Below are 54,006 nucleotides of genomic sequence, written 5' to 3'. Positions count from 1 at the left end.
CAGGGTATCGTATGGATGCCCCTGTAAAGCTGCCCTGAAGATTTGCGGGCTGTTCCATAAGCGGATTTTCTACACGGTTTGTGGATGATGCTGCAGGTCCGCTTGGCGGCCACGGACCCGGGCGGATCATGAAAAACTATTTATGTTATAACGCATGGATTTGTTGCGGCATTCTTGTCATTCGGGATGAATGACACGACCGCGTGATACGACCCGTCCGAATGGCGACAGACTGATGGCCCGCTGCCTGCGTGTCTAGTGTCATGGGTGGCTTCCTGCGCCGTTTCCGGTGGTTGTATGCCCCGCGTGCGGCGGATTTCGGCTTTGCGCTCCGTACCACCATCGCGGCCCTGCTGGCGCTGGTTTTTGCCCTGTGGATGGAAATGGACGATCCGCAATGGGCAGCCATGACCACATGGATCGTGGCCCAGAATTCGCGCGGACAGAGCATGTCCAAGGCACGGTGGCGGTTGCTGGGCACGGTATGTGGCGCCGTGGTGGGGGTTGCCCTGATCGCGGCCCTGCCGCAATCATCATGGCTGTTCTTCCCGGTGCTGGCGGTTTGGGTGGGAATATGTTGCGGTCTTGCGACCTTCCTGCGTAATTTCCATTCCTATGCGCTGGTGCTCATGGCGTTCACCAGTGGCCTGATCGCGCTGAATGCGGCGAATGACCCGCGTGATGTGTTCGCCATCGCCATGTCGCGTTCAACTTACATCTTCCTTGGCATCCTGTGTGAAAGCGGACTGGCGTCTGTGTTCGCGCCCAATCTGGCCGATGTTGCGCACCGGGAAATTACGCGCCGCGTCGCGGCCGGCGTGGGGCAGGCGGCGCAGGCCCTGACGGGCATGATGGTGGGACAGGATTCCGGGTTCCTGCGTTCACGCACATTGCTGGGGTCCGTCTTTTCCATTGCGGACCAGATTGAGTTCAGTGAAGTGGAAATGCGGCACCGCACCCACGCCGGTGATCATGCGCGCGCGGCACTTGCGGCGGTCGCGGTGGTGATGTCGCGCGGGTTGGGACTGGCTGCGCGCATACGGGAGGCAGGCAGCGTGCCGCCCGGCTTTGCCATCCCGCTGGCCACGGCAAAGGCATTGTTTGCCGATATTCAGGCACGGATGGATGGCCCCGATCCCGTTGCTGCCGTGCCGGACCTGCGCGCGCGTATCCGCATGCTGGGGGCGGAATGCCGCCAGCAGCTGGTTAATGACATCATTGCCGTCAGCGGACCCGTGCGCATGGATGAAGCCGGGTCGCAGGCACATCTGGACGGGTATATCCTCAATGCCTCGCTCGGGGTGCTGCTGGTCCGGCTGGATGCGGCGCTGGTGCATCTGGCCGCGACGCAGGTGGCTCCGGTCCATGACCATTTCCACTTTTCCACCCCGCCGTGGCGGGACCGGACGGATGCCTGGCATAACGGTGTGCGTTCTGCCGGCGCGGTTCTTGCGGGCGGGCTGGTGTGGGAAGTGACGGGCTGGCCCGACGGGCCGACATTTGCCATGTTCGTGGTGGTGACATGCAGCCGCTTTGCCGCGAATGAAAACCCGGTGCAGGACAGTCTCGGCTTCCTGCGGGGCGCGGTGTGGGCAGCGGTGGTGGCGGCGGTCCTGACCTTTGTCGTGCTGCCCCGGCAGGCAGTGTGGGAAACACTGGTCGCGTCGCTGTTTCTGCCCATGATGGTGGGTGGCCTTGCGCTGCGTGACGCCCGCACGGTAGGTACGGCAGCGCCCTATAACAATTTCCTGCCGTTCATGGTCTATCCCGGCAACCAGTCGCGGCTGGATGAACTGACCTTTTTCAATACCAACAGCGCGGTCGTGCTGGGGATATGGTGCAGCGTGCTGGTGTTCCGGCTGGTGCTGCCATTTGATCAGGATGCGGAACGCTGGCGCATGCGCCGCCAGATGGTGGGTGACCTGCGCCGTATCGCCCGTACGCCCGCCATTCCCGATACAGGTGCATGGGTGAATACGCTGACCGCGCGTTTTGCCCGTCTGGTGCGTCATTCCACCTCCATGTCAGATATACAGACCAACGCCTATCTGGATGGCGTGCTGGCGGTCATGACCGTGGGGCTGAACCTGATCCGGCTGCGGCGCATGCTGGACCGTGGCAGTCTGCCGCCTGATGCCCGACAGGCGGTGGAACACACGATCGCAGGTTTTGCCGCATGGCGGGGCCAGCCGTCTGCCGGTCTGGCCCATACAGTGGCGGATGCGCTGGCCTGCGTGCGGGCGCGTGTGGCGGCGGAGGGGAACCTGTCGCGTCGCCTCGATCTGGGGTGGAGTGTCGCCTATCTGGAAATACTGGTGCGTGAACTTGTGGCCCATGCCCGTTTTTTTGATATTACCCACCGTTTCCACGCCCCGCCCGATTCGCGACCGGCCGGACCGGGCACGAACCCGTACCAGCCTGAAGGAACTACCCATGACCATCAAACGCCTGCAACCTGAGGAACGACTGACTGGTGCCGTCGTGCATGGGAAGACCGTCTATCTGGCCGGGCAGGTGGCCGATGATCCCACCCTTGATGCCGAAGGCCAGACGGCGGATATCCTGCGCCAGATTGACGCCCTGCTGGCGGAAGCGGGGACCAGCAGCGCGCGTCTGCTGTCGGTGCAGATTTTCCTGAGCGACATGAACGACATGGCTGCGATGAACCGCGCATGGGATGCGTGGCTGGACCGTGACGCCAAACCTGCCCGCGCAACGGTTGAAGCCCGTCTGGCCGATCCGCGCTGGAAGGTCGAAATTACCGGAATCGCAGCCCTGCCCTGATCTACGGGCGGCCCTGAAGGCCGGTTTTCATGCAACCGTCGGGGTGGGCGGGCTGTTCAGATTCGTGAATGCGGTTCCACCGACCCACCCACGACAGGAAGCAGACCACCATGCCAGATGATAACAGCCATGCCTCATCCCGCAGCCAGATCCTGACAGGTGTGGCGGCGGCCGGGCTTGTCTCGGCCGCCGGTGCCCGCCAGTCCAGTGCTGCCGCCGAAATGGCGGCCCCCATGCCCCCGCTGGTGGATCCGGAAAATGCCTATCCCCGGCCGCCGTTTCCACAGCAGTCGCAGCCATGGCCCGGCCTTGCGGGCAAGATGACGCCACGGCCCGACCATGGGGAAACCAGCTACCGTGGCTCTGGCAGGCTGGCGGGACGCAAGGCGCTGATTACCGGCGGTGATTCCGGCATTGGCCGCGCTGCCGCCATCGCCTATGCGCGCGAGGGGGCGGATGTGGCGATTGCCTACCTGCCAGCCGAAGAACCCGATGCGCGGGAAGTCATTGCCCTGATCCGCGCAGCCGGGCGCAAGGCTGTGGCGCTGCCCGGTGACCTGCGGGACCGCAAATACTGCGATACCCTTGTGCAGCGCGCGCACCAGGAGATGGGTGGACTGGACATTCTGGTCAGTAATGCCGGTCGCCAGCGCCATCAGGACAGCATCCTCGATATCAGCGATGAACAGTTTGACGAAACCTTCCGCACCAATATCTACGCACTGTTTTATCTGAGCAAGGCGGCCATCCCTCTTATGCCGCGCGGGGGTGCGATCATTGCCACGGCATCGGTCAACGCGTTCAGCCCGTCCGAAATCCTGCTGGATTATTCCGCGACCAAAGGGGCGATTGTCGCCTTTGTCAAATCACTGGCCAAGCAGATGGTCCACCGTGGTATCCGCGTCAACGCCGTGGCCCCCGGTCCGTTCTGGACCGCGCTGCAGGTCAGCGGTGGCCAGACGGAGGATAACATTCACAATTTTGGTGGCGAAACCCCGATGGGCCGCGCGGGGCAGCCTGTGGAGCTGGCACCCGTCTATGTATTGCTGGCATCGTCAGAAGCCAGTTACATTACCGGTCAGGTTTATGGCGCCGCCGGTGGGACGGGTGTGGGCTAGCGGCATGTAATGTCCTTGCAGCATCATCCCCGCAATGGCACATGGCATGGATGCGTATCATTATGTCCTGCCTGCTGATGCTGCTGGGGGTTGCAGCATGTTATTACGCCTTTGGCATGATTGCCGATGCCGGACGTTTCATTTCCGATTCCCATCCCTGGTGAGCACGGGCAGCGTTTTGCCTGCACTGCGGGTTCCAGTCATGAAACGTGCAGAGTTTTTTGAAAACAGCTGATTGATAAGAAAGATAAAATGTTGAGGGTGCCCCTTTTTTTAAAGGGGGGCGTTCTCCGAAGCTTTTTGAAAAAAGCTTCACCAAAAACTTCCTTGGATTGCAGACTGTTTCCCGGGCCGATTTTTCAAACTGCCCCTCATATCCGCTGGATGCGGGGCGGGACCGGTTCCTCCGCCCGATCATGTTTTATGTTGCGCCGTGTTACGGATCATGCACCCAATCATGCATTCACGGCGTTATTCATTACTTCAGCAACAGAACATTTTCCGCAGGCCCTGCCTGTGGTTGGAGGTCGACATGATCCGTTTTCCTGCCCTGCCCGCCCTTGTCGTCGCCAGTATTGTGGCGGCGTCCCCCGCCCTTGCGGCCACAGTGCGGCTAGAAGGTCATTTCACTGCGGAACATGGCACGACCAGCCAGCCCGATGGCACCGTGCAGGCCACGCTGAATACGCGCACGAACCTGGTGAAATATACCCTGACGTGGACGGGGCTGAGCGGCCCGGTGGTGGCCGCCCATTTCCATGGTCCTGCCCCGGCAGGTGAGGAAGCAGGCGTACTGGTGCCCATTCCCAGCCCCTATAAATCCGGTCAGCACGGGTCCGTCCTGCTATCGGCCGAACAGGCGCAGGCCCTTCAGAATGGTCAGGTTTACGTCAACCTGCATACTGACGCCCAACCCAATGGCGAGGCCCGCGCCCAGCTGGCACCGGTTCGTCCTGGCGAGGGAAAATAAACCGCAACCCATTGGGATCATGTCCATGATATAGTTTGCATGGCTGCTATTTGTGCGGCACAGTGCAATGGTGACATGGAAATCATGTCTGTCACGTAAGGACGCGGGGTGACCCCCGCCCGCCAGAAGTCATGGAGTTCGCTTTTGCGCCTAGCATCTCTGGCCGCCGTGGCGGCTGCTGTGTCCCTGTCCGGTATCACCCCGTTCACCTGTGCCCATGCGGCGGATGCGCTGGGGGAGCATACGGCAACGATCGCCTTTACCCTGTCAGCCGCCGATCTGGGGGCGGGGATGTCATGGGGAAAGGGTGTCCTGACATTTGAAGGGCATGACTATTCTTTCCGCATCCGTGGCGGCTCGGGTGCGGCCATCGGCTTTTCCAGGACCCATGCCATCGGCACCGTCTACAACCTGTACCGCATTCAGGATATTGAAGGCACGTACTGGTCCGTGCAGGGCGAGGCGACGGTTGGCGCGGGGAAGGGTGGTGCCGTCATGGAAAATAACAACGGCATCTATATCAAGTTCACATCGCGCAGCAGTGGCGCACGGCTGGCGTTTTCCGTTGAACGCCTGACCATACATCTGACACCTGATGCAAAGACCGCATCCGTCTCCGCCCCTCCGGCTACCACCCCTGCTTCACATGAATAGGCAGGTCGCCCCCTGATCGTGCATGGTAGGCGCCATCATGAAAACAGATGGAGCCACCAGCATGACAGAAGACACCCATACCTTTGGCGATGGCCAGCTTGCGGCCAGCGTGCGTGCCCACGGGGCAGAACTGTGTGCCCTGCGCGCGGGCGGGCGCGACCTGTTATGGGGCGGGGGTGATCCGTGGCGTCGGCACTCACCCGTGCTGTTTCCCATCGTGGGGCGACTGGTGGATGATGCGGCATGGGTGAATGGGCAGGCGTACCGCATGACCCAGCACGGATTTGCCCGGGACTGCACGTTCCGCTGGCTGGAACGTGACGAAACGGGTTGCCGCCTTGAACTGTCCGATACGGACGCCACGCGCAAAATCTATCCCTTTGCCTTCAGCCTTGTCATTGAATACCGCATTGAACAGGGCAGGCTGCGGGTTGGGTACTGCGTGACCAATCCCGATGCGCATCGTGTCCTGCCCGCATCGCTGGGCGCGCATCCCGCCTTTATATGGCCGCTGGCCCCCGATATGCCCAAGGACCGGCATATCATTGAATTCGACCAGCCGGAGTCTGAGGGTGTGCGCCGCCTGAAAGATGGCCTGCTGCTGCCTGATACTTTCCCCACCCCGGTCACAGGGCGGGTGCTGCACCTCGACGAATCCCTGTTCGCGGCGGATGCGCTGATTTTTGACCAGCCCACCAGCACGGGGCTGACCTACTGTATCCCTGGTGGCCCGGGCCTGCGCCTGACATGGGAAGGCTTTCCACAACTGGGCATATGGATGAAGCCCGGCGCTGATTTTCTGTGCATCGAACCGTGGCATGGCATGGCCAGCCCGGTCGGATTCAAGGGCGATTTTTCCATGCGCCCGGGCGTGTTCCACCTGCAGCCCGGACAGGAATGGCGGGCTTCGTGGCAGGTTGGCTGCATCTGACTCCATGGGTCTTCCGGCAGGTGTCTTTTCCATGCAACACCTGTCGGAATAAGCTTTGCGAAAAAAGCATGGATCACCCCGGAAATCTGCGAAAATATCGTATTTCCAACCCCCCGGTTGCGTCGTAGCGTGCGCGCAGGAGCAGCATGCGGCAGTCTCGCCCGCTAGGCTCACGGGAAACGCCTTGATGCGTAGTTTTTCTCCTGTCCCCGCCGTGGGATTTTCCCCTTCTTCCAATTCCCTCCCGGTCCGGTCCATGCGTCAGCGCGTCGTGGGCTGGGTGGGTGCCGCCTACCGCAAGCAGGGGATGATGCTGCTGGCGACATTGCCCAGTATCGCGGTGCCTTCAGGCTGTCATGCGGGGATGGAGGGATCGCCCTCCCTGCTGGCGCTGCGGGGCTGGGACCGCTCCTGACTGCCATGGCCCACAGGCGGGCTGATCCTGCATCATGATGATATGGCGGCGCATTCCGGTGCGCCGCCATATTCATTGGACGATACATGACAGGAGCGTAAAATACACCTGACAGGCAGCCATGTGGGGGAGCAGCGAAAGGACATGGGTAAACATACGCCACGACGTACGGCATGGCTGGCGGTTGTCATGCTGGCGCAGATGGGAACAGCCCATGCGGCCACGACCGCGTTCAACAAGCTGCCTGATTATGAGAAATTCGGCATTACGGTCACCAGCGCCTATCACGTGCGTCGGTGCGGGGTGACGGTCACGATCAACCAGTCCCGTTTTATCGACAGTGCCAGCGCACTGGAAAACGAAGGGATTCTCGATAACGTCACACCCGCGGTCATCAGCGCGCGGCCTGCCTATTATATTGGGCAGGCCATGCATGAAATCGTGCCGACCATCATTTACCATACCTTCCTGCGCTATACGGATGCGGTGAACTGTCACTTCGTCTTCCATACGAAAGGCGGCGGCGGCGAGGACGAGGCGTTATATGGCATTGAGGAAAGCGCATCCCCCGCGTTCCTGAGTTTTGTCGTGAACAGCCATACCCATACGCAGGTGGACTGGTACAAGGCCAGTTTTGACGAAATCCGCGAAGTGGCTTCCAGGTTCGAGGAAGACCCGGCCTATGCCGCCCCCCTGACGCCGGAGGAAGGGGGTGTGACGCAACCCACGCCCGCAGACCCCGATAGCATCCAGGACGTGACAGACCGCCTGCAATGAACGAAAGAGGGGGCATGACTTCCATGCCCGAATTTTCTCCCGACTTCAGGGAGCAGCTGCAAGACCTGTTCCGCTGGCGGCGTGATGTGCGCCATTTCCGCCGTGATCCGTTGCCCGAACCCGTGCTGGATGGTCTGCTGCGCACTGCCTGTCTTGCTCCATCGGTGGGATTAAGTGAACCATGGCGTTTCGTGCGGGTGGATGACCCGCACCGCCGCGCGGCGGTGCGCGAGGATTTTGCCCGCTGCAACGCCCGTGCCCTGTCGGACCGCGCGGGAACGGATGCACAGCGTTATGCCCGGCTGAAACTGGCGGGACTGGATGACGCACCGCATCACATCGCGGTCCTGTCCCACCCCGAACCCACACAGGGGCGTGGCCTGGGTCGGGGGACCATGCCACAGACCACCACATGGTCCACGGTCATGGCCATCCATACGTTCTGGCTGGCGGCCACGGCATCGGGAATCGGTGTTGGCTGGGTTTCCATCATCGACCCCGAACGGATCAGGGGCGTGCTGGATATGGACCCCACGCTGGAGCTTGTGGCCTATCTGTGTGTGGGCTACCCGGCCCAGCCTGCCAGCACGCCGGAACTGGAACGGCGCGGGTGGGAAAGGCGCGCGCCCGAACGCCGGGAATGGATCCGGCGCTAGGGCCATCGGTTCCATCAGATCCGGCGCGATGGCGGCCCATATTACGGGATATGTCCGGTTCACCCTTAAAAAAACTTTTTGAAAATAACCTTTTGATAAAAAATAAAAATTTTTGGATGACGCCTTTTTGAAAAAGGCGGTGTTCCCTGAAGCTCTTGGGGCCTGTCATGAGCTGACTTTTCAAACACTCTCCTAAGTATGCACGGATCATGGCCAGCGTTGCCCGATCAGGGCGGCGGGTGCCGGCCTGAAGTTAAAGGGCGGGGACCAGGGCAGGAAAAAAAACGGGTGGCAGATATTCGTTAAAGCCGGTTTTGCTGCCGTCGTGTTTCACCCATTGTGCCTGCCGGGTTTCAGGCTGGTCAGATCCAGGTGATGCGTTTCCACCCACCTGCTGGCGTTCCGCGCAGGACGGGCTGGCCCTGCCGACGCGCGGAGTGCATGGCCCGTGCCCGTTTCCCGGCGATGGAGGACTGAACGCTGCTGCATCATTTTGAATACCTGTTCCAGCATTATGGATATGGGGTGATCACCTTTATCGTCATGCTGGAAAGCATGGGGCTGCCGCTGCCAGCTGAAACACTGATCATTTCCGCTTCCGTCTACTGCGCTGCAACCCATAAGCTGGATATCCAGTGGGTGGCGCTTGCGGCGGTGGCGGGTGCCGTGATCGGGGATAATATCGGCTACATGATCGGACGCAGGGTCGGTCTGCCGCTGCTGCAGAAATATGGCGCAAGGATCAAGCTGACCCCGGATCGCCTGCTGCTGGGGCGCTTCCTGTTCCGTCATCATGGCAGTGGCATCGTGTTTTTCGGGCGGTTCATCGCCCTGTTGCGGGTATTTGTTGCCCTGCTGGCGGGGGCAAACCATATGCCGTGGCCGCGCTTCATGGTGTTCAATGCGCTCGGTGGCATGTGCTGGGCCGGGGGGTATGCCACGGGTGCGTATTACCTTGGCCGCAAGGTAACGCAGGTATCCGGCCCGGCCAGTATCGCGATGGGTCTGGCTGTGGCTGCCGGACTGGTGGCCAGCGCCATTTTCCTGCGTCGCAATGAAGAACGCCTGACCCGGCAGGCCCTGCGTGAAGCTCGTGTGGATGCGGCGGCCCGGACCGTGGATGTGCCCGGGACGCCGGTGGCGTAATCAGGTCACTATCCGGCTGTCCCATGCAAGGGAAGGATTTATTGCAGCGTCGGCCTGTTTGTGGGTGTGACCGTTCTGGTGGACGGGACGGGAACCCGGGGACCGGGCAGGCGTTCGCGCAGCATGGCATGTTCTTCTGGCGGCAGCAGGTCGGCCAGTGTCGTGCCATCCAGCACTTTCATGAATGCTCCCAGCGCCATCGACAGAACCCCGCGCAGGCGGCACATGTCCGACAGGACGCAGCAACTGCTGTTTTCGGTATCAGTGTTTGGTTCACAATGGACGAGGCGCATGTCATCCTCGGTCTGGCGTACGACATCGCCAATCCGGATGTCCCTGGGGTCATGGGCCAGCAGCAGTCCCCCGCCCCGGCCACGCCGTGCATCAATCAGCCCAAGACGTGACAGCCGATGAATGACCTTGACCAGGTGATTTTCGGATATGTCGTACGCACTGGCGATTTCATGGATCGACACACGTCTGTCCGCATGGATTCCCATGTATAGCAGCGTGCGTAAGGCATAATCGGTGTGCAGGGTCAGGCGCATGTGGCTACCTAACATAGGGGCAATCGACAGAGACAGACCCATATAAACGGTATTCCATATGCCGTTTATATGTCAAAACATGCTCCAGCCCTTGGTTTTAGTAAGCCAATGACAAATAAAGGCGACGGAAACGGTCCTATACTATCACGTAAATGTGATTGTAATGGGACGAAAACGCCTTTGTCTCGCCCCAAATCAACGGGTGCGAGTTCGCTCAGGCGCCAATCCATGCCTGCAACGCCCGCCGGGGCGCCTTATTCCTGGCCGTCGTAACGGCAATGGGCAGCCTGTCAGTGGGTGCCCGATTCTGCCCCCGACCCTGTAGCGGGGGCGGGTGGTTCCATCATCCGGTCCATCATCGCGAGCATCAGGCCCGATACGACAAAGGCCAGATGGATACCCACGCTCCAGGCCAGTGTCCGGCTGGAGATTTCATTAACCCGTATGAAATCCGCCAGTACATGGATTGCGGACATGGCCACGATGGAAGCCATGAGCTTTATCTTGATGTCCCCGAACGTGACGTGCCCGATCCAGTCGGGAAAATCCCGGTGGCTGCGTACGTCCAGCTTTGAAACAAAATTCTCGTATCCCGCGAACATCACGATCAGCAGCAGGTTCGCCAGCAGCACCAGGTCAATCATGTCGAGGATGCCAACAAACACATCATCGAATTCCAGCGTGTAGCTATGCCTGACCAGCGTCCACACGGTCTGGAAGAATTTGACCAGTATTACCAGCAGCCCGGCCGTCAGCCCGAGATACAGCGGTGCGCACAACCACCGTGCACGGAAGAACAGTCGCTCCAGGCCGCTTTCTAGCCATGGTGTTCCCTGCGTGGGAACCGGAGACGACGCCTGCGGCGTGGGATCGTGCATGACGCCTGTATAATCTCATCCTACCCGAATGGGTAGGTATATATTGCATGTCCAAATTTTTTTTTATCGGACTTTTTTTCCTGCCGCGGCCGGTGATGACAATTATGTGTGTCGGCATGGTCACCCCACCATCATGGGATGGGAGTTGCGGCGGCATGAACGGGGGGATAGGGCAGAATGCGCGGCGGGTGCGGAAGGTGCCCGTGAGACGGGCCGCGTCGTGCCGCCATCTTGCGTGACGGGGGGACGCCGCGCTACTTCCCGCGTGTCTTCCACCGCAACAGGATACCGATATTGGCCGTTTCCGGTAAAAGTAATGCGAACCATCGTACGCGCGCCATTGTTGTAGCCCTTGTGCTGGGTGTTGTGGTGGGGCTGGTCCTGCATGCGGCAGGCCCTGCGGCAAGCGAACCCGCCGCCCGGTTCGCCACCATGCTGACGGGGCTTTTCCTGCGGCTGGTGCGCATGATCATCGCCCCGCTTGTCTTTGCGACACTGGTATCGGGCATCGGCAGCCTTGGCGATGGGGCGCAGGTCATGCGGATCGGCGGGCGCATCCTGCTGTGGTTCATCGCCGCATCCTTCCTGTCGCTGGCGACGGGACTGGTGGCGGCCAACCTGCTGCAGCCGGGAGCGGGGTTCACCACTCCGCTATCGGTGGGGGATCTGGGGCTTGCCCACGCGCATTTCGACCCGATCGAATTCGTGCTGCACGTGGTGCCTACCAGCATCTTTGACGCCATGGGGCGCAATGACATCCTGCAGATCGTGGTGTTCTCCATCCTGTTCGGGCTGGCGCTGCCGGCGGCGGGAAAGGGTGCGCAGCGCATGATCCTGCCATGGACGGGGGAGCTTGCGCGCATCATGCTGCGCATGACCGATATGGTCATGTATGTTGCCCCTGTTGCGGTCTTCGGTTCCGTTCTGGGTAGTGTCGCGCATAGTGGGGCAGGCATCCTTGGCACGTTCGGCATGTTCCTGTGCAAATTCTATGGTACGCTGGGCGTGTTGTGGGTACTTCTGACCTCCATGACCTTCTGCGTGCTGGGTCGGCGCGTGTTTGAACTGGCCCGGCTGCTGGTGCAGCCCATCCTGCTTGGTTTCGCCACGGCCAGCAGTGAATCCGTCTATCCCCTGCTGGTGGAACGGCTGGAACGCTTTGGCGTACCCGACCGTATCAGCGGCTTCGTGCTGCCGCTGGGCTACAGTTTCAATCTGGATGGGTCGGTGCTGTTCCAGTCCTTTGGCGCGCTGTTCATCGCGCAGGCTTACGGTATTCACATGCCGCTGGGCCAGCAGGTCGCGATGGTGATGGTGATGATGCTCAGCAGCAAGGGTATCGCCGGTGTGCCGCGTGCGGCACTGGTCACCCTGGCGGCCGTCATGCCGCAGTTCGGCCTGCCGGAGGCGGGGCTGGCGCTGATACTGGGGATTGACCATTTCCTCGACATGGCGCGGACGGCAACCAACGTGCTGGGCAATGGCTACGCTGCCGCCGTCGCAGCGCGGTGGGAAGGCCAGCTGGCCGATCACGCGCTGGCGGAAGGGGAATAAGGAACTGTATGAAAAGACTGAAGTCGTAAAGAAGTCTTTTGATGAAGCTTTTTTCAGAAAGCTTTGAAGAATGCAGCCTTTTAAAAAAAGCGTTCCCAAAAACTTCTGTTAACCGGGCCTAGGTAAAACGGGACGGCTGGTGGGCCGTCCCGTTCGTGTTTTTACGCCTTGGCCAGTGCTGCGCGCAGCTTTTCATCCAGCACGTCAAGGAAAGGCTGGGTATCAAGCCACTTGGTGTCCCTGCCGACCAGCAGGGCAAGGTCCTTGGTCATCTGGCCACCTTCGACCGTTTCCACACAGACGCGTTCCAGCGTATGGGCGAAGTGGGTCACGTCAGGCGTGTCATCAAACCTGCCACGATAGGCCAGCCCACGCGTCCATGCGAAGATCGAGGCAATGGGGTTGGTGCTGGTGGGCCGCCCCTTCTGATGTTCGCGGAAATGGCGGGTGACGGTGCCATGGGCGGCTTCGGCCTCCACTACATCGCCGGTCGGGTTCAGCAGCACCGAGGTCATGAGGCCAAGGCTGCCGAAGCCCTGTGCCACGATGTCGCTTTCCACATCGCCGTCATAGTTCTTGCACGCCCAGACATAGCCGCCCTTCCACTTCAGCGCGCAGGCCACCATGTCATCGATCAGGCGGTGTTCGTAGGTCAGGCCCAGCTTCTCGAACTCGGCCTTGAATTCCCGTTCGTACACCTCCTGGAACACATCCTTGAACATGCCGTCATAGGCCTTGAGGATGGTGTTCTTGGTGGACAGGTAAACCGGCAGTTTCCGGTCGCGGCCGTAGGCAAGTGACGCGCGCGCGAAGCCTTCGATCGAGGCGCGGGTGTTGTGCATGCCCAGCGCTACACCGGGCCCCTTGAAGTCATGCACGTCCAGCACCTGCTCCGGCCCGCCATCGGCGGGGGTGTAGCGCAGCGTAACCTTGCCAGGGCCGGGGATGCGTGTCTCGGCTGCGCGGTAGATGTCGCCATAGGCATGGCGGCCGATCACGATGGGCTGGGTCCAGTGGGGGACAAGGCGTGGCACGTTGGAACAGATGATCGGTTCGCGGAAGATCGTGCCATCAAGGATGTTGCGGATGGTGCCGTTGGGCGAACGCCACATCTTCTTGAGGCCAAACTCCTCCACCCGTGCCTCATCCGGGGTGATGGTAGCGCATTTCACGCCCACGCCGTAACGGCGCACGGCTTCGGCGGCTTCCACCGTTACGCGGTCATCGGTTTCGTCACGGTGGCGGATGCCAAGGTCGTAATATTTCAGGTCGATATCCAGATACGGCAGGATCAGCCGTTCGCGGATGAAGTGCCAGATAATGCGGGTCATCTCGTCGCCGTCCATTTCGACAACGGGATTTCTGACCTTTATTTTTGCCATGGTACGTTTGTCTGCCTTTAAATGATGACTGTTTTTGTGTGTTTTTTCTTTCTGACGCCCGTTCGCGCAGCGGGCCTCCCGGCGGTCGCATTATTAGGCGTGCCGACAGGGGATAAAAAGCATTGCTGCATGCGGGTTCATTCACAAACGTGCCATCATCGTGCGGCCTGCCCGCATGATGGGACTACCCGAGGGGGAGGGCGTGTGACATGAAACGGTCATGACTGTCCGTTTCCCCCGTGATCCGGCCCGCAGGCAGGCCGCATTCCGGCGTCTGTGGCCCGACATGCTGGCTGGCCTCATGGTCATCCTTGCGCTGCTGCCCGCGTGCACGGCATTGCAGGGGATCGTGCGGTCGGTCGTGCTGTGGGCGGTGGTCGCACTGCTGTTCAACAGCAGGCGGATGCTGCTTGCGTTCATGCTGCCGGTGGTCGTGTTGCTGCCTGCGGCATTGTATTACATCAGCATCAGTGGCGTGCCGCCGGGATATCCGCTGTGGCTGATCCTGTTTTACTGCTCTTTTCCCGTTGTGGTGGGGTATGTGCGGCCTGTCCTGCCGTATCTGGGGTTATGGGCGCTGATGTGGGTGACGCTGACCGGGTTCTATCTGTCGCGACCACGCGGCGCGATAGTGGGCTGGCGGGTCCGCACGCGCATGGTCTGCATGGCCGTGCTGCTGGGATGGATCATCGTGCCCACCGTGCAGTTATGGCGGCATCTGCCTCCCACGCGGGGCGGGACCGAAAATCCGATGGTGCCCATCCATTCCCGCTTTGACCGGGCATGGCCGTGGAGCATGGCGACCGGCTACATCGCCGCCCGGCGTGAAACCCGGCGCGTGACCGACATGGCGCGACGGATCAGCCATGAACCGATCCGTTTCGATCCGCCGCCGCCCACCACGCCACAGGTGATCGTGCTGGTGATCGGCGAAAGCGCACGGCGGGACCACCACCATATTTATGGATATGGTCCCGCGACCACGCCGGAAATGGAGCGGGTGCCGGGGCTGGTGCGCTTTGATGACATGATCACCCCTTTTGATTATACGGTGGGCGCCGTGCCGGTCATCCTGTCCGGCTATGACCGCCTGCGGCCCGGTGCGATGCCGGGGCACGACCTGGTATCCGTATTCAACGCGGCGGGGTTCGATACATGGTGGATCAGCAACCATCCCCGGCTGGGTCCATATGACAGCGTGATTGGCGCGTATTCGGAACAGGCCCGTCATATCGTCTACACCACCGTGCATGACGGGTTGATGGGCAGTCCGGTGCTGGACGAACGCATGCTGCCGGTCGTGGATCATGCAGTTACGGATGCGCATGGACGCGTCTTTATCGTGCTGCATCTGTTCGGTAGCCATGAAAATGCGGCCGACCGTTTTCCCCGTGGCTTTGCCAGCCTTGGCACGGCCTATGACAACAGCATTGCCTATACCGACCATATGCTGGCCCATGTGCGTGCCACGCTGGTGGCGCATGGAGGGGAAGCCGCCCTGTTTTACGTATCCGACCATGGGGTGCGGATTTCGGAATGCACCGGCGGTATTCCAGCGCATGGGGATGTGCGCGCCGCGTATGAAATACCATTCTACCTGTGGACCTCCGCCACGTGGCAGACGGCCCACCCGCAGGCGGCGCAGGCCGCGCGCGATAACGTGCATGTGCCGCTGACGCTTGCGGCCCTGCCACCCAGCGTGCTGGATGCGGCAGGGCTGCATTACGGGGCTGCAGATGAAGCCCTGTCGGTGCTGTCAGCCCATCCTGCCCATATGGCGCGGATTGTGCATGGAGACAGCACGACCAACCAGACTGTTGATTATGACCACAGCCATGATGATGGCAGGTGTCATATCGCACGGGACTGAATACAGAAGTGTTTGATGAAGCCTTTTTATCGGAAAAGCTTCAGGGAATGCTGCCTTTAAAAAAAAGGCGACACCCAGAAACTTTCATTTCTTATCAATGATTTGTTTTGGCAGACTCTCTTATTTCCCGTTGGGATGCTTCTGCAGCCATGCGTCATAGCGTCGCTTGTCCAGACAGTAGGCCAGGTTCTTGTACAGCTGGATATGGCGGATATGCGTCACGTCTTCCTGGCAGGCGATCTTGTCGCTGTCCTGATATTCTTCCCATGCGGGCTGCAGGACCAGCGCGCGTTCCTTTTCCTGTGTGACGCAGGCATTGGTGACGTCATCGCCAAATTCCGTCGTGCAGTCATCAACGATCGGATAATTGGGGAATGTCAGTGCAGGCGCGGGCAGCTTTACTTCGGGGCGGATGTAGAGCGAGTTCAGTTCCCCCTCCGGCACCTCGGCGTGTGCCATGGAGACAGTGCCGGCGGCCAGCACGCCCAGCAGGGCACAGGTAAGGATCTTTTTCATGTCTGTATGCCTTTGTTCAAAACGGGATATGGCGGTCATGTGGCGAATGTGACCCTGCCGTCGCGCCATGCCAGGGGAAACGGATAAACCGGCATGTGGATTTAGGGTAGCGGCTCCATCCATTCCCGCCATGCCGGCCAGTCATGGATGATCCGCGCCAGTGCGGTATAGCCGCCACCTGCCGGATGGGCGCCATCACCACGCGCGATTTCGGCGCACCACGCGGGATGGGCCAGCAGTGGTTCCCATACCGGCAGGAAGGGCACGGACAACCGCGCGCATAATTCCGCCATGGCGTGCGACAGTGCCCGCGTGCGGTCATCGGGGCAGGGCCGCCCGACCGGCGGCGGGCCGATCATCAGGACCGGCCATGTCTGTCGGGCCTGTTGCAGGATCTGTCGTGTCGTCGCGATGGATTCATCGTGCGGGATGCGGGGCTGCCCATGTGTGGTGGATGTGCAGTCATTGACGCCAAAGGACAGCACGATGCCCCCATCGTGGCGTCCTTCCAGCCGGGGCCGGGTTTCGGCATGCCACCGCAAGGCGATGTCGCGGCCGGTCTGCCCGCGCACGCCCAGATTGTAGGGCGTGATGTCATGGCCTGCCTGTCGTTCCGTGGCGCAAAGGCGTCCCACCCATCCCTGACAGGTTTCATCGCCGGTTCCCGTTACGTAGCTGTCACCGATAAAACAGATTCGCATATCCGCATGATAGGCGTGGCAGATGGGAAAAACCATGGTGGAAAGGATTGGCGTTTCTCTACTTTCCTATTTTGTTCTCATGCTTTAGGGTTCTTGGAACAGGTTATGAACACGGGGTGGGAATACAGGGATGCGTGCATGGATCATGCCATGGGTAGGATGCGGGTTGCTGCTGGCCCCATTATCCGCCATGGCGGGACAGGTGATCCATCACGTGCCCCCCGCAACCGTGGGCTGCGCACAGCCAGGCGCATTGCAACGGATGGCGGGCCTGTCGGCTACAGCCACGTCTGAGCGCACACTGACCCAGTTGCATTGCAGGCGCGTGGACGGGACAGGAAACTGGCAGGTGGTAGGCCATCATGGGGATGTGGTGCTGTTGCGTCACCTGCCCATCCACAAAGGGGAGGGCGCGCTGTATTTCCCTGCCGCCATCCTGCAACCCATGTCAGGCTGGGAGGGGCCGCGATCATTCGGCCTGCCGCGTCTTGTCATGGCGGGGATCGGGGCGGTGATGCTGTGGCCACTGTTACGGTATGGCTGGCGGTTTTTACGCAGGTGGCAGGCCTGGCGCGTGTGCAGGCGACTGGTGGCCCGCCATGCCGATGCCCTGCGTATCCGGCGCAGGCAACTGGTGCAACTGAACAGCTATGGCGTGGAACGTACGACCCGGTGGCGACGGGAACAGGCGGAATTCATCAGGACCATCGTGCAGCCCGCGCTACGGAAGTCCCGTCTGCAATGGGCATGGCCCATCATTGCGGCCCGCGTGCAGGCCCGGATCGAACATGTGGCCAGCCAGAAGCCGTCAGGCGGCGGGGCAGGGCAGGCCAGCAGTGGTTACGCGCCGGACATGGACCCTATTGCTTATGAACGGTATTGCGCCGAACGCCTGTGTAAATGTGGATGGGATGCACAGGCCACGCCACCCGGAGGGGACCAGGGCGCGGATGTCATTGCCATACGCGGCAGAACACGACTGGTCGTGCAGTGCAAATTGTACCGTAATGCGGTGGGGAACGAAGCCGTGCAGCAGATTTCAGCGGCCCGGCTGCATTATCATGCCGATATCGCGGCTGTGGTCTCCAACGCGGATTACACGAATTCGGCCCGGCAGTTGGCACGGTCCAATAACGTGTTTCTGCTACATCATGATGAACTGCCTGCTTTTGCGACCCGTCTGGCGCGGGCGCGGAAAAAGGCATGATCCTTCATTATGTCATAACATGACAAAACATGTCTGATGGAATGCGCGCCGGGCTACCCGGCGCGACATATTCAATCGCGCGATGCCGCGGGAACAGGAGCGGAAGGACGATTGCGCGTACTCAACCGGACCGTGATCAGCAGATGGGCGATCATGCGTGCAGAGTTGCTCATGTATCATACCTCCTATCCTTCCTATACATGAATCGTTTCATGAAAGCGAAGGTTTCCTGCAGGGCTGAAACAAATTTTCCGTGCCGTTGCGTTTTATGTCCGCTGCCCCCATCTTTAAGGTCAGAAACGGACGGGATGAGGGAAAGGTTTGAGACGACATCGTGTAATGCTGGATGGTCGTGAACTGTATGCGGGGGCGCAATGGACGCATGTCCAGCGATTCGCTGATGCACTGCGTGCCCGTGGGCATGATGCCGTGGCGATTCGCGATGAAACGCCGCTTCCTCCCCGCGCACCGCGTCCCCGGCTGACGGGACTGCCCCCACGGGGTGCCGCGGCCCGTCGGCGCGTATAGGGCATGGCATACGTCTATCTGCTGGTTGCGATTGTGGCGGAAGTCACCGCCACATTCTGCCTTACGTTATCCAATGGCTTTACGCGTCTGGGGCCATCATGCGTGACCGTGGTCGGGTATGGCGTGGCGTTCTATTCGCTGTCCCTGGCGTTGCGCGCCATTCCCACCGGTGTGGCCTATGCCATCTGGTCGGGTATTGGCACCGTGCTCATCACACTGGTCTGTCGCGTGGTGCTGGGACAGAAGCTGGATCTGGCAGCGGTCGCTGGCATGACGCTTATCATATGTGGCGTACTGGTCATGAACCTGCTGTCCAGCGCAGGCCAGCACGGATAAAAATGGCCGGTCCCGTAAACAGGACCGGCCACATACATCAATGTCGGCCCGGACCGCCGCCGTGACCGCCACCACCACCGTGGCCGCCGCCACCGCCGGGTCCACCGGGACCGCGACCACCGCCGCCGGGGGCACCACCGCCCGGACCGCCATGGCCGCCGCCACCGTGGAAACCGCCACCCGGCCCACCGCCATGAAAATCACCGCCGGGCCTGCCCCCACGGAAGCCTCCACCTGGGCCACCACGACCGCCGCCACCGCGGCCCCATCCGCCGCCGCGCCCCATATATTCGGGCACGCCGCCGTAATAATCGCCATATCCGCTATAATACCCCCCCGAGGGGCCGTAACCGTACCCGCCGTAATAGCCGCCATATCCGGGGCCATCCACGCAGGCGACAAGCGGACTGGCCAATACCAGCGCCGACAGTGATCGGGTCAGTCGTTTCATGGGAAAGAAATCCTTTTTCCATATACAGCTTCACGTCCTGATCCTGTCAGGTTTCCAACTGTATAAAGAAAAAAGGTATAAAGACGACCATTGATGGCCGTCATCCCGCAGGTGATGGACGGGGCGATAGCGCACACCATCCATTACCTGCGGGTTTCAGGGATTGGTTCAGGCCGTCTTCAGGTTATCGGCCTTGGCCAGTTCCTTGACGCGGCGCAGCAGGGAAACGCCATAATCCTCGGCTTCCATGGCGGAAGAAAAACCGCTCAGCGTGCCGGTCAGACCACCGATATTAACTTCCAGGCTGTATTTGCCCTGTGCATCGGGACCACTGGTTGCCACTTTGCTCATGATAGCATCCTAATTCTTGTTCTGTAGGGGACACGCAGTGTGTCCGTTCCCATTTACATGGGGTGGGGCCGCGCGGTGATCCATGCCTGCCGCCGCATGGCAGCCTGTCATGCGGTTATCTTGACAAGGGGACAGTCGATACCGTGTGCATGCCGTTCCGCCCGATCAGGTCGGATGTACCGTACCCCGACCCGTATCGCCCTGTTATTTCTGGTGCGCGAGTTCGGCTTCCAGCTTTCTGGCGCGTTCTTCAAGTGCCCGTGCGTGTTCGGGCCGGTCTTTCAGTGCAATGGCGTAGTCACGACGCACCTGTTCGAGTTCGCGCTGCAGGTCTGTGGCGGAAGGAAGGTGATGTTCAGATGACATAAGGTATTCCTGTGTTCTTGTATTGGCTTGCCCCTTCATGTCGGAACACCTTTCCCCTGTCGCAACCTGCCCTTTGTGCGGATGTGGTATGACATGGCCGGACAACGGTTTGTGATACCCGCCATCGCTGGCATGATTGGAGGGGATGGGTGGGACATGGGCCACGGCGGACCGATCCCCCGGGAGACTGGACCACCGTAATCGGGAAAGGGAGAACAGGACGTGGATTTCAAGGCAGGCGATATCGTGGTGGTCAGGGACGATGCGGCAGTCAAACCGGAACTGCGCGGCATGAAAGGCGCCGTTGTCGAAATTATTGAAAATGGCCAGATCCGCGTGCGCAGTGACCGCACGGGCAATGACGAATGGTTTTCCGCAGCTGACCTGCGCCATGAATGACCCGGGAAGTGCTCAGTCCCCATCCCACAGGTGCAGGAAAGCGTAAGGATAGGCCACGCATGTCCGGACAAGGTGCCGCATCCGGGCGGACCATTCACGTGGCGGGATGGAGGGGGGGCGGATTGCCTGCATGACCTTTGCTCCTTGCCGGTGCCGGGGTGCTGCTGTCGCGGAGCACGCGCCCGAAGGGTCCATGAATCCAGCAACGTCAGGAAGGCATGAAAGATGCGCCGGCGCGGATCACATCTGCATGAAATGGTTCCTGATGCGCGGCAGGCGCATTGCGGCTGCGCATGCCGTGTTTGGACGATTGTCCGTTCAGGGTGTTAGAAGGAAAGGTGCCGGGCCTGCCGGTGACCGGATCGACAGACAGCGAAGAGATTGATGAATCGCGGCAAAATTGTAAAATGGGTTACCATTGTGTCCCTGCTCCTGATGATTGGTAGCGTGGGCGTTCTGGTGCGCGGAATGACGGCCGAGGGGATTGGCCCGATATCATGGATGGTGGCTGAAGGGCTGGCCGGCCTTGGTCTGCTGGGGCTTGGGGTCATCAACCTCAGCGGCGGGCGCGACTGATACCGCCACACCCGCGCCGGATCGTGTGGACTAGTTGCCCATGCCCGGTCCGCCCGTTCCCCCGGGGCCATCGCTGGGCGCATCCTGTCCCGGTGATCCGGTCATGCCCCCAACGCCGCCGCTTTCGCTTGGATCACTGGGCGAACGATCGGCCTGACATGCTGTCAGCCCCGCGAGCAGAAGCAGAACGGCAATCTTTTTCATCTGGGTCTTATGTCCTTCAATCACGCTATGGTGAGGTATGTAAGGATCTTCCCCCCGGAATCAACGGTATTTCCCATCTCCCTTAATGGCGCCGGCGTGGTACGGGTTGCACGCCCATGCGGTAAAGGGTGATTTCATCATATGTTTGCCCCGGTCTCAGTTCGATACTGGGAAAATCGGGATTGTTGGGACTGTCAGGGTAATGCTGGGTTTCCAGCGCCACGGCGTCCGTCTGGCGATAGGCCCGGCCCGCTGGCCCGGCGTAACGCCCGTCAAGCGAATTGGATGTATAGACCTGCAGCCCCGGCTGCGTGGTCAGTACATCCAGCACCCGTCCCGATGCCGGATCCCACAGATGGGCGGCAGGCACAGGGGTGTGCGATAGCTGGCCATTGACGATCCAGTTCTGGTCATAACCATGCGGATACATCATCTGCGGGTCCGTATCGCGTAGCCGGTCGCCGATACGGTGGGGTGTGCGGAAATCCAGTGGCGTGCCCGCAACGGGCGCGACCGTCCCCAGCGGCAGGGATTTCGCATTGATCGGCGTGAAGGTATCGGCATTGACCTGCAGGACTTCATTTTCGATTGACCCACTGCCTTCCCCATTCAGATTGAAGTAGCTGTGGTTGGTCAGGTTGATCACCGTGGGCCGGTCCGTTGTTGCGGTATAGTGCAGCGACAGTTCATTGCTGTCGTTCAGGCTGAAGGTGACATGCGTGATCAGCGTGCCAGGGAAGCCTTCATCCCCGTCCGGGCTGACCAGTTTCAGGGTTACGCTGGCGCCACTGGCGGTGACATTGGTGTTTTCCACCGTCCATACATGCTTGTCGAATCCCCTGTGGCCACCATGCAGGGCATTGGTCCCCTCGGTTCGGGGGATGTGGTAGGTATGCCCGTCCAGCACGAAGGCACCATTGGCGATGCGGTTGGCCACGCGCCCGACCGTCGCCCCGAAAAACAGGCCACCACGGGCGCTGTCACGCGTGTATCCTTCCAGCGTCGGGAACCCCAGCACGATATCCGCCACGTGGCCGCTGTCATCCGGTGCATCAATGGCGGTGATGGTCGCGCCATAGGTCATGACCTGCACGCGTATGCCGTGGCTGTTGGACAGGGTGAAACGGTCGACCATCCGGCCGTCCGGGGTGGTGCCAAACGGTGCGCGGCCCAGTGTCACCGGATCGGTGGTGTCCGCATGCGCCACCGTGACAACCGCCATCGCCAGCAGCAGCCCGGCTACGGGAAAACGGCGGCTCCCGTGCCAAAAAAAAGTGTGCATGGAGCATTCCTGTCATTATGGGGTCGATATGAAACCCTGTTATCTGCTGTTTATCTTGCCGCTATGGGGCCGATCCTGCAAAACAGGGCAATGAATCCGGGTCTGGTGTGTACGCGCGCGTTTCGTGCGCCTGAAAGGGAGAAGATGCGATACAGGGTTGTGGTGGCGCTGATGGCCGCGGGTATTGCCTGTGGTGGGATGGTAAACGGCGCACGGGCGGCACAGGTACAGGACCTGCCCGCATCCCCGGCCCCGCATGCCGAGACGGAACTGCAGAAGCTGCCGCCGTACCAGAACAAGGTGAATGAATATATCGACCTTGCATCCGTTCAGGTACATGGCACGCATTCATCCGCCACCTTCATCCAGGATTTTGACGAGGATATGATCCGTCACGGGCTGCCCTTTGCCTCGGTCCGGTTTTCCGTCATGTACAACTGTGCGGCGGATACGTACCGCACGCTGTCCTATGCCACATGGTCGGGTCACATGGGCACGGGCCACCGGATTGCTGACGGCCCGGTGCCACGTGGGGAGATGACGGTTGACCCGTCGCTCCGTGATGGCAGGCGTATCGCATGCGCCCATGTGGGCCACACTCATGCCGGGGGGCAATAATCCCCCTTTTGGGGATAAACCAGTAAGTTATGTGGATAACAGCGTGGATGGGCCAGCGCGTCGCACGCTGCATGGCTGGGGGAACTGCTAAAAATGGACGATAAGGTTTCTGTGGATAGTCATGTCGTTGATGCCGTGGCGGCATGTCTGCCCACCGTCACGGGCCGTGATGCGGTGACCATGCCGGCACAGGATCGGGCGCGTGTTTTCCTGCTGCAGCTGGAACAGCGGGGGCTGACGGTCGCACCGCGCGAAAGGACGGATGGCGCATCGGCCCTGCACCAGATTTCGGACGGCCTGATCGACCTGTTTTCCAGTGAGGACCGCAAGCTGAAATACAGCGCCCTGCTGGTGCTGTTCCTTGTGCTGGTGGTGCTCTACATCCAGCCGCTGGTCATCCTGTTCGGGCTGCTGCTCAGCGGTGTGGCCTTTTTCATATTCGCACTGACACGCCGTAACCCCACCGACTGATTACTTCAGGGGCGGGCGGCAGGTGCCGCAGGTGTATCGCCCGGTTGCGCCGGGTTCTTGGCGGGCATGATGTCGTCGCTGCCGCTGGAGCCGGAAACAAGCTGCCACTGCCGTCGGTCATCCTGATAGCGCGACAGGCACATAAGCAGCGCCTGGTATTTTTCCAGCCGCCCCGGATCGCTGACCAGTGACAGGCAGGCGGCGCGCAGGTCACTGTCGTATCCGGTCCAGTGCGCGGTCAGGGTTGCCTGGCTTTTCTGTTCGGCGCCAATGCATTCCCCATCCGTATCCTGCATTTCGATATGGGCGCGGTCGCAGTTGGCCGCGATATCATATTGTGGCAGCACCAGCCTGCGGCCGTGCTGGGTATCGTAAGGATGATGGGCCAGTTTTTCGATATCCACCACCGGGGCCGCCGCATGGGCGGCGGGAGCCGGTTGCAGCGGCGACGGCAGGCTTTCCCCATGCTGGGTGGCATACTGTGCCAGGTCATCAAGGGCTGCCATCGCTCCCTTTACCGAAAACTGTACCGGTTCGTGCTCGAACGGGATCAGTGCGCCCGTGGCAGCTCCCTTCAGGGCGACGACCAGATCGGGCACGGTGTCGGGTTTCAGGTCGCCCCCGGCAGTATCCCATTTCTGGGCATTGCCGAAGACCTGCAGCGCAATGGTGAATTTGCCGATCATCACCATGGCCGTCTCCACTCCTTTCGGGTTGTGGTAACGGCCGTGACGCTGATGGACGGCAATGCCCACCGTACCGCTGGCTGCACGGTAGAACATGATATCCAGCGTGCCCTGATGGGACATGATCATGGGCTGGCCCGCCGGTCCGTTATTGGCGAATATCCAGTCCGGGTCAGCGGCGTGCGCATATGATGTGGCGCAGAGGGTCCCGATTGCCAGGATGGCAGCAGGTAGCAGGCGCATCCCGGCTATTTCCTTCCAGTATCCAAAAAAAAGTCATCAACGGTCGCCATGATAACGGCGCGATACCAACTGGCCAATGCCGACCGCACAGGTCGCCCCTGTGGCGCGTAAAAAATGAAAATCTTCTTTAGTATTATTTTTGCCGCCGGCATGGCACGCATCGCGGTGAAGGACGGACATATTTTGTCGCAGACCGGTCACGATCATGCATCATGGTGTCCATGTTCCCCGTCATGGAAACAGGCATGTGGAAATATCCTTCCATGGCCTGAATTATGACAATATATGTCTAAATCACGTCACAGTGATGCTGGAATTATCCATTACCCCGATTCGTCGGTCCTTGTTGCAATGGGATTGTCGCAAAGTGAGCAGGAAACAGAACTTTCTTCTGGGCTGTATGGCACTGATCTCCCTGCCGGGGATTGCGCTGGCGCAGTCGTACGATGAACGGCCCCGTGCCGTGCCCGTGGCCATGCAGCCCGAAGATGAAAACAGCAGCCCCAGCCCATCGCGGATGCTGGTGGATGAACGTGCCGGTGGCTGGGTCGCCATTCATCATACGCCCGATGCGGGCGTGCATACCGACCTGTGCATTGCCGGGTCGGAAAGCGAGATCCTGATGTTCCGCGCCGATGCCGATTCGCTACAGGTGCGCAGCGCGGATGACCACTGGACGCTGGCCAACGGTGAAAAGGGCGACATGACGGTCACCGTAGGTGCCTATACCCGTGTGTTTCACATGCAGGCCAATGACGCCACGACCCTGGCTGCCGACATCCGCGCCGATGACCTGACCCATCTGCTGGACGCCATGGCGACATCGCATATGGCGGTGGTGAAATTTGGTAGCCGCACGACGCTGAGCGTCAACCTGGCGGGCAGCATTCCCGTTCTGGACCGTTTTCGTGGCTGTGCCGAAACCCAGCATTTCGCCAATCTGGGCCAGGGTGCGGGACAGAAGGCTTCCCCGTTTTAGGGGCGTGAATGCGTGTGGCTATCCGGGTAAGGACGGCTTGTACCAGAGCTGATGTACATGAAGCCGGTCAGGTCCGTACGGGTGCAGGGGGGCATGCCGCCTGCACGCGGTACCTGTGCCAGTGATCGGATGGCGCGTGGCTGTAATAGAACCCGCGCTTGAGTATGTTTTCCACCAGCCGCAGGCCGGGATTGGCCGCAAAATACAGCGTGCGTTCCAGTCCTGTCGTGGTGGGAGCGCTGGCAAAGCGGGCATTGCCTATATAGGACGGGAATTTCCCGTTCTCCCGCGCCAGTCCGGGCCAGACGCTCAGGGCGCCAAGCCCGGTTTTCCATGGCTGGCCCATCAATGTGTCGATTGGCGTGGCCGTGTAGTGCAGGCAACGCAGGATCCTGCGCGCGCCAGACGGGGTAATCAGGTAGGCATGGGCACCCCCGGGTGACGTGGACATACGGGTCAGCCAGTAATCACGCCCCAGCGGCACAAGTTTGCGCTGCAGGCGGGTGGCATGTTTTCCGTCGCCAAAAAAACGCACGAATTCCCATTCATCCTGTCGCGTCATCAGGGCGTGCACGACATAGGGCCAGTCGGGGGAAAGCAGGACGTCATCTTCCAGCACGATCCATGGCCTGTCCATGGTTGCGATCCGCTGCAGGGCCTGCCTGTGCGACAGCATGCAGGCTATTTCTCCCGGGTACAGATCCTTGCCCATGAAAATCCGGCGTCTGCGCCTGTTATAGATTTCGTAATCATGATCGGTCAGGTCATGGGCATCAACCGCGTCCAGAAAATCGAAATCAAGACCGAATGCGGTAAGTTGCCGTGTCAGTGTATTCCGACGTTCTATAGCGCATGACAGGCTGATTACAAGAATTTCCGGGAAATTACGTTTCATATATTTTGGTTGTGGTTTCATTTTATTTTTTATTCATTTTTTATTTCATGAAATATTATTGTGTAAACCACATGCAGGAACAGATCGGGGCATACGTTAACGACCTCATCATTATAAGGATAGGGATATATCGTCGATTTATCCGCAGACCCGCATGCATCATTCCCATTGCGGGCAGGACAGTGACGGACGTGATGCCTGCCGCCACGCAACGCAGGGCTGGTGACGGGCAGGCGGGCGCCTGCGTACGGTTGGGGAAACCAGCCGGTTGTGCGTGCATGGCAGCCCGCACGCTGTGCCGTGGTGACAATGACGGTGTGTATGGCAAACACTCTTCCCTTCCGGATTGTCAGCGCAGGCTGACCCACATGAAAAGGAAGACAGGACGTGATGAGGCGACGTTTTCATCTTGGCGTACTGGCGGGCGGGCTGGCCATTATCGCGGCAGTAACGGCCCCCGGCCCGGCCGCGGCACGGGATGCGAAGGCACGCCATGAAGCAGCCCCGGCACCGGTGGCCACACTGGACGTGGCGGCGTTCCAGACGCAGGCGGCCCAGTATGTGGGCAAGCTGGTGCAGGTCGAGGGGTGTTACATTACCTCCGCCAATTCAGGCGGGGCGGATTGCGCGGCCTTCCGCATTGCCGACCTGCCGGGGCAGGTGGACTGGAACGGGGCGGTGCCGCTTGATGGCCCGACGATGGAGGAATCCTCCTTTCGCAAGGCCCAGCAGATCTGTGGCGATACCGGCAGGAATGTACAGTGTCAGGCCGAGGTCAGCGGTGTGGTATACGACCCGTTCGGGGATATGGGAGTACAGGGACAGCGCAATTTCGAACTGCGCAACGCCCGTATCCACTGGCTGGCGGAACCCGTGCCGCACAGGGTCGAACGGCACCGCACGGGCAACGAACGTTCGGCTTCCCGCTAGGGGCGTCCGGACCCCGCCCCTGAACCTGCGTTCCGGGGCGGACGTGGCTTAATGGCCAAGCAGGTGCGACAGCACGGTCACCACCCCACCGCACAGGACGCTGCCCATGACGACCATGGGCACGATCCACATCTCGCGCATGATGCCTTTCGCATGGTCCATGGCACGACGCGTATGAACGCTGCGTGTGGAGGGCAGTGGCGTATTGATCATGGTTGTCATGGCATGCGTCCCGGGGCGCTCTGGCCCCAAAAAAGCGACTGCGGTTCGTGACCGGTGGCGCGTAATGCAGACAGGATTGAAACCTGTCAAGCATGAAAATTCCCCCTATTTGCAAGGGGCATGACAATCACCTGAAAAATACCGGTTTCCCGCCACTTTTTCTGTTGGGCATGCTTTTCATGCGTGGCGGCGTTGCGGGCCGTGTCGGGATGCCCGATAAGATCCGTTTGGCCATCTGAGACAGGCCGCCCTTACGTCCGGGATTCCCTGCATGACTCCGCTTGCGCTGATTCTGATCGGCATTGGTTCCATTGCCGTCCTGCTGTTGCTGATCCTGCGGCTGAGGCTGCATCCTTTTGTGGCCCTGCTGATTGTCGCGGTGGGGGTGGCGTTGCTGACCGGCATGCCGGTGGCAAAGCTGGCTGATGCGGTTCAGGGCAGCATGGGTCGCACCATGGGCCATATTGCCATTATCGTGGCCCTCGGGGCCATGATCGGGCGGATGATTGACCTTTCGGGCGGGGCCGCTGTCGTGGCGCAGGGACTGGTGCGCCGGGTGGGGGCCGCCCATGTGCCCCTGGCGCTGGTCATTTCCGCCTTCGGGGTCGGAATTCCGGTGTTTTTCGAAGTCGGCGTCATCATGCTCATGCCGCTGGTCTATGGCATGGCGCGGCAGACGGGGCGGCCACCTGCGGTCTTTGGCATTCCCATGGCGGTGACCATGCTGACGGTGCATGCGCTGCTGCCGCCTCATCCCGGTGCCGTGGCGGTGGCGGCGGCACTCGGTGTGGGGGCGGGGCACATGCTGCTGCTTGGCCTGCCGCTGGCGGCGGTAGTGACCGTGCTGACCTATGTGCTGACGCGCCCGATCATGACGCAGGCCTTCGGCTGTGCGCCCGATATCCGCGCCGTGGTGGATGAAGCACGCGATGCGGCCCAGGGCCATGGTGCGGCGGATGAACCTGCCCGCCTGTTCATGCAGGCAGGCCAGCACCGGCCGGTCGGCATGGGGGAAATCGTCGCGGTCATTGCCGTGCCGGTCATGCTGATGGTGACGGGTACGCTGGCGGGGGAACTCATGCAGCAGGGTTGCCTGCGCTCGGTTCTGGTTTTTGCGGGCATTCCTTTTGTCGCCCTTGGGCTGGATGTCATGCTGTGCGCGTGGCTGCTGGGGCTGCGGCGCGGGCTGGCGCTGGCGACCGTGTCCGACGTGGTGGCCGCTGCCCTGCCGGGAACGGCCATCATCATCCTGATTACCGGCGCGGGTGGCGCGTTCGCGCAGGTGCTGGTGGGTAGCGGCGTGGGTGATGCGCTGGGTGGCCTGCTGGCGGCAAGTGGCCTGCCGCTGCTGGTGCTGGCCTTTGTCCTGACCATGATCCTGCGCGTGGCGCAGGGGCCGACGACGGTGGCGCTGATGACCACGGCGGGTATCCTTGGTCCCATGATCGGGCGGCTGCATCTGGACCAGACGCATCTGGCCCTTGTGGCGCTGGCCATGGGGGCAGGCGGCATGGCGCTGTCGCATGTCAATGATGCGGGGTTCTGGATCGTGACCCGCATGTGCGGCGTAAGTGTGCGCGAAGGACTGCGGAGCTGGAGCATCATGACACTGATCGCGGCCCTGCTGGTTTTTGCGGGTGTCGCCGCGATGTGGGCAGTAATGCCAGTCTGAAAGGTGCCGCCTTTTTTCAAAAAGGTGGTGTTCTTCGAAGCTTTTTGAAAAAAGGTTCACCAAGGACTTCTTATGGTTTTCAGCCCGTCAGTGGCAGCAGGAACGGTGCGGTGCGGCTGTGGGATGCGCGGGCGACATCATGGGGTGTGCCTGCGGCGACGATCTTGCCGCCCGCATTCCCCGCGCCCGGTCCCATGTCGATCACCCAGTCCCCGCGTGCGGCGACCCGCATGTCATGTTCAGCCACCACCACGGTATGGCCACCATCGACCAGCGATTGCAGATGGGTCTGCAGCCGGTCCACATCCGCCGGATGCAGGCCGGTGGTCGGTTCATCCAGGATATATAGCGTGTGGCCCCGGCGCTGCTTCTGCAGTTCGGTCGCAAGCTTGATGCGCTGCGCCTCCCCCCCCGAAAGCTCGGTTGCGGGCTGTCCCAGCCGCAGGTAGCCCAGACCGCCCTGCTGCAAGGTGCCCAGCGCGTTGGCCAGTGAAGGCGTGCCGGCAAAGAACGTGGCCGCGTCATCCACTGTCATGTTCAGGACATCGGCAATGGATTTCCCGCATATCGTGACTTCCAGCACATCTGCCTGATAGCGCGTGCCGTGACAGGTGGGGCAGGGAGAATAGACACTGGGCAGGAACAGCAGTTCCACCATGACCGATCCAGCGCCCTCGCAGGTGGGGCAGCGGCCCTTGGGCAGGTTGAAGGAAAAACGGCCCGCGTCGTAACTGCGGGATTTGGCCAGATCGGTTGCGGCATACATCTGCCGTATCGTGTCAAACAGGCCGGTATAGGTCGCAAGGTTGGAACGCGGTGTGCGGCCGATCGGCTTCTGGTCAATCATGACCAGCCGTTTGATCTGGCTGGCTCCGGCGGTGACGTGCCCCTGCGGTGTACCGATGGGCATATCCTCGATATTTTCGCCGTCCATATCCTGCGCCAGTTTCTGTCCCAGCGCATGGGCGACAATGGCGGGCATGGCCTGACTGACCAGACTGGATTTGCCTGACCCGGACAGGCCGGTAACGGTCACGAACGTGCCCAGCGGGATATCAACACTCAGGCTATGGAGGTTGTTCCACGTAATCCCACCCAGTTTCAGCCACCCCTTCGGTGCACGCGGTATGCCTGCGATGGGCGCGTCACTGGCGAACAGGTAGGGCGCGGTGCGCGAGCGCGGCACGTCACGCAGGCCATCGGGCGGACCGCTGTACAGCACCTCGCCCCCACGCGTGCCCGCATCGGGACCGACATCGACAATCCAGTCCGCGCGGCGGATCAGGTAGAGGTTATGTTCAACGATAAACAGCGAGTTGCCCGCTGCCTTCAGCCCTTCCAGCGCATCCAGCAGGTTATGGGCATCCGCCGGGTGCAATCCGCTGGAAGGTTCGTCGAGCACATACACCACGCCAAACAGGTTGGACCGGATCTGTGTCCCCAGCCGCAGCCGCTGGTATTCCCCCGGTGACAGGGTGGTGACCGACCGGTCGGCCTGCAGGTACCCCAGCCCCAGATGTTCCAGCACGCCGATGCGGCCAATCAGGTCGGCAGCCATGCGGCGGGCGGCGATGGCGGTGGCGTCGCCTGCCTGCGGCGTATCATCCAGCACCTGTGTGCCTTCGGCCAGCGGAGCAAGGGTACGCGCAATGCTAGACAGGGTCTGCTGTGTCATCTGCGCAATGTTCAATCCGGCCAGCGTGACGCGCAGAGCATCGGGGTTAAGGCGCTGCCCATGACAGGTGGGACATGGGGTGGCGGTCAGGAAGCGTTCGGCCCGCCGGCGCATGTTCGCACTCTGTGATGTGGCGAAGGTATGCAGCACGTACCGTCGCGCGCCGGTGAACGTGCCGTTATAGGATGGTGGCACATGGTCGCGGATCGCACGCTGCACGCCCGCGTGGTCCAGGCCGGGATAGACGGGAAAAGTCGGCGTTTCCTCGGTATAGAGGATCCAGTCGCGCGTTTTCTGTGGCAGGTCGCGCCAGGGGCAGTCCACGTCCACGCCCTTGGTAATCAGGATGTCACGCAGGTTCTGCCCCTGCCATGCGGTGGGCCACGCGGCCACGGCGCGCTGGCGGATGGACAGGCTGTCATCGGGCACCAGCAGGGCGTTTGTGGTGTCCATGATCCGGCCCTGCCCGTGGCATTGCGGGCACGCGCCCATGGGGGTGTTGACGGAAAAGGATTCCGCTTCCAGCCGCTTCATGCCAGCGGGATAATGTCCTGCGCGGGAATACAGCATGCGCAGCAGGTTCGACAGCGTGGTGATGCTGCCGACCGAAGATCGCCCGGTGCCAGTGCCGCGCTGCTGCTGCAGGGCGATGGCTGGTGGCAGGCCCTCGATCGCGGTCACGTCAGGCACCGGCATCTGTCGGAACAGCCGTCGTGCGTAGGGGGAGACGGATTCCAGATACCGTCGCTGCGCTTCTGCATACAGCGTCCCAAAGGCGAGGGATGATTTACCCGATCCCGAAACTCCGGTGAACACCACCAGCCGGTCGCGCGGCATGTCCACGTTCACATCTTTCAGGTTGTGTTCGCGCGCCCCCCGGACATGCACGAAATCCGCGCGGTTGTGTGGATCGGGGGCGGGACTTGAAATGGGGCGCTGCGACATGGAAGGGCCTTCGTGCAATGTACCGGTTGCGGCGGTGCGTCTGTGCCCCCTCGTTATAACGCGTCTGTCAGATTTTGTCTGGCGCAGCTTAATACTATTATCGCACGTTATATAATTACATATGATCCGATAACAGACCACCCGCTTGACCGATGGAACAGGGCAGCGCATCAGAAAGATTGGATAATGACAGATATAGACGATCAGGCAGGCGGAAGCATGAAAAGGTTCATCATACTGGGCGTATCCATATGCCTGTTTTCCGGGGCGGCCCATGCGGTGGGCGGTGGCCGGCATGGGGAAACGGCTTCCGTCATTGCCGAGGCGGAGCGTCACGTCGCGGCCACGCAGCCTGACCCGCACGGGGTAACATTCCGCAATGTCACGGTGCATCCCATGGATGCGACATCGGTGGTGTGTGGCGAAATGGCCCCGCACAACGCGTCCGCTGCTGGCGGGGTATTCATGAAGTTTGGCTATGTGCAGGGTCAGGATGACCCGGTGGTGTTCAGTGGCCGCGACGTGCCGCAGAAAGTCGAGTTCAATGAAGTCAATTCGTGGCTGAATGACAGCATCAAGCTTGAGGATCTGGAGGAAATGGGTTGCGTGCCCCGTGGTACCTACCATAGCTATAACGAACGCCTGAATAAGGTCATGTCCCAGCGCAAGCAGTTTGGCGTGAACTGAGGGCTGGGCAACTTGTGCCCCCGGCGTGTGTTATGCGGGGCATGAATCCGGTAGCGCCATGTCCATGGCGGCATCAATCGCAATCTGTCTGCCGGCCCGTGTACCCGGGCGGCCCCGTGACCGGATGATCCTGTAATGATGGCGGGGTTCAGGCCGACAGGGTGGCGCGACTTTCATGTCGCGCAGGGAAGGGAAATTCATGACAGATGTAACGCAGTCCATGCTGGGCCAGGATGTGTTCGCGACAGGTTCGGGCCGTATGGGCACGCTGACAGCGGTCAACCCCGATGCGACCATCCAGATTACGGTTGATGGCCCGGCGGAAAGTACCTTCACCATTCCCGTATCATGGGTACAGTCCACTGATGGCGGCAAGATCCTGCTCGGCCACACGCTGGAAGATGTGCAGTCCTATACCCCACCCGCCTGAATGGGGCATCATGCAATGCCCGGTGACGTAATGGAAAACGCCAGTCATGTCGCATGAACGCCAGTGGCAGGCCGGGCCGGTTGCCGACGGGCCACCGGATGAAGATGCATTCCGCGTGCCATTGCAGTACGCGCCCGATGTGCTGCTGGCCCATGCACGGGCGGCGCGTATGCCGGGGTTCGCGCCCACGTCCCGGGCTGCCGACCTGGTTGACATAACTCAGGTCGATCCGGCGATTGCGCTGGATATACGTTATGCCACGGCGCGGAATTTCCTGGGCTTTCCTGTCTATCCCACGCCACGGGCATTCCTGCAGCGTCCGGCGGCGCACGCCCTGTCACACGCACGCGCACTTGCTGCACGGCATGGCTATGGTCTTCTGGTTTACGATGCCTATCGTCCATGGCATGTCAGTTACCTGTTCCGTCAGGCGGTGCCGCAGGATCTGTACGAATTCGTCGGTGACCCCGCCATCGGCTCCCGCCACAATCGTGGATGCGCCGTGGATCTGACCCTGTGGGATCTGGCAACAGGGCGGGTTGTCTCCATGCCGTCGGGTTTTGATGAAATGACGTCGCGTGCCTATGTGGCCTATGCGGGAGGTAATAAGGGGGCCCGGGCCCTGCGTGACCTGCTGGGCCGTATCATGGCGGCCAGCGGTTTCCTGCCACTGGCTGAGGAATGGTGGCATTTCGATTATGTGGACTGGCAGGATTACCCGGTCATGGACCTGCCGTTTGATGCGATCGGGCGCGATACCACGCCCTGACCGCGTCGGACATCAGTCGTTATGGATCGTGCGGTCAATCGAGCGCCCGGCCTTTTCCGCCGGTCCCTTTGGCGGATCAAACGTATCCTGCATCTTGTCCCCGAAATGATCTATTTTCTCGCCCGTGGTTTCATGGTGGCGCTTGCACGCGCTTAATCCCGTGCTGGCCAGGACCAGCGCCAGGCCCAGTGCGGTCAGGGAACGCATGCTACGTCGGGCCGGGCGTGCGGGACGGTCATGATGCAGGGACAGGCGGAACTGGATATGGGTCGATGCTTGGGCTGTATTCGGTGATGTCGGTAGTGAAGACGTATGCGTATCCATGTGCGGATCCCTGCCTGGTATGATGTTTCCTCAAGTGTGAAAGCGGTGGGCGGGTTCCGGTTGCACATAAATGTGAGCCGCCGTTAGCTGAACATGGTCCGGCAGTCCGGGCACAGGCGCAGGAAACGGCCATCCGCGACAAAGGCGGTATCGCAGTTCAGGCACGTGCGGCGGACCTGATCCGGACGGTCCATGGGTATGGCGTGGCGGATGCGGTGTCGGCGCAGGTGGGCCTCCAGTGTCTTGATGTTCAGGCCCAGCCTGCGCGCGGTTTCACGGGCGGAGTAGCCCTGCCTGCGTAACTGTGCGACGGATGGAGCAATGGCAGCCCAGTCCAGCCGTGGCGGGCGTGTGCGACGGGGTGTGGACGGGGTCTGTGCGCTCTGCGTGATTTCGTGTGCATTTTTCATACGATATTTGTGCTAAAAATACACACATGCAGCAAGGGAATAATGCAGGGGAAAGAAATGTAATCGTGCCTGCGAGATGTTTGTGTATCTTTTTCATACACATGCAAGGAACCGTAATGCACGATCCCTATCTGCCCGCAGGCTGTAACCAGGCTGATATCGATGCCCGATTCGAACCCGAGGAACCCGCCTGGGTCGCGCCTTACGTCACGCAGCTCCAGCATCGTCTGAACCGTCTGGCTGCCATCCGGGTCGAACTGGCGTCTGATCGTTTTGACGGTGCGTATGACGGGGTGGATATCCTTGGCTATCTGGATGACGAAATGGAAACGGTCCGCATGGCAATGGCGCACCCACAGGACAGGGACTGATCCCAGTCTGATGAGTGCCGTGGGTGAAGCCGGATTACAGGAGACGGGGCTGAATATTTCCGTTTGAAAATGAAATCGGGAACCGGCACAAGCTAAGGGAACCCTTTTTCATGGATGTGGAATGACCCAACCAACCTGCCTGCCCGATCTGGATCACGAACATTTCCTGCGGCAGTCCTTTGCCGTGGCGGAGCGTGCGCGGCAGGGGGGCGACCATCCCTTTGGCTGCGTGCTGGTCGATGCGCAGGGTAATGTAGTGATGGAACAGGGCAATGGATACACGGCGGAAGGTGGTGACATGACCGCCCATGCCGAACGCCTGCTGGCCACGCGGGCATCAAAAGCCCATGCGCCGGACGAACTGGCGTCGTACACCATGTACACATCCGCCGAACCCTGTGCGATGTGTGCGGGTGCGGTGTACTGGAGTGGGATCGGCCGCGTGGTCTATGGTCAGAGCGAGGCCAGCCTGAAGGACATAACGGGCAATCACCCCGAAAACCCGACGCTTGATCTGCCCTGTCGCACCGTATTTGCGGCGGGTCAGCGGTCGGTCGCGGTCATTGGTCCCCTGCTGGAAGACGAAGCGGCGGAACTGCAGCGTACGTTCTGGCGGGGAAAGAATGAACCTGCCGTCTGAGAGATGTATCTGAAGACAAAAAGGTAAAAGTTTTTGGGAGCCGCCTTTTTGAAAAAAGCTTCACCAAAAAATTCCTTAAGTTCAGAATCCGCTGGTTGTGGTCTGCCCGTTGGCCATGGAATAGGAACAGGCCCGGTCCCCGTCAGTCACCACCAGCCAGATGATATTGCGCAGCCCGATATAGAACTGTCCCGCATCCCGTAGCGAGGTATAGCCATGATGGCGGAACCATGACGCAACGATGGTCGTGGGCTGGTTACCAAAGGATTTCTTGATTGTTTCCAGCAGTTTGTCGCACTGCCCGCGATTGAAGGTATCATGGTCCTGATACCATATGCCCACCAGTATGGTGTTACGACGGGGGTCGAAATCGGCGACGGGCATCATCTCGCTGTCATAGCTGTCGGGCAGGCTGTCGATTTCATGCTGCATGGCGCGTTCGGCGCGGATCAGGCCGAGGTCCATCATGGTCAGCTTGTCGGCAAACAGCGTGCTGATGACCTGTGACGGGGCTGTCTGGGCGACCGTGGTGCTGCAATATCCGCACATAAGGGCAAGAAACAGGAACAGGTAACGCAAGATATCCCCCATGGCAGGACTGGTTCGGACCATCCTTGTCATGAATGGGGCCGGTACGGACGGCCATGCATTTCATGTCATGACATGGATTAAATAAAAATAACCTTTTAGACCATCTGACTTATCTTGAAAGTTATGCGGATAACTCTTATCTGCCATGATAATAATGACTGACATGGTGGTGAACGGGAGTGCACGCGATATGACACGGATGAAACTTGTCCTGCGTGGCTGGTTGCAGGTGCTTCGTGGTCAGATCGTGCGCGAAATCGGATATGCCATAAGCCACGATCGCATGCAGCGCCGTGGTGTCCTGATTGAAAAACTGGGTCACGGCCTGCTGTACCGTGCCCATCGCATGGGGCATGTCCCGGCGCCGGATATGGGGAAGCGGGATCCCTATGCCCCGCCGCCGCGCGCCTGACGATGCTGCGGCGGTCACCCTGAATGTGCGGGGCGCCGAACGGATGGGATATCAGAAAAAATTCATACGACTCTCAACGAGTCGTGGAAAACACACACCTTATCCCCGGTTCCCGACGGTTCTATCCACAGGGTTGCCCGGATATTCGTCCCCTGAATCTGTGGATAAGGTGACGGGGAAAGAAGTTTTTGCTGAAGCTTTTTTTTAAGCTTCAGGGAACGTCGCCTTGTTGAAAAAAGACGACACCCAGAAACTTTTATTATTTTCAAACAGTTTTTTAACGGTGCCCGGCAAGGTGCTGCATGTCATCGCCTACATGGCGCAGCGCGTCACGTACCGACATATGGCGGCGGTTGCCTGCTTCCGACACCACGGTCACAGTGGCCGTCATGCCCGCTGCCAGCACAAGGCCGGACGGGATGCTGTCGATTTTCACGCGCACCGGGATACGCTGCGCCAGCCGCACCCATGTATAGACCGGGTCTACTGCCGGCAGTCCCTGTATGGACGTGGCGGCGTTATTGCTGGCGATCCCGCGCGTGATGCTTTCCACATGGCCGAACAGGGGTTCATGGAATCCCATCAGGTCCAGTCGCACCGGTTCACCTACCTTGATGGAATGGATTTTCGTTTCCTCGAAATACCCGTCCACCCAGTAGGAATCCGCATCGATGATCTGGATGTTGACCTGCCCCGCATTGGCGTAGTCACCCGCGCGCATGGTCAGGTTGGTGACGTAACCATTGATCGAACTGCGGACCTCGGTGCGTTCCAGATTGATGCGTGCCTGTTTCAGGTCCGCAAGCGCTGCCGCATACTGGGCTTCTGCCTGCTGTGCCACGGCTTCGAACTGCTGCTTTTCCTCGCCTGATACGGCAACGCCTGAAATCTTCTGGCGGCGTTCGTACTGCGATGTCTTGAATTCAAGGTCCGCGCGGCGTTCGTTCACGGCGGCATCAGCAATATCCAGCTTCACCCTGAAATCGAACGGGTCGATGACATACAGCACGTCGCCCTTATGGACGAACTGGTTGTCATGCACGCGGACTTCATTGATCTGGCCTGAAATGCGCGGCGCGATATTGGCGACCTGCGCACGGACCTGACCATTCCGTGTCCACGGTGACGCCGTATAATAATCCCACAGCACAATGACCACGATGGCCGCGACGAACAGGATGGTTGCGGTAACGGCCAGACGCACAAGGCGGTTTGCATATGCGAACACGTCAGGATTCTTTCACAGGATCAGGGTATACAGGCCAATAAGACAGATCATCAGGCCGAACTGCGCCAGCGGCGGGTTCCAGACAAACCGCCACAGGTTCAGCCACGACAGCACGATGCGCAGCACCAGCAGCGTGCACAGTGCCAGCCCGAGGTTCATGACAAAGGCCGAGATCAGCACGCCTTCCAGATCAACAACCTGACGCATCAGCCTGCCTTCTTCGTTTTGATGATGCCGTAATGCCGCAACCGTGGCGCCGCCGTCTGCCATGCCCGCATCACGCCATCCAGCCCCGCCAGCAGGTTGATGGCGGCGATCTGGGTCTGGGGGGACAGATGGGCCTGCGGGGCGGGTATGGCGGCCATTGCCTCATGCATCGCGGGTACTACATCCCATGGGGCGTGCAGCAGCAGTTCACGTTGCGCCAGTTCGGCGGCCGGGCGCAGCAGGGGGACTGCCTGTGCCTGCCGGGCATAGGTCCGTGCCCGCGCCAGCGCGCCATCAAGCTCGGCAAAGGTGGTGAAGCTTTCCATCTGCCGCCCGCTGCTGGCGCTGCGTGGCAGGCGATCGGTCCAGAACTGCATCTGGGCCAGCCGGTCATAGGTGCGGGTCAGGCGGGTCGGGCTGTCGGCTTCGCCATGCCCGGTCATCTGGCGTTCCAGCGCGCGCACGATGGTGGATGCCATCCAGAACCGCTGCCGCCGTGGTGATGGCGGAAACAGCAGCACAAGGATGATGAAAGCCAGCAGGGCCGCCAGAAGATAGAAGATGTTGCGGTTGAGGAATTCCGTCGGGTTGTAGCTCTGGTGGTTGTCCAGCCCCAGTATGGCGAAAAAGAACACGCCATAATTGAACCCGATGGCCGCCGTGGACGGGCGTATCAGCAACAGGCAGGCCAGGAATGTCTGGGGTAGCAACGTCAGCGCCAGGAACGGCATGTCCGCCCCATGCAGCAGCACGAAGAAGTTCAGCACGGCAGCCGCCAGCACGCTGCACGGCAGGCCGATGATCGCGCCCATGCCAAACCGTGCCGTATCCACATTGGTCGCGGCGAGGGTCAGGGTCAGCGCGGTCTGGGCCAGTGCCACGGTCGCCCCCGGCAGGCCGGTGATGACGCAGACCCCGGCGGCAAACGAAAACCCGACCAGAACCCGCAGAGCCCCGATCAGGGCCAGCAGGTAATTGGGCTGGACCGCGATATTGACGGTCCTGCTGTGGATGGCGCTGCCAGTGCCCTCGGTCAGTACTTCCTGTCCGGCGTGCATGCGGGTACGTGCGGTCAGCATGCGGGCGGCGCGTTCAATGGCAAAGGCTTCGTCCGCATTGGGTACATGGCCGGACAGGGTGGTGCGCACGGCATCCAGTATATGTGTGGTGAAACCGGCCTGATCGGTGCGCAGGTCGGTCTGTCGGGCGACACGGGCAATGGCGTCCTCCACTGCCGGATTGATGTTGCCATGACCGGTATGTCGCCCCAGTCCACGCGCGCAGTCCAGTATCGTCAGCATGGACACCATGGCCAGCCGTGCCCCGTTGGCGCGCGCACCGCCGCGTTCCAGTTCCGTGCGGGCGTAGGACAGGGGGGTGGTCAGTGCCAGTATGCGTGCGCCCAGCCGGATGTCGGTCTGTGCGCCCCGGTCGTACATATGCTGCAGGGCGGCGCGCGCGGTTTCGCTAAGCGGTCGGATAAGCTGCTTCAGCCCGTTCGCCAGTCCGCGCCATGCCTCGGGCGAGCCTGACAGGATATTGACCACGGCGACGGCAAAGACCCCAAGGGTAATGGCCGAGGCACGGGACACCGCGATGTTGAATACATTCTGTGGCGTATCAATGCAGTTCACGGCCACAAGAGCGACTGTATAGCCCGATAGCAGCGCGGCGTAGGAGCGGAAGTCGCGTTCCAGCGATCCCACGAAGGCGCAGGCCGCAAGCCACAGCGCGACACCCCCCAGAAAGGGGCCGCGCTGCTGGTTCCACACCGCCACCAGCACAATGGACACTCCCATGCCCACCATGGTGCCCAGCAACCGGTAAAATGCCTTGGATAATGCCTGTCCGCGCAAAGGCTGCGCCAGGATCATGACCGTGACGCCAACCAGCAGCGGATTGTCCAGTTGCAGCCAGAAGGCCGTGGCAAGACCAAGGACCAGCGAGCACCATGTACGCAGGCTGAACCCCACCCAGCCCGCAGGCAGGCGGTCAGCCCAGGGCATGAAGGCATGCATGATGTCGTGAATACGCCGCGTGCTGTTTGCCTGTAGGTCTGGCATGGCCTCCCTGACCGTTCAGTGGCCTCACGGCGTTTAATACAATGGAAGTAGACTGGAATTCATAACAAAGGATGTACGGGAGCAACCTGCATATCTGATATTCACTAAGGGGATATCACCCGGTGCCGGATTACTTCGCCTACGATAATCAGCGCTGGACTGCCTACACCTGCATCCGCTGCCTGTCGTGCCAGTCCGCCCAGTGTACCGGTCAGCACGCGCTGGTCCGCGCGCGTGCCGCGTTCGACAATGGCGGCGGGCCAGTCCGCAGGCAGGCCGTGCGTCATAAGTTGTGCGCACAGGGCGGGCAGGGCGGAAACCCCCATATAGATCACCACCGTCTGCCCCGGTCGCGCCATACTGTCCCATGGCAGGTGCAGGGTGCCATCCGCGCGGGCATGCCCGGTCACGAACATGCAGGCCTGCGCACAGTCGCGGTGGGTCAGTGGGATACCGGCATAGGCGGCGCAGCCATTGGCCGCCGTGATGCCGGGCACGACCTGAAACGGAATGGCGGAGTCCAGCAGGGCCTCGATTTCCTCGCCCCCGCGCCCGAACACGAACGGGTCGCCGCCTTTCAGTCGCAGCACGCGCTGGCCCATACGCGCGCGACGGACCAGTTCGGCGTTGATCTCCTGCTGCGGCATGGTGTGTTTGTTCCGCCGCTTGCCGACAAACACCAGTTCCGCATCGCGCCTGACCCGGTCCAGCAGGGCAGGGGAGAGCAGCTGGTCATACAGCACGCAATCCGCATTCTGCATGAGATGCAGTGCGCGTAGCGTCAGCAGGTCCGGATCACCCGGTCCTGCGCCGACCAGCCAGACCTCGCCCCGTGTACCAGTGGACGCGATGATGTCATCCAGTATGGCCCGTGCGCGCTCGATCTCGCCCCGCCGGGCAGCCTGTGCGCCCGCACCGTCAAGGAAGGTTTCCCAGACCTGCCTGCGGCGTGAGATATCGGGGCAGGCCGCTCCCACATGCTCACGCTGCTGCTGCATGAAAACGGCCAGTTCCCCCGTGCCATCGGGTATGGTGCTTTCCACCTGTTCGCGCAGGCGGCGGGCCAGGACGGGGGCTGCCCCCCCGGTGGATATGGCGATGCGCACCAGCCCGCGATGGATCTGGGCCGGGGTGATGAAAGTGGAAGGCTGCGGATCATCCACCGCACAGACGGGAATGTTCATTTCCTGCGCCAGAGCCGCGGCAGTGCGGTTGACCGCGCGGTCATCGGTTGCAGCATAGACCAGACGGCAGCCGGGCATGATGGTGCGCAGGGTGGTGTCATCGGCCGTGCTGGCGACGTGGGTGATGGAGCCGTCTTCCGCCCATACCTGCATTTCCGCATCAAGGCGGCCTGCCACAACCTCGACCTTTGCGCGGTGGGACAGTAGCAGACGTACCTTGTTGGCCGCGATCATGCCGCCGCCAATCACCAGCACCCGGACATCGTCCAGCCGCAACGCAATGGGAAACCATGCGGGTTCGGGAATATTGGTCATGCAGTCAAACAGCCGGTCGAGCCGGCATCCTGTAGCTGGGGAATATCAGGTCTGTAAGGAAACGCGTGGAGTGGCGTCAGTGGGATGCGACGTTCTTCACCCCTTCGGCATAACCCCAGCGTGCCCATGTCGAACGGTCCTTGACCGATCCCGGCGTGTTGGTGGCGCATGCGGCCAGTGACAGCACGATGGCACAGATACCAAGAACGGGAAGAAAACGGGCCAAAAAAACCTCCTGCATGACGCAATGGTCGACATAGCAGAAAAGCCATGCCTGCACCACGTCCATACATGAACTGGTGTGCGTCCTCATGTCCATCGTGTACGAAACCGAAATGATGTTATGTAATCCGTCCTGTCATTGGTGTCAGTGACGGGTAGGGAGAGGAAAAGATAGCGCATGGAAACCATTACCACCGTAGCCGGATTGCGCGCATGTGTCAGGAAGTGGAAGCAGGCAGGTGACCGTGTGGGAGTGGTACCGACCATGGGTGCGCTGCATGAAGGTCACCTGTCACTGGTTCATGCGGCGCGGGCGCAGGCGGACCGGGTGATTGCGACCGTTTTTGTCAACCCGATCCAGTTTGACAACGCAGATGATCTTGAAACCTATCCTCGCACGCTGGAGGCGGACGCATGCCTGCTGAAGGGCGCAGGCGTGGATGTGCTGTATGCGCCCACCGTATCGCAGATGTACCCACCCGGTTTCGCCACCCGCATCAACGTGTCAGGGGTGTCGGAGGGGCTGTGTGGCGGTACCCGCGCGGGCCATTTCGATGGCGTGGCGACGGTTGTGTGCAAGCTGCTTATGCAGACGCTGGCGGATCGCGCCTTTTTTGGCGAAAAGGATTTCCAGCAGGTTCAGGTGGTCCGGCGCATGGTCACCGATCTTGATCTGCCGGTTGAGGTCGTGGCGTGTCCCACGCAGCGGGAGGCTGATGGTCTGGCCCTGTCATCGCGCAACCGGCGTCTGGCACCCCATCAGCGCCAGATTGCCGTGGCCCTGCCACGCATCATGCGGGCCTGTGCCGCCGATATCGCAGCGGGCGCGGATATTCCGGCCGCATTGACGCAGGCAGCCGGCCAACTGGCGGATGCGGGTTTTGAGCCGGTGGAATACGTGGAACTGCGCTCGGAACTGGACCTGCAGCCGCTGGCTTCGCTGAGCGGGGATGCGCCCGCGCGCCTGCTGGCTGCGGCATGGCTGGGCGATGTGCGGTTGATTGACGGCATGACTGTGCCATTGCCGGAATAAAGAAGTTCTTGGGTGCAGCCTTTTTTCAAAAAGGCTGCATTCTTCGAAGCTTTTTGAAAAAAGCTTCACCAAAAACTCTTGTTTTTATCGGTATTTCAGGCGTCCAGCTTGCGGGCTTCGTCGGGCAGCATGATGGGAATACCGTCACGCACCGGAAAAGCCAGGCCCGCGCGCTTGCTGATCAGTTCACCGGCCTCACGGTCATAGACCAGCGGCCCCTTGGTTACCGGGCAGACAAGGATGGACAGCAGCCGGGGGTCCAGCGGGGGGGCGGGCGGCTTTTCAGTCATGGCGGCAGATCCCATGCAGGTTGCAGTTATTCAGGCGAAATTAATCACGATGGGGATGCACCCTCATCGGGTTCATGTCCAGCCCCGTCCAGCAGATTGCGCAGGATCTGCGCCCGGGCGGCGGGCGTGGGCGCTTCCAGCATCATCTGGCGGGGTTCGGTGCCAAACGGGCAGATCATGGGCAGGGTGACCAGAAGGGCGGCGTCATCCATCTGGCGCAGCGCGTCCCATTGCGTACTCACTCCCTGTGCCTCACAGAAATCATGCAGGGCGTTGAGCAGCCCCTCGCGATCGAAGGGAATGTCATCGCCAGCATCCGTCAGGTCGGATACGAAGGACGATGCATCGACCCGTGCGACCCGGTAGCCCCGGCGCATCTCCGTTTCGCGCAGCAGGCGGAAGCGGGCAACGCCGGTCAGCGTGATGGCGTACGTGCCGTCCGTCCGTTCGGTCATGGCGGTGATACGACCGATGCATCCTATATTGTACAGCGGTGGGGTCGTGCTGTACCCATCATCCATGTCGGCATCCCCGGCATCATCCAGCGGGCTGCCATCCATGCCGTCCAGCGGGCGGGGCTGGATCATGCCGATCAGGCGGTTGCCCGCCAGCGCATCTTCCACCAGCGCGATATAGCGCGGCTCGAACACGTTGAGCGGCAGCCGCCCCTGCGGCAGCAGCAGGGCTTCATCCAGCGGGAACAGCCCCAGCTCCGCCGGGAAGTCCGCCAGTGTCATTTCCCCGATCTGCGGGATGCGGCGGGGGATGTCATCATGGATGATGATGGTCCCCCGTGGGTCATGACGCGTCACGAAAACAGCAACGAGGACATGCGCCGACGCGCCGCGACCGTGTCGGGATCGGTCTGGCCCCAGGCTTCGAACAGGCGGATAAGCTGCTTGCGCGCGGCGTCGTCATTCCATGCCCTGTCTTCTTTCATGATGGTCAGCAGTTCGTCTGCTGCTTCCGCCCGCTTGCCTGCGGCGTTCAGGGCTGCGGCCAGTTCGAAGCGGGCGGCGTAGTCCTTGGGATTGGCGGTGATGCGGGCGCGGATTCCCTCAGCTTCCTCAGCCGCTTTGCGTCCTTCGCGCTTGAGTTCAAGTGCGGCCTTCGCTCCGGTGATTTCGGCATGATTGGCGATGGATGCAGGCGCGTCGTTCAGGGCGGTTTCGGCCCCTTCCTCATCCCCCATTTCAATCAGGGCACGGGCAAGGCCGCCCCATGCGGCGGGGTTTTCGGGTTCGATTTCCAGTACCTGTGAAAACAGTCCGGCGGCGGCTTCGGCGCGGCCTTCCTCCATTTCCTTGTGGGCGGCTTCCACCAGATCGGCCGCGGGCAGGGCGCCGCCTGCGGATTTCAGCACGTTTTCCACAAACCGGCGTACTTCGCTTTCGGGCTTGGCGCCCTGGAACAGGTCAAGGATCTGCCCCTGCCAGAAGGCGGCGACCAGCGGAATGGACTGCAGCGGCAGACCGATCTGGGTCAGCTGCTGGGCCAGTGCGCGGTTGGCGTCCACATCTACTTTCACCAGTCGCACGCGGCCGCCGGCGGCACGCACCACCTTTTCCAGCACCGGGGTCAACTGCGTGCAGGGCTTGCACCACGTTGCCCAGAAATCGACCAGAACCGGCATTTCACGGCTGGCGTCCACCACGTCACGCATGAAGGTGTTCTGCGTGCCTTCCATCACCGGGTCGGGCCTGCCGCCTGCAATTGGCGGGCTACCCGCTGGGGCGGAACCGGCGGGGCGGGGTGTCTGGCCGATAATGTAGTCCATCTGGTCGTGTTCCTGTTTGGTCTGGCGGCCAGCATGGGGACGGGGACATTGCCTACCCTGATGCCCATGCCGGTCGGTTCATATGCTGTAGGGATAGATTGGCATTCCCGGCGATCCCCGCAACCGCATTATGGGGGGATGAAAAAAAACTTCGATAAAAGCACTTTAACCTCTTGCACACCCATCGGGTTTGCCGTAAACACCGCTTCACCGACACGGAGCGCGGGCGTAGCTCAGGGGTAGAGCACAACCTTGCCAAGGTTGGGGTCGTGGGTTCGAATCCCATCGCCCGCTCCAGATTTAAAAAACTAAATCAGTTGGTTGGTAAGCGGCCCTTCGGGGCCGTTTTTGTTTTTGGCATTATATACATACAGTATTCGTGGTCTGTTGCATGCCCTTAAGCAGGAGTGGTAGGGCCGCAGGCATATGCTACGGTGTATTGTCAGTCAGGCATGATGATGACTGAAGCGGACTGCACGGATGTCGGCAAGGCTGCTTGCTGCCTGTCATGGCGGGGGCAACTGTTTGGAACTGTTTCAGTTTATTAAAGAATGTTCGGCAGGGTTCCCCTTCCGGTAATGATGCGGTGGCGGTGTATCCGTTCCGTCATTGCGCATATCATGCTGCCGTATCCGCCTGTCTTCCGGGAAATCCCCGGGAAACAGTCGGCACGGACAGTCGGGGCGTGCAATACCCGGTTACCGTTCCGCTTGACTGACGATATGCTGTAGTTGCACAGGGAACGTTTTCCACACACGCGCGATCTGATCTGGCGGCGCGCATTGATGTCTTTTTTTTGCCTTATTGCCATGGTCTTGTGCCGGTTGCTGATGTCGTCATGGAAAGGTGATTTTCGTGCATATCGAAACGTTTTCTTACGTTCGCGCGTGCCGATCGGACCTGCGTAAAGAGGGCTGTCATGGTATGTCCATGCTTGGAAAACGGGTGTGTAATGCATGGTTTTCCGCTACTGTCAGCTTTATGGGGCATTCATGTCCTCACGTATGGTCAGTCAAAGTGTGATCTGATAAAAGGCCCCTGCGCTGGCCCTTTTCTTCCTTCAGCCGGATTATCTTCCTGATCATAACTTTTAGCTGCGGTGTCACATTGACCATTTTCTGTCTCCCGAAAAATTTGGGTTCAGTTCTACGGCATGTTCGAAAAGGTCAGCGTTTTGCCGTTATCGGCGGGATGATTCTGTTGCTGGCTGGATGTAGCTCCCTGCCGGATAGTGGTCCCACGGAATCCGAGGTCAATCATGCCCAGCGGAACCCACAGAAAAATAGCGTAAACTACGGCATTGTTAAGGTTTCCCCGGAGCTGATCGGTCTGCTGGAAAGCGAAGAACCGCCGCTGTTCAGTAGCCTTGATGCGGATAATTCCCCCGTCAGTGCGCCCCGCAATGACACAATCGGGCCGGGCGATATCCTTCAGGTCTCCATATATGAAGTGGGAAGCGCGCTGTTCAGTCCCGGTAGCGTAGGGACGCCGACAGGTCCTGGGGGCGCCAGTGCTGGTGCCAGCGCCAATGCAAATGGTGGTGCAGGGGGCAGCAATGTTGGTGGGATGAATATGTCCACGGCCTCCAGCCTGCCGCCATTGAGCGTGGATGGGAACGGGGATATTGAAATTCCTTTCGGCGGGCAGATCCATGTGACTGGCATGACCACCAGTCAACTGGCCGATACGATTACGGCGCGACTCAAGCAGAAATCGCAGTCTCCTCAGGTGGTCGTGCGCATTCTGTCCGATATTACCAATTCGGTCATAGTGTATGGGGGGGTCCGCCGACCCAGCCGTATTCCCCTTACACCCAATCAGGAACACATACTTGATGTCATTGCTCTGGCCGGGGGGGAAGACCGGACAGCCCAGTCGGACGAGGACTATATCGTTCGCCTGACGCGTAACGACAAAATTGCCGAACTGCCGCTCAAGACAATAGAAAACGATCCTGCGCAGAATATCACGATGCGGCCGGGTGACCGGGTGCAACTCGTGTTCCAGCCACGTAGCTTCACGGTATTTGGTGCCAGCGGACGGGTAACGCAGACACAGTTCACCACCCCTACGCTGAATCTGGCTGAAGCCATTTCGCGTAATGGTGGCCCGATTGATTCCCGTGCCGATCCTAACGCGGTTTACCTGTTCCGCTTCGAGAATGCGGATGTGCTGAAACATCTTGGCATGCCGGTTGATAATAATGCGACAACCGGGCCGGTAATCTATCAGCTGGATATGATGAACCCCAGTAATTATTTTCTGGCGGAAAGATTCATGATGCGGGATCGGGATCTGATCTATATTGCCAATTCCGCCAGTAACAAATTCTATAAGTTCTTCAACCTGATCAGTACACTTATCGCCCCTGGGATCACTGCGGCATGGATAGTCCGATAATGAATCAATTTTTGAAACATAAAGGCTTCGGTCGTGTGTCTGTTGTGGATCCTGCGGTAAAATTGTCTGCTGTTTGGTATGGTTCGGAAATTCTTGCTGGTCGTACGCTGGATCGGGCCTGCATGTCATGAATATTGAGGTGTATAATCAGGATGAAAATCGGTTCCATGACAATCGTGACGATGAATCCTTTCTGACGCGGGTTTTAAACTGGTTTCGTAATCTGGTGCGGAACCATACGCCATTCCTGATCTTTGTCATTGCGCCGACGTTTCTGGTCTTTCTTTACCTGACGTTGATTGCAACGCCGCAGTATATATCCGAAGCGCATTTTGTCGTGCGTGGACGCTCCGGGCAGTCCGGTATTTCGTTGAGCAATATCCTGCAATCCAGTGGCAGCGGCGCGACATCTGAAAATACATACGTGGTGCAGGATTATATCCAGTCACGCGATGCTGCAGAACTGCTGATCAAGCATAATAACCTGCTGGATGTATATTCGCGGCCGGAAGCCGACTTTTTTGCACGGTATCCGTTTTTTGCGCTTCCCCGGAATTTCGAGCATTTTTACCTTTACTATCAATGGCATGTATTGGTAGAGCAGGATTCGGAAACGAACATTTCCATCCTGACCGTCCGTACTTTCCGTGCGGAAGATTCCCAGAGGATTGCGCGTGCGCTGCTGGATGCCGGTGAGAATCTGGTGAATGAGATCAATCGCAGACAGCGGGAAAATCTGATTCGTGCTTCTGCGAACGAAGTGCAGGCAGCCGAGGCCAGGCTGCGTGATATCAACCACAAACTGGCCGAATACCGGAATGAGGTCGCGTTGATCGACCCCATGCGGCAATCTGTCCCGATGGTCAATTTTGTGACCAGCCTGCAGAATATGCTTACGTCGACGAACATGCAGCTGAACCAGTTGCAGAAATCAGCCCCCGGCAGTCCGCTGATCGCAGCCTACCAGCGGCAGGCTGACATCCTGACCGACCAGATCAAGAAATCGGGCAGCCAGATTACGGGTTCGGATGAATCCCTTGTTCCAAAGATTACCGGGTACGAAGATCTGATGGTGCAGCGTGATATGCAGCAGCGTATCCTGCTCAGTGATGTCGCATCGTTGGAAGTGGCCAAGCAGCAGGCCAACCAGCAGATGATCTATGTCGATGAAGTGGCGCAGCCCAATGCAGCTGACTGGCCAGCATATCCCCGTAACATAATCGTTCTCGTAATCGTGTTCTTTTCGACACTTGGCCTTTATGTAATGGGTAAATTGCTGATTTCGGGCGCGCGGGAACGTAACCTGCGGTAATTCATGTCATTCATGATGGGGCCGGTCGTCATGACCGGTCCGGTGCGGCGTATCAGTCACCGGACCAATGGGAAAAGTCAGTATGTTACGTTGTATTGATATCGTTAAGGAATATCATGTCGAGCACGGTAAGCGTCGTATCCTTGACGGTGTCAACCTGCAGGTCGAAAAGGGCGAAAAGCTTGGTATTCTAGGCCGTAATGGTGCCGGGAAATCAACACTCATCAAAATCATCGGGGGCGTTGAACTGGCGACATCGGGGCGTATCGAACGTACCATGTCAATTTCATGGCCTCTTGCTTTCGGCGGGGCATTCCAGGGGAGCCTGAGCGGGCTGGATAACCTGCGCTTTATTTGCAGGATCTATAATCTCGATTATCCGAAGACGCGGAAATATGTCGATGATTTTGCCGAACTGGGCAAGCAGCTTATGGATCCGGTAAAAACGTACTCTTCCGGTATGCGCGCGCGTCTTGCCTTTGCCCTGTCTGTCGTGATCGAATTTGACTGTTATCTGATTGACGAAGTCATCATGGTTGGTGATGCCCGGTTTTATGAACGGTGCCGACAGGAACTGTTTATCAAGCGTGCGGATCGTGCATTGATAATTGTTTCGCATGATATGAATTTTATTAAAGAAATATGCGACAGAAGCGCCGTAATACATGATCGGAAAATGATAGAATGTGCATCCGTTCAGGAGGGAATTGATTTATACCATTCCCTGTAAATTCCAGACAACAGAAGAAATTATTCCTAAAATACTATTTAAAACAGATTTTTGTCTGCTGTATACCCGGAAAGGGTGGCGTGCCAGAGTGTCCCATAAATAAGATAGGATTTGTTTTCTAATCCCCCATACTCTAAAATAGCCCGCTACGAGAACAGAACGGCAGGGAGTGGCAGGTAGATCAACAGCATGGAAAGTCAGCATTCTTCGCATATCTTTCCGTGCGCCTTTGTCATTTTCCACGGGAAACAGTCTGTCTGGCCCTTGAACGGGTGGCGGTCTGACTGGATTATACCGAAAGTGAAGCTCTGGCCCGTTGATAAAACATACCACTGCCATATGCTTGTACCATTGTTCCTCATATATCTGTGCGACTTTGTAACCTTAAACAAAGGTCGGCGGTCCGTATCGGCGCTGTCCTGCTCCCAAAGGAATTGGCATGCCTGTCAAGCTTGAACAGACTGATATGTGATGCCTGACATTTCACAAAACAATGCTGTAACCTCTTCCCGTCGTTTTTTGCTGCTTCAGGGACTGATGGGGCCTTTTTTCCATGAAATTGGGAAAGCATTCCGTAAGGCCGGATATGCAGTCTACAAGATCAATTTCAACGGTGGCGATCAACTGTTCTGGCGTCTGCCGAATGGAATCAATTTTACAGGCAGCATGGACGAATGGCCTGACTTTCTGACGAATGTCCTGACCCGGTACGGTATTACCGATGTCATGCTGTTTGGTGACTGTCGTCCACTGCACCGTAAGGCGACGGAGTTATGTGTCAAGCGTGGCATACGGGTTTATGTGTTTGAAGAAGGCTACATCCGTCCTGACTGGGTGACGCTGGAACTTGACGGGGTCAATGGCCATTCATCCCTGCCTCGTGATCCGGCCTGGTATCACGAACAGGCTGCCCGTCTTCCGCCCCTGCAGCCACATGCTCAGGTTCCGTCTTCGTTCCGGCGGCGGGCGCTGGAAGCCGTGGCCTATAACGCGGCTGATCTGCTGACGCGGCGGTATTTCAAGAACTGGCATGATTACCGGCCGTGGCATCCGTGGACGGAAGGGATCGGGTGGCTCAAGCGTCTGTATCATCGTGATGCGGCGCGGGAACGCACGGAACAGATTCTGGCGGAAGTGGCGGATAACAACCTGCCTTACATGCTATTTCCGCTTCAGCTGGATGCCGATGCGCAGATCCGGCTGCATTCGGATTTTGATGGCATAGCAGGGGCAATCCATGTGGTGCTGGAATCCTTTGCGCGGCATGCGCCCAGGGATCTTTACCTGCTGGTGAAAGAACATCCCCTGGATAATGGGGTCAAGGACTGGAATGCCCTTGTGCAGGCGACCGCGCGTAAGCTGGGAATTGCGGATCGCGTGCGCTATCTGGAAAGTGGTGATATCGCCCAGATGGTCCGGGCAGCGAAAGGCGTGGTGACCATCAACAGCACCACGGGTACGCTTGCGCTGATCTGCAATGTCCCGGTCATTACGCTGGGACAGGCGATTTACGATCTGCCGGGCATTACCGATCAGGGAACACTGGATCATTTCTGGGGCACGCCCACGGCACCAGATCCCGTTACATTCGAGGATTTCCGGCGCGTGCTGATTGATCGCTGCCTGATCGAGGGCGGTTTCTTTTCTCGTGAAGGGCTACAGTTACTGGTGCAGGGAACGCTCAGGCGGATCAATCGTACGACCCCGCCACAGGACGGGAAGGTGTTCACCATCTCGCACCTTGATGCACGTTCTTCTCACTAACACTGATTGATCACGATGATGGACGCCCCGCATATTTTCATGGATGTCTCCCGCCTGCTTTCGCGGGCGCGGAACCCGATTCCAACCGGGATTGACCGTGTCGAATATGAATACGTCCATTACCTGCTGCATAATGAGGCGTATCGTCTGACCTTTGTCGCTTTCCATCCGGTCGGTATCATAGGTACTCTGCGGATGCAGGCCGTGCGTGATTTCCTGCATATGATGGGACAGGTCTGGGATGGCGATATCGCATTGCGCGACCGGCTGCCCCGCATGGCGCAGCGCCTGTTGCAGTCGGTGCTGCTATCGCATTGGACGATGCCCCGGTACCGGGGCGACAGTGTCTATCTTCTGGTGTCGCATCATCACCTGACGCGCCCGCAGGCGATCGAGACGTTCCTGTCCCGTCATGGCAGCCTGTTCGTGCCGATGGTGCATGATCTCATTCCCATGGAATTTCCCGAATATGCCCGGCCGGGTGAACCGCAACGTCATGCCCGGCGCATGGAAACAGTGGCGCGTCTTGCCGCCGGCGTTATCGTTCCGGCCAAAGCCGTAGCCCGTTCGCTTGCACCGTATGTCAAAGGCCGCCCTGCCGAAGGCCATGTGCATGTCGTAACCCATGGGCTGCATTTGCAGCTTTCCCAGTCGCCTGACGGGACACCATCGCGCCTGCCGGATGATGGCAGGCCGTATTTTGTGTGTCTGGGAACCATTGAGCCGCGAAAGAACCACCTGTTATTATTGAACTTGTGGCGTACCATGGCCGAAGAAAAGGGAAAGGACACTCCACGTCTGATCCTTGTCGGGCGCCGTGGCTGGGAAAACGAAAACGTTCTCGACATGTTGGAACGCTGCCCGGCATTGCAGGGCAATGTGCTGGAATATAACGACCTGTCGGACCCCGAAGTCGTCGGTCTGCTGCAGGGATCGCTGGGGCTGCTGTTTCCCTCCTTTTCCGAGGGGTTCGGACTTCCCCTGGCCGAGGCCCTGGTTCTGGGTACCCCGGCCATCTGCAGCGACATTCCGGTATTCCATGAGGTGGCGGGCGCGGATGCAACATATCTTGATCCGACCGACGGCCCGGCATGGCGGGGGGCCATTGACGCCATGGTCGCGGAAAGTCTGGCACACAGGGGGCCAGCACGTACGGCGCGCATGAACCTGTTCAACTGGCCCCGTCAGGTTGCGGCAGGCATTGCCGTTGTTGACGAGACGGCAGCATTTTTTCGATCAGACGGACGGCACGGGTCCTGATCCCTGACCGGTGCATGCGTCCGGATCGTTTATAGCTGTGCAGGAACTGGCGTATATTCTTTTCCGGGTACAGGAGCGAGTGGGGGTATCCCGCGCCGCATCTCCCGCTTGTGACGCACGCGTGATTGGCAACTGCATCTTTCATGACCATTTTTCCGCATCCTGAAAATAGTGACCGCCCCCTACCGGCTGCTCCCACGATATGGCTGGATAGCAGGAACATGGGCAGGTCAGGTGGTACTGGCGTTGCAACCTACGTGCAGGGGGTGGAGGCATGCCTGACCCGTATGGGATTTCACACACAATATCTGTGGGACCATGACCCGGATGATGGCACCCAGCAGCATCCCGATACCGGATGGCGGCGACTGACCAGGCTCCTGCGGGCCTGCCTGCCCGTTCAGATAATCCGTAGCCACTATCAGCAGTCATCAGCTGAACCCTATCCCTATATTTCGGATATCTACAGGGTGGCTCATATTCACTTCAGGATATGCAAGCGTCTGCTGTTTCTGCGTAGCCAGCGGCTTCCGGACATCATGTTCTGGACCTATCCACTGCCGATCGTGGTGAAAAATACGATCAACATCGTGACGATCCATGACCTGATTCCCCTTACACACCCGCATCTGACCGGGATCAACCCCCAGCGTCTGCAGCAGATGCTGACCCAACTGGTTGCCCGGGCGGATGTCGTGGTGACGGTTTCAGAAACGGTCAGGCAGCAGATCAGGGAGATATTTGGTGTCCCTGCTGGTAAGGTCATCAATCTCTATCAGCTTGCGGGTGTGACGGTAGCCGAACGCCAGCAATTGACAACGGCTCCGGTGGTGGCGCCCGCAGGCTGCTTTATCTGTATCGGCCGGGTGGAAAAGCGTAAAAATATCGAACGGCTGGTGGACGCCCATGCAGCCAGCGCCACAGAGCGGCCGTTGGTGCTGCTGGGACCGGACGGTGATGATATGCCCGATTTCCGTCCCCGCACGCCGCGTCAGCGGATTATCCGCGTGCCATGGTGTGGCCGGGATTCCCTGCTGCGCAGTCTGGCGAATGCCCATGCCCTCGTTTTTCCCTCTCTGGCGGAAGGGTTCGGCCTGCCTATTATCGAGGCCATGGCGCTGGGTGTCCCGGTCATGACATCTCGCGGGGGGGCGACCGAGGAAATCGCGGGTGGCGCAGCCATGCTTGTGGATCCTTATGATACGCAGGATATTGCCAGCAAGATTGAATGGCTGGATCAAATGCAGCCTGATGCGCCAGAAATGGAAAAACTGCGTCATGCCGGGTTGGAACGGGCGCAGGAATTTACGGAGTCCGCGCAGATCGGGCGTTTACGCACATTCCATGCGTATTTGTGTAAGCTTTTTCCTGAACGTCTGAAATGAACATCATGAACCATGGATCAGGGGCCATGGTTCATGGTGAGGGTCTTCTGGAAACGGTGGCAGGTCCGATTCTGCGCGTAGCGGACAAGCATTAAAAATGTAATAAATTGTTAAATAATATTATAAGAAAAATAGATTTATAGTACATATTATAGCCCCAAACGGAATATATATAATGTGCTTACTTTTTCTGGCATCACAACCGTATAGTAAAAGTTTATGACCCCACGGAATGTGGTTTTGTATAGGTTGATGAATTCTGTTTC

At 59.7% G+C, this 54,006-nt stretch carries 62 protein-coding genes and 1 tRNA gene; 36 read left to right on the top strand and 27 right to left on the bottom strand.

The window, feature by feature from the left end; all coding sequences use genetic code 11:
• Positions 1–251: 251 nt before the first annotated feature.
• The 3 genes from ACE2AA_RS10630 to ACE2AA_RS10620 all read left to right on the top strand — a co-directional run bounded on the left by ACE2AA_RS10630 (position 252) and on the right by ACE2AA_RS10620 (position 3,902).
• Entirely contained in the window at positions 252–2,459 is a 2,208-nt protein-coding gene (locus tag ACE2AA_RS10630) for an FUSC family protein (protein ID WP_227001034.1), read from the top strand.
• A complete protein-coding gene (locus tag ACE2AA_RS10625) occupies positions 2,434–2,784 on the top strand; it encodes a RidA family protein (RefSeq protein ID WP_141261338.1) in 351 nt (116 codons plus the stop codon). Before ACE2AA_RS10630 ends, ACE2AA_RS10625 begins: the two co-directional genes overlap by 26 nt.
• 110 nt (positions 2,785–2,894) lie before the next feature.
• A complete protein-coding gene (locus tag ACE2AA_RS10620; RefSeq protein WP_395369721.1) occupies positions 2,895–3,902 on the top strand; it encodes an SDR family oxidoreductase in 1,008 nt (335 codons plus the stop codon).
• A gap of 103 nt (positions 3,903–4,005) precedes the next feature.
• On the opposite strand, the gene ACE2AA_RS10615 is transcribed toward ACE2AA_RS10620, so the two are convergent.
• Positions 4,006–4,218, bottom strand: coding sequence for a hypothetical protein (locus ACE2AA_RS10615; protein WP_395369719.1), 213 nt, complete (start codon positions 4,216–4,218; stop codon positions 4,006–4,008).
• A gap of 216 nt (positions 4,219–4,434) precedes the next feature.
• Between ACE2AA_RS10615 and ACE2AA_RS10610 the strand changes: the two genes are divergently transcribed.
• From ACE2AA_RS10610 to ACE2AA_RS10580, 7 genes are all read left to right on the top strand, one after another.
• Entirely contained in the window at positions 4,435–4,872 is a 438-nt protein-coding gene (locus tag ACE2AA_RS10610; RefSeq protein WP_141301444.1) for a CHRD domain-containing protein, read from the top strand.
• Between the two features lie 144 nt (positions 4,873–5,016).
• A complete protein-coding gene (locus ACE2AA_RS10605; RefSeq protein ID WP_395369718.1) occupies positions 5,017–5,526 on the top strand; it encodes a hypothetical protein in 510 nt (169 codons plus the stop codon).
• 61 nt (positions 5,527–5,587) lie between these two features.
• The gene (locus ACE2AA_RS10600) at positions 5,588–6,457 is read left to right on the top strand and encodes an aldose 1-epimerase family protein (RefSeq protein ID WP_395369716.1); all 870 of its coding nucleotides are present in this window, start codon (positions 5,588–5,590) and stop codon (positions 6,455–6,457) included.
• Positions 6,458–6,644: 187 nt separating this feature from the next.
• Positions 6,645–6,872: a hypothetical protein gene (locus tag ACE2AA_RS10595; protein WP_193557680.1), complete on the top strand. Its 228-nt coding sequence runs from the start codon at positions 6,645–6,647 to the stop codon at positions 6,870–6,872.
• Positions 6,873–7,016: 144 nt separating this feature from the next.
• Entirely contained in the window at positions 7,017–7,649 is a 633-nt protein-coding gene (locus ACE2AA_RS10590; protein WP_395369715.1) for a hypothetical protein, read from the top strand.
• Between the two features lie 14 nt (positions 7,650–7,663).
• Positions 7,664–8,305, top strand: coding sequence for a 5,6-dimethylbenzimidazole synthase (gene bluB, locus ACE2AA_RS10585; protein WP_395369713.1), 642 nt, complete (start codon positions 7,664–7,666; stop codon positions 8,303–8,305).
• Positions 8,306–8,848: 543 nt separating this feature from the next.
• The gene (locus ACE2AA_RS10580; protein ID WP_395372191.1) at positions 8,849–9,451 is read left to right on the top strand and encodes a DedA family protein; all 603 of its coding nucleotides are present in this window, start codon (positions 8,849–8,851) and stop codon (positions 9,449–9,451) included.
• Positions 9,452–9,489: 38 nt separating this feature from the next.
• Here the strand turns inward: ACE2AA_RS10580 and ACE2AA_RS10575 are convergent, their stop codons facing one another.
• Together ACE2AA_RS10575 and ACE2AA_RS10570 are read right to left on the bottom strand one after the other, a co-directional pair.
• Complete coding sequence (locus ACE2AA_RS10575; protein ID WP_141261334.1) at positions 9,490–9,999, bottom strand: Rrf2 family transcriptional regulator; 510 nt, start codon at positions 9,997–9,999, stop codon at positions 9,490–9,492.
• A gap of 290 nt (positions 10,000–10,289) precedes the next feature.
• Positions 10,290–10,877, bottom strand: a complete 588-nt coding sequence (locus tag ACE2AA_RS10570) for a TIGR00645 family protein (RefSeq protein ID WP_141261325.1) — start codon at positions 10,875–10,877, stop codon at positions 10,290–10,292.
• Between the two features lie 294 nt (positions 10,878–11,171).
• On the opposite strand from ACE2AA_RS10570, the gene ACE2AA_RS10565 reads away from it, so the two are divergent.
• Positions 11,172–12,431 carry a dicarboxylate/amino acid:cation symporter gene (locus ACE2AA_RS10565; protein WP_141301424.1) on the top strand — a complete coding sequence of 420 codons (1,260 nt, stop codon included), beginning with the start codon at positions 11,172–11,174 and terminating at the stop codon, positions 12,429–12,431.
• 161 nt (positions 12,432–12,592) lie between these two features.
• On the opposite strand, the gene ACE2AA_RS10560 is transcribed toward ACE2AA_RS10565, so the two are convergent.
• Positions 12,593–13,813: an NADP-dependent isocitrate dehydrogenase gene (locus tag ACE2AA_RS10560; RefSeq protein ID WP_141301421.1), complete on the bottom strand. Its 1,221-nt coding sequence runs from the start codon at positions 13,811–13,813 to the stop codon at positions 12,593–12,595.
• 220 nt (positions 13,814–14,033) lie between these two features.
• On the opposite strand from ACE2AA_RS10560, the gene ACE2AA_RS10555 reads away from it, so the two are divergent.
• Positions 14,034–15,683: a phosphoethanolamine transferase gene (locus tag ACE2AA_RS10555; RefSeq protein ID WP_395369711.1), complete on the top strand. Its 1,650-nt coding sequence runs from the start codon at positions 14,034–14,036 to the stop codon at positions 15,681–15,683.
• Positions 15,684–15,803: 120 nt separating this feature from the next.
• On the opposite strand, the gene ACE2AA_RS10550 is transcribed toward ACE2AA_RS10555, so the two are convergent.
• The gene (locus tag ACE2AA_RS10550; protein ID WP_162851942.1) at positions 15,804–16,199 is read right to left on the bottom strand and encodes a hypothetical protein; all 396 of its coding nucleotides are present in this window, start codon (positions 16,197–16,199) and stop codon (positions 15,804–15,806) included.
• A 101-nt stretch (positions 16,200–16,300) separates the two neighbouring features.
• A complete protein-coding gene (locus tag ACE2AA_RS10545) occupies positions 16,301–16,900 on the bottom strand; it encodes a GDSL-type esterase/lipase family protein (protein WP_141261320.1) in 600 nt (199 codons plus the stop codon).
• Between the two features lie 130 nt (positions 16,901–17,030).
• Here ACE2AA_RS10545 and ACE2AA_RS10540 point away from each other — a divergent pair, with 130 nt between their 5' ends.
• The 3 genes from ACE2AA_RS10540 to ACE2AA_RS10530 all read left to right on the top strand — a co-directional run bounded on the left by ACE2AA_RS10540 (position 17,031) and on the right by ACE2AA_RS10530 (position 18,971).
• Entirely contained in the window at positions 17,031–18,107 is a 1,077-nt protein-coding gene (locus ACE2AA_RS10540) for a restriction endonuclease (RefSeq protein ID WP_395369708.1), read from the top strand.
• A gap of 339 nt (positions 18,108–18,446) precedes the next feature.
• On the top strand, positions 18,447–18,635 hold the full coding sequence (locus ACE2AA_RS10535; protein ID WP_141261333.1) for a hypothetical protein: 189 nt from the start codon (positions 18,447–18,449) through the stop codon (positions 18,633–18,635).
• Positions 18,636–18,638: 3 nt separating this feature from the next.
• The gene (locus ACE2AA_RS10530) at positions 18,639–18,971 is read left to right on the top strand and encodes a multidrug efflux SMR transporter (RefSeq protein ID WP_141261318.1); all 333 of its coding nucleotides are present in this window, start codon (positions 18,639–18,641) and stop codon (positions 18,969–18,971) included.
• Between the two features lie 37 nt (positions 18,972–19,008).
• Here the strand turns inward: ACE2AA_RS10530 and ACE2AA_RS10525 are convergent, their stop codons facing one another.
• The 3 genes from ACE2AA_RS10525 to ACE2AA_RS10515 all read right to left on the bottom strand — a co-directional run bounded on the left by ACE2AA_RS10525 (position 19,009) and on the right by ACE2AA_RS10515 (position 20,139).
• Complete coding sequence (locus ACE2AA_RS10525; RefSeq protein ID WP_395369707.1) at positions 19,009–19,422, bottom strand: hypothetical protein; 414 nt, start codon at positions 19,420–19,422, stop codon at positions 19,009–19,011.
• Positions 19,423–19,590: 168 nt separating this feature from the next.
• Positions 19,591–19,773, bottom strand: coding sequence for a hypothetical protein (locus ACE2AA_RS10520; RefSeq protein ID WP_025437346.1), 183 nt, complete (start codon positions 19,771–19,773; stop codon positions 19,591–19,593).
• A 204-nt stretch (positions 19,774–19,977) separates the two neighbouring features.
• The gene (locus ACE2AA_RS10515) at positions 19,978–20,139 is read right to left on the bottom strand and encodes a hypothetical protein (protein WP_162851941.1); all 162 of its coding nucleotides are present in this window, start codon (positions 20,137–20,139) and stop codon (positions 19,978–19,980) included.
• Between the two features lie 222 nt (positions 20,140–20,361).
• On the opposite strand from ACE2AA_RS10515, the gene ACE2AA_RS10510 reads away from it, so the two are divergent.
• Positions 20,362–20,538: a hypothetical protein gene (locus tag ACE2AA_RS10510; RefSeq protein ID WP_162851940.1), complete on the top strand. Its 177-nt coding sequence runs from the start codon at positions 20,362–20,364 to the stop codon at positions 20,536–20,538.
• A gap of 420 nt (positions 20,539–20,958) precedes the next feature.
• Entirely contained in the window at positions 20,959–21,114 is a 156-nt protein-coding gene (locus ACE2AA_RS10505; protein WP_227001026.1) for a hypothetical protein, read from the top strand.
• A 30-nt stretch (positions 21,115–21,144) separates the two neighbouring features.
• Here ACE2AA_RS10505 and ACE2AA_RS10500 read toward each other — a convergent pair whose 3' ends face one another.
• Both ACE2AA_RS10500 and ACE2AA_RS10495 read right to left on the bottom strand, forming a co-directional pair.
• On the bottom strand, positions 21,145–21,318 hold the full coding sequence (locus ACE2AA_RS10500; protein WP_162851939.1) for a hypothetical protein: 174 nt from the start codon (positions 21,316–21,318) through the stop codon (positions 21,145–21,147).
• A gap of 82 nt (positions 21,319–21,400) precedes the next feature.
• Positions 21,401–22,600: an aldose epimerase family protein gene (locus ACE2AA_RS10495; RefSeq protein ID WP_395369704.1), complete on the bottom strand. Its 1,200-nt coding sequence runs from the start codon at positions 22,598–22,600 to the stop codon at positions 21,401–21,403.
• 144 nt (positions 22,601–22,744) lie between these two features.
• On the opposite strand from ACE2AA_RS10495, the gene ACE2AA_RS10490 reads away from it, so the two are divergent.
• On the top strand, positions 22,745–23,218 hold the full coding sequence (locus ACE2AA_RS10490; RefSeq protein WP_227001025.1) for a surface-adhesin E family protein: 474 nt from the start codon (positions 22,745–22,747) through the stop codon (positions 23,216–23,218).
• A gap of 93 nt (positions 23,219–23,311) precedes the next feature.
• Positions 23,312–23,689, top strand: coding sequence for a hypothetical protein (locus tag ACE2AA_RS10485; RefSeq protein WP_395369702.1), 378 nt, complete (start codon positions 23,312–23,314; stop codon positions 23,687–23,689).
• A gap of 5 nt (positions 23,690–23,694) precedes the next feature.
• Here ACE2AA_RS10485 and ACE2AA_RS10480 read toward each other — a convergent pair whose 3' ends face one another.
• On the bottom strand, positions 23,695–24,618 hold the full coding sequence (locus ACE2AA_RS10480; RefSeq protein ID WP_141301405.1) for a hypothetical protein: 924 nt from the start codon (positions 24,616–24,618) through the stop codon (positions 23,695–23,697).
• Between the two features lie 36 nt (positions 24,619–24,654).
• A complete protein-coding gene (locus tag ACE2AA_RS10475) occupies positions 24,655–24,825 on the bottom strand; it encodes a hypothetical protein (protein ID WP_154675780.1) in 171 nt (56 codons plus the stop codon).
• A 160-nt stretch (positions 24,826–24,985) separates the two neighbouring features.
• Here ACE2AA_RS10475 and ACE2AA_RS10470 point away from each other — a divergent pair, with 160 nt between their 5' ends.
• The gene (locus ACE2AA_RS10470; RefSeq protein WP_227001024.1) at positions 24,986–25,597 is read left to right on the top strand and encodes a hypothetical protein; all 612 of its coding nucleotides are present in this window, start codon (positions 24,986–24,988) and stop codon (positions 25,595–25,597) included.
• Between the two features lie 67 nt (positions 25,598–25,664).
• Here ACE2AA_RS10470 and ACE2AA_RS10465 read toward each other — a convergent pair whose 3' ends face one another.
• Positions 25,665–26,492, bottom strand: coding sequence for a glycosyltransferase family 25 protein (locus ACE2AA_RS10465; RefSeq protein ID WP_162515732.1), 828 nt, complete (start codon positions 26,490–26,492; stop codon positions 25,665–25,667).
• A 390-nt stretch (positions 26,493–26,882) separates the two neighbouring features.
• On the opposite strand from ACE2AA_RS10465, the gene ACE2AA_RS10460 reads away from it, so the two are divergent.
• Positions 26,883–27,422, top strand: a complete 540-nt coding sequence (locus tag ACE2AA_RS10460; RefSeq protein WP_141301401.1) for a hypothetical protein — start codon at positions 26,883–26,885, stop codon at positions 27,420–27,422.
• 48 nt (positions 27,423–27,470) lie between these two features.
• Here the strand turns inward: ACE2AA_RS10460 and ACE2AA_RS10455 are convergent, their stop codons facing one another.
• Positions 27,471–27,644, bottom strand: a complete 174-nt coding sequence (locus tag ACE2AA_RS10455; protein WP_162851938.1) for a hypothetical protein — start codon at positions 27,642–27,644, stop codon at positions 27,471–27,473.
• 271 nt (positions 27,645–27,915) lie between these two features.
• Between ACE2AA_RS10455 and ACE2AA_RS10450 the strand changes: the two genes are divergently transcribed.
• The gene (locus tag ACE2AA_RS10450; RefSeq protein ID WP_141301399.1) at positions 27,916–29,316 is read left to right on the top strand and encodes a gluconate:H+ symporter; all 1,401 of its coding nucleotides are present in this window, start codon (positions 27,916–27,918) and stop codon (positions 29,314–29,316) included.
• A gap of 79 nt (positions 29,317–29,395) precedes the next feature.
• On the opposite strand, the gene ACE2AA_RS10445 is transcribed toward ACE2AA_RS10450, so the two are convergent.
• A complete protein-coding gene (locus ACE2AA_RS10445; RefSeq protein WP_395369700.1) occupies positions 29,396–31,936 on the bottom strand; it encodes an excinuclease ABC subunit A in 2,541 nt (846 codons plus the stop codon).
• 219 nt (positions 31,937–32,155) lie between these two features.
• On the opposite strand from ACE2AA_RS10445, the gene ACE2AA_RS10440 reads away from it, so the two are divergent.
• The 3 genes from ACE2AA_RS10440 (at position 32,156) to ACE2AA_RS10430 (ending at position 33,822) form a co-directional block, all read left to right on the top strand.
• Positions 32,156–32,623, top strand: a complete 468-nt coding sequence (locus tag ACE2AA_RS10440) for a hypothetical protein (RefSeq protein ID WP_227001023.1) — start codon at positions 32,156–32,158, stop codon at positions 32,621–32,623.
• Between the two features lie 199 nt (positions 32,624–32,822).
• The gene (locus tag ACE2AA_RS10435) at positions 32,823–33,053 is read left to right on the top strand and encodes a DUF2171 domain-containing protein (RefSeq protein WP_141261310.1); all 231 of its coding nucleotides are present in this window, start codon (positions 32,823–32,825) and stop codon (positions 33,051–33,053) included.
• Between the two features lie 46 nt (positions 33,054–33,099).
• The gene (locus tag ACE2AA_RS10430; RefSeq protein ID WP_395369698.1) at positions 33,100–33,822 is read left to right on the top strand and encodes a M15 family metallopeptidase; all 723 of its coding nucleotides are present in this window, start codon (positions 33,100–33,102) and stop codon (positions 33,820–33,822) included.
• Positions 33,823–33,834: 12 nt separating this feature from the next.
• Here the strand turns inward: ACE2AA_RS10430 and ACE2AA_RS10425 are convergent, their stop codons facing one another.
• Positions 33,835–34,146 carry a hypothetical protein gene (locus ACE2AA_RS10425; protein WP_141261309.1) on the bottom strand — a complete coding sequence of 104 codons (312 nt, stop codon included), beginning with the start codon at positions 34,144–34,146 and terminating at the stop codon, positions 33,835–33,837.
• Between the two features lie 83 nt (positions 34,147–34,229).
• Positions 34,230–34,556: a helix-turn-helix transcriptional regulator gene (locus ACE2AA_RS10420; protein ID WP_395369696.1), complete on the bottom strand. Its 327-nt coding sequence runs from the start codon at positions 34,554–34,556 to the stop codon at positions 34,230–34,232.
• A 116-nt stretch (positions 34,557–34,672) separates the two neighbouring features.
• Between ACE2AA_RS10420 and ACE2AA_RS10415 the strand changes: the two genes are divergently transcribed.
• Both ACE2AA_RS10415 and ACE2AA_RS10410 read left to right on the top strand, forming a co-directional pair.
• The gene (locus tag ACE2AA_RS10415; RefSeq protein WP_141301391.1) at positions 34,673–34,927 is read left to right on the top strand and encodes a hypothetical protein; all 255 of its coding nucleotides are present in this window, start codon (positions 34,673–34,675) and stop codon (positions 34,925–34,927) included.
• 121 nt (positions 34,928–35,048) lie between these two features.
• Positions 35,049–35,567, top strand: a complete 519-nt coding sequence (locus ACE2AA_RS10410; protein WP_141301389.1) for a nucleoside deaminase — start codon at positions 35,049–35,051, stop codon at positions 35,565–35,567.
• Positions 35,568–35,648: 81 nt separating this feature from the next.
• Here ACE2AA_RS10410 and ACE2AA_RS10405 read toward each other — a convergent pair whose 3' ends face one another.
• Complete coding sequence (locus tag ACE2AA_RS10405; RefSeq protein WP_395369694.1) at positions 35,649–36,158, bottom strand: hypothetical protein; 510 nt, start codon at positions 36,156–36,158, stop codon at positions 35,649–35,651.
• 190 nt (positions 36,159–36,348) lie between these two features.
• Between ACE2AA_RS10405 and ACE2AA_RS10400 the strand changes: the two genes are divergently transcribed.
• Positions 36,349–36,570: a hypothetical protein gene (locus tag ACE2AA_RS10400; RefSeq protein WP_141301387.1), complete on the top strand. Its 222-nt coding sequence runs from the start codon at positions 36,349–36,351 to the stop codon at positions 36,568–36,570.
• Between the two features lie 277 nt (positions 36,571–36,847).
• Here ACE2AA_RS10400 and ACE2AA_RS10395 read toward each other — a convergent pair whose 3' ends face one another.
• The 5 genes from ACE2AA_RS10395 to ACE2AA_RS10375 form a co-directional block, all read right to left on the bottom strand.
• Positions 36,848–37,798 carry an HlyD family secretion protein gene (locus ACE2AA_RS10395; protein WP_141301385.1) on the bottom strand — a complete coding sequence of 317 codons (951 nt, stop codon included), beginning with the start codon at positions 37,796–37,798 and terminating at the stop codon, positions 36,848–36,850.
• 12 nt (positions 37,799–37,810) lie between these two features.
• Entirely contained in the window at positions 37,811–38,005 is a 195-nt protein-coding gene (locus ACE2AA_RS10390; protein WP_141261303.1) for a DUF1656 domain-containing protein, read from the bottom strand.
• A complete protein-coding gene (locus ACE2AA_RS10385) occupies positions 38,005–40,068 on the bottom strand; it encodes an FUSC family protein (RefSeq protein WP_141261302.1) in 2,064 nt (687 codons plus the stop codon). The genes ACE2AA_RS10390 and ACE2AA_RS10385 overlap by 1 nt, the downstream gene beginning before the upstream one ends.
• 104 nt (positions 40,069–40,172) lie before the next feature.
• On the bottom strand, positions 40,173–41,567 hold the full coding sequence (cysG, locus tag ACE2AA_RS10380) for a siroheme synthase CysG (RefSeq protein WP_395369693.1): 1,395 nt from the start codon (positions 41,565–41,567) through the stop codon (positions 40,173–40,175).
• 76 nt (positions 41,568–41,643) lie between these two features.
• Positions 41,644–41,793 (bottom strand): hypothetical protein, encoded by a 150-nt coding sequence (locus ACE2AA_RS10375; protein WP_019087433.1) that lies wholly within the window; start codon positions 41,791–41,793, stop codon positions 41,644–41,646.
• Positions 41,794–41,967: 174 nt separating this feature from the next.
• Here ACE2AA_RS10375 and panC point away from each other — a divergent pair, with 174 nt between their 5' ends.
• A complete protein-coding gene (panC, locus tag ACE2AA_RS10370; protein ID WP_395369690.1) occupies positions 41,968–42,822 on the top strand; it encodes a pantoate--beta-alanine ligase in 855 nt (284 codons plus the stop codon).
• Between the two features lie 95 nt (positions 42,823–42,917).
• On the opposite strand, the gene ACE2AA_RS10365 is transcribed toward panC, so the two are convergent.
• The 3 genes from ACE2AA_RS10365 to ACE2AA_RS10355 are packed head-to-tail and all read right to left on the bottom strand — an operon-like array spanning position 42,918 to position 44,889.
• The gene (locus ACE2AA_RS10365) at positions 42,918–43,112 is read right to left on the bottom strand and encodes a Trm112 family protein (RefSeq protein WP_010516368.1); all 195 of its coding nucleotides are present in this window, start codon (positions 43,110–43,112) and stop codon (positions 42,918–42,920) included.
• A gap of 44 nt (positions 43,113–43,156) precedes the next feature.
• Positions 43,157–43,924, bottom strand: a complete 768-nt coding sequence (locus tag ACE2AA_RS10360; RefSeq protein ID WP_141261299.1) for an LON peptidase substrate-binding domain-containing protein — start codon at positions 43,922–43,924, stop codon at positions 43,157–43,159.
• Complete coding sequence (locus tag ACE2AA_RS10355; RefSeq protein WP_141301375.1) at positions 43,921–44,889, bottom strand: tetratricopeptide repeat protein; 969 nt, start codon at positions 44,887–44,889, stop codon at positions 43,921–43,923. Before ACE2AA_RS10355 ends, ACE2AA_RS10360 begins: the two co-directional genes overlap by 4 nt.
• A 222-nt stretch (positions 44,890–45,111) precedes the next feature.
• Here ACE2AA_RS10355 and ACE2AA_RS10350 point away from each other — a divergent pair.
• The 7 genes from ACE2AA_RS10350 to ACE2AA_RS10320 all read left to right on the top strand — a co-directional run bounded on the left by ACE2AA_RS10350 (position 45,112) and on the right by ACE2AA_RS10320 (position 53,740).
• Positions 45,112–45,186 (top strand) — tRNA-Gly (locus tag ACE2AA_RS10350).
• An 894-nt stretch (positions 45,187–46,080) separates the two neighbouring features.
• Positions 46,081–47,289: a polysaccharide biosynthesis/export family protein gene (locus tag ACE2AA_RS10345; protein ID WP_395369687.1), complete on the top strand. Its 1,209-nt coding sequence runs from the start codon at positions 46,081–46,083 to the stop codon at positions 47,287–47,289.
• 127 nt (positions 47,290–47,416) lie between these two features.
• On the top strand, positions 47,417–48,601 hold the full coding sequence (locus ACE2AA_RS10340) for a capsule biosynthesis protein (RefSeq protein WP_141261296.1): 1,185 nt from the start codon (positions 47,417–47,419) through the stop codon (positions 48,599–48,601).
• An 82-nt stretch (positions 48,602–48,683) separates the two neighbouring features.
• Positions 48,684–49,331 (top strand): ABC transporter ATP-binding protein, encoded by a 648-nt coding sequence (locus ACE2AA_RS10335; RefSeq protein WP_141261328.1) that lies wholly within the window; start codon positions 48,684–48,686, stop codon positions 49,329–49,331.
• A 471-nt stretch (positions 49,332–49,802) separates the two neighbouring features.
• Positions 49,803–51,095: a capsule biosynthesis protein gene (locus ACE2AA_RS10330; RefSeq protein WP_395369685.1), complete on the top strand. Its 1,293-nt coding sequence runs from the start codon at positions 49,803–49,805 to the stop codon at positions 51,093–51,095.
• Between the two features lie 15 nt (positions 51,096–51,110).
• Positions 51,111–52,355, top strand: coding sequence for a glycosyltransferase family 4 protein (locus ACE2AA_RS10325; protein WP_395369684.1), 1,245 nt, complete (start codon positions 51,111–51,113; stop codon positions 52,353–52,355).
• 221 nt (positions 52,356–52,576) lie between these two features.
• Positions 52,577–53,740, top strand: coding sequence for a glycosyltransferase family 4 protein (locus tag ACE2AA_RS10320; RefSeq protein ID WP_395369683.1), 1,164 nt, complete (start codon positions 52,577–52,579; stop codon positions 53,738–53,740).
• The last annotated feature ends 266 nt before the right edge of the window (positions 53,741–54,006 follow it).

The sequence above is a fragment of the Komagataeibacter diospyri genome (genome assembly GCF_043995075.1).
Lineage (GTDB): Bacteria > Pseudomonadota > Alphaproteobacteria > Acetobacterales > Acetobacteraceae > Komagataeibacter > Komagataeibacter diospyri.
Note: the sequence above shows the minus strand (reverse complement) of the source record. Positions and strands in the feature narration are given on the sequence as shown.

What these genes read in the sequence shown, in the direction of transcription:
- ACE2AA_RS10625 (WP_141261338.1), top strand. Translation starts at nt 2,434, where the DNA reads ATGACCATCAAACGCCTGCAACCTGAGGAACGACTGACTGGTGCCGTC.
- ACE2AA_RS10620 (WP_395369721.1), top strand. Translation starts at nt 2,895, where the DNA reads ATGCCAGATGATAACAGCCATGCCTCATCCCGCAGCCAGATCCTGACA.
- ACE2AA_RS10610 (WP_141301444.1), top strand. Translation starts at nt 4,435, where the DNA reads ATGATCCGTTTTCCTGCCCTGCCCGCCCTTGTCGTCGCCAGTATTGTG.
- ACE2AA_RS10600 (WP_395369716.1), top strand. Translation starts at nt 5,588, where the DNA reads ATGACAGAAGACACCCATACCTTTGGCGATGGCCAGCTTGCGGCCAGC.
- ACE2AA_RS10595 (WP_193557680.1), top strand. Translation starts at nt 6,645, where the DNA reads ATGCGTAGTTTTTCTCCTGTCCCCGCCGTGGGATTTTCCCCTTCTTCC.
- ACE2AA_RS10590 (WP_395369715.1), top strand. Translation starts at nt 7,017, where the DNA reads ATGGGTAAACATACGCCACGACGTACGGCATGGCTGGCGGTTGTCATG.
- bluB (WP_395369713.1), top strand. Translation starts at nt 7,664, where the DNA reads ATGACTTCCATGCCCGAATTTTCTCCCGACTTCAGGGAGCAGCTGCAA.
- ACE2AA_RS10580 (WP_395372191.1), top strand. Translation starts at nt 8,849, where the DNA reads ATGCTGGAAAGCATGGGGCTGCCGCTGCCAGCTGAAACACTGATCATT.
- ACE2AA_RS10575 (WP_141261334.1), bottom strand. Translation starts at nt 9,999, where the DNA reads ATGCGCCTGACCCTGCACACCGATTATGCCTTACGCACGCTGCTATAC.
- ACE2AA_RS10570 (WP_141261325.1), bottom strand. Translation starts at nt 10,877, where the DNA reads ATGCACGATCCCACGCCGCAGGCGTCGTCTCCGGTTCCCACGCAGGGA.
- ACE2AA_RS10560 (WP_141301421.1), bottom strand. Translation starts at nt 13,813, where the DNA reads ATGGCAAAAATAAAGGTCAGAAATCCCGTTGTCGAAATGGACGGCGAC.
- ACE2AA_RS10555 (WP_395369711.1), top strand. Translation starts at nt 14,034, where the DNA reads ATGACTGTCCGTTTCCCCCGTGATCCGGCCCGCAGGCAGGCCGCATTC.
- ACE2AA_RS10550 (WP_162851942.1), bottom strand. Translation starts at nt 16,199, where the DNA reads ATGAAAAAGATCCTTACCTGTGCCCTGCTGGGCGTGCTGGCCGCCGGC.
- ACE2AA_RS10545 (WP_141261320.1), bottom strand. Translation starts at nt 16,900, where the DNA reads ATGCGAATCTGTTTTATCGGTGACAGCTACGTAACGGGAACCGGCGAT.
- ACE2AA_RS10540 (WP_395369708.1), top strand. Translation starts at nt 17,031, where the DNA reads ATGCGTGCATGGATCATGCCATGGGTAGGATGCGGGTTGCTGCTGGCC.
- ACE2AA_RS10535 (WP_141261333.1), top strand. Translation starts at nt 18,447, where the DNA reads ATGCTGGATGGTCGTGAACTGTATGCGGGGGCGCAATGGACGCATGTC.
- ACE2AA_RS10530 (WP_141261318.1), top strand. Translation starts at nt 18,639, where the DNA reads ATGGCATACGTCTATCTGCTGGTTGCGATTGTGGCGGAAGTCACCGCC.
- ACE2AA_RS10525 (WP_395369707.1), bottom strand. Translation starts at nt 19,422, where the DNA reads ATGAAACGACTGACCCGATCACTGTCGGCGCTGGTATTGGCCAGTCCG.
- ACE2AA_RS10520 (WP_025437346.1), bottom strand. Translation starts at nt 19,773, where the DNA reads ATGAGCAAAGTGGCAACCAGTGGTCCCGATGCACAGGGCAAATACAGC.
- ACE2AA_RS10515 (WP_162851941.1), bottom strand. Translation starts at nt 20,139, where the DNA reads ATGTCATCTGAACATCACCTTCCTTCCGCCACAGACCTGCAGCGCGAA.
- ACE2AA_RS10500 (WP_162851939.1), bottom strand. Translation starts at nt 21,318, where the DNA reads ATGAAAAAGATTGCCGTTCTGCTTCTGCTCGCGGGGCTGACAGCATGT.
- ACE2AA_RS10495 (WP_395369704.1), bottom strand. Translation starts at nt 22,600, where the DNA reads ATGCACACTTTTTTTTGGCACGGGAGCCGCCGTTTTCCCGTAGCCGGG.
- ACE2AA_RS10490 (WP_227001025.1), top strand. Translation starts at nt 22,745, where the DNA reads ATGCGATACAGGGTTGTGGTGGCGCTGATGGCCGCGGGTATTGCCTGT.
- ACE2AA_RS10485 (WP_395369702.1), top strand. Translation starts at nt 23,312, where the DNA reads ATGGACGATAAGGTTTCTGTGGATAGTCATGTCGTTGATGCCGTGGCG.
- ACE2AA_RS10480 (WP_141301405.1), bottom strand. Translation starts at nt 24,618, where the DNA reads ATGCGCCTGCTACCTGCTGCCATCCTGGCAATCGGGACCCTCTGCGCC.
- ACE2AA_RS10475 (WP_154675780.1), bottom strand. Translation starts at nt 24,825, where the DNA reads ATGATCGTGACCGGTCTGCGACAAAATATGTCCGTCCTTCACCGCGAT.
- ACE2AA_RS10465 (WP_162515732.1), bottom strand. Translation starts at nt 26,492, where the DNA reads ATGAAACGTAATTTCCCGGAAATTCTTGTAATCAGCCTGTCATGCGCT.
- ACE2AA_RS10460 (WP_141301401.1), top strand. Translation starts at nt 26,883, where the DNA reads ATGAGGCGACGTTTTCATCTTGGCGTACTGGCGGGCGGGCTGGCCATT.
- ACE2AA_RS10455 (WP_162851938.1), bottom strand. Translation starts at nt 27,644, where the DNA reads ATGACAACCATGATCAATACGCCACTGCCCTCCACACGCAGCGTTCAT.
- ACE2AA_RS10450 (WP_141301399.1), top strand. Translation starts at nt 27,916, where the DNA reads ATGACTCCGCTTGCGCTGATTCTGATCGGCATTGGTTCCATTGCCGTC.
- ACE2AA_RS10445 (WP_395369700.1), bottom strand. Translation starts at nt 31,936, where the DNA reads ATGTCGCAGCGCCCCATTTCAAGTCCCGCCCCCGATCCACACAACCGC.
- ACE2AA_RS10440 (WP_227001023.1), top strand. Translation starts at nt 32,156, where the DNA reads ATGAAAAGGTTCATCATACTGGGCGTATCCATATGCCTGTTTTCCGGG.
- ACE2AA_RS10435 (WP_141261310.1), top strand. Translation starts at nt 32,823, where the DNA reads ATGACAGATGTAACGCAGTCCATGCTGGGCCAGGATGTGTTCGCGACA.
- ACE2AA_RS10430 (WP_395369698.1), top strand. Translation starts at nt 33,100, where the DNA reads ATGTCGCATGAACGCCAGTGGCAGGCCGGGCCGGTTGCCGACGGGCCA.
- ACE2AA_RS10425 (WP_141261309.1), bottom strand. Translation starts at nt 34,146, where the DNA reads ATGGATACGCATACGTCTTCACTACCGACATCACCGAATACAGCCCAA.
- ACE2AA_RS10420 (WP_395369696.1), bottom strand. Translation starts at nt 34,556, where the DNA reads ATGAAAAATGCACACGAAATCACGCAGAGCGCACAGACCCCGTCCACA.
- ACE2AA_RS10415 (WP_141301391.1), top strand. Translation starts at nt 34,673, where the DNA reads ATGCACGATCCCTATCTGCCCGCAGGCTGTAACCAGGCTGATATCGAT.
- ACE2AA_RS10410 (WP_141301389.1), top strand. Translation starts at nt 35,049, where the DNA reads ATGACCCAACCAACCTGCCTGCCCGATCTGGATCACGAACATTTCCTG.
- ACE2AA_RS10405 (WP_395369694.1), bottom strand. Translation starts at nt 36,158, where the DNA reads ATGGGGGATATCTTGCGTTACCTGTTCCTGTTTCTTGCCCTTATGTGC.
- ACE2AA_RS10400 (WP_141301387.1), top strand. Translation starts at nt 36,349, where the DNA reads ATGACACGGATGAAACTTGTCCTGCGTGGCTGGTTGCAGGTGCTTCGT.
- ACE2AA_RS10390 (WP_141261303.1), bottom strand. Translation starts at nt 38,005, where the DNA reads ATGCGTCAGGTTGTTGATCTGGAAGGCGTGCTGATCTCGGCCTTTGTC.
- ACE2AA_RS10385 (WP_141261302.1), bottom strand. Translation starts at nt 40,068, where the DNA reads ATGCCAGACCTACAGGCAAACAGCACGCGGCGTATTCACGACATCATG.
- cysG (WP_395369693.1), bottom strand. Translation starts at nt 41,567, where the DNA reads ATGACCAATATTCCCGAACCCGCATGGTTTCCCATTGCGTTGCGGCTG.
- panC (WP_395369690.1), top strand. Translation starts at nt 41,968, where the DNA reads ATGGAAACCATTACCACCGTAGCCGGATTGCGCGCATGTGTCAGGAAG.
- ACE2AA_RS10365 (WP_010516368.1), bottom strand. Translation starts at nt 43,112, where the DNA reads ATGACTGAAAAGCCGCCCGCCCCCCCGCTGGACCCCCGGCTGCTGTCC.
- ACE2AA_RS10355 (WP_141301375.1), bottom strand. Translation starts at nt 44,889, where the DNA reads ATGGACTACATTATCGGCCAGACACCCCGCCCCGCCGGTTCCGCCCCA.
- ACE2AA_RS10345 (WP_395369687.1), top strand. Translation starts at nt 46,081, where the DNA reads ATGATTCTGTTGCTGGCTGGATGTAGCTCCCTGCCGGATAGTGGTCCC.
- ACE2AA_RS10340 (WP_141261296.1), top strand. Translation starts at nt 47,417, where the DNA reads ATGAATATTGAGGTGTATAATCAGGATGAAAATCGGTTCCATGACAAT.
- ACE2AA_RS10335 (WP_141261328.1), top strand. Translation starts at nt 48,684, where the DNA reads ATGTTACGTTGTATTGATATCGTTAAGGAATATCATGTCGAGCACGGT.
- ACE2AA_RS10330 (WP_395369685.1), top strand. Translation starts at nt 49,803, where the DNA reads ATGCCTGACATTTCACAAAACAATGCTGTAACCTCTTCCCGTCGTTTT.
- ACE2AA_RS10325 (WP_395369684.1), top strand. Translation starts at nt 51,111, where the DNA reads ATGATGGACGCCCCGCATATTTTCATGGATGTCTCCCGCCTGCTTTCG.
- ACE2AA_RS10320 (WP_395369683.1), top strand. Translation starts at nt 52,577, where the DNA reads ATGGGCAGGTCAGGTGGTACTGGCGTTGCAACCTACGTGCAGGGGGTG.